Raw genomic sequence first — 57,256 nt, forward strand, 5'->3', positions numbered from 1 at the left:
GCGGTTGACGGTTGTGTCCCTCTCGCGGTTTAATTTCCTCCCCCCCCCCCCCTACGCCTTTTTGGCGACCCGGCCGGCGGCACCGCGTCAAGGCGGGAAAGCGTGCCTTGACCCGGCACCACCGGCCGTGTTCTGGCTTCGGATCGGGGCGGTGGGAGGGGTCTGGGTGGGTGCAGGTCTGGTCTTCAGCGTGCTGTTTGGGCCGGTGGGCGCGTGAATGCGGCGCTCCGGCTTTGCCGGAGCCCTGCCCGGGCGGCCGGACCGCGTCCGTGAGCCGGACCCTGATCGTGGGCCGGCCGCAACCAAGACCGAGCCCCGGCCCAAGACCGAGCCCAGGACCGCGGCCCGCCCCAGGACCGCGCCGAACCCGTACCTACCAGTTCGCCGGCCACACCACCTGGGCCGCGCCCTGGCCGCGCCGCACCGGTTCGGCCGCCGCCAGCCAGCGGCCGTCGCGCAGGCGCTCCACTCCGGTCGCCGCTCCGATCTCCGCCGGGGCCGTCGAGAAGCCCTGGCCGCGGGCCTTCAGGTCCGCCGTCTCCGGCTGGTCGAGGAAGGCCTGCTCCACCTGGGCCGCCGCCGAGTTGCGCTGGGATGCCCGCGGCGCCGCGATCGCGTCCTCGAGGGACAGGCCGCGGTCCAGGCGGCCGAGGATCACCTGGAGCACCGTCGTGATGATCGACGCGCCGCCCGGCGAACCCGTCGCGAAGAGCGGGCGGCCGTGGTCGAGGACGATCGTCGGGGCCATCGACGAGCGCGGCCGCTTGCCCGGGCCCGGGAGGTTCGGGTCCGGCACGCCCGGCGTCACCGGCGTGAACGAGAAGTCCGTCAGCTCGTTGTTGAGCAGGAACCCGCGGCCCGGCACGACGATGCCGCTGCCGCCTTCCTGCTCGATCGTCAGCGTGTAGGCGACGACGTTGCCCCACTTGTCCGCCACCGTCAGGTGCGTCGTGTTCTCGCCCTCGTACGGGGTGGGCGCCGCCGCCGAGCCCGCCGCGCAGGCCGCCGGGTGGCGGGGGTCGGCCGGGGCGACCGGGCTGGTCGCCGCCTTGTCCTTCGAGATCAGGCACGCCCGCGAGTCCGCGAAGCGCTGGCTCAGCAGCTCGCGCGCCGGGACGTCGACGAACGCCGGGTCGCCGATCCAGCGGTTGCGGTCGGCGAAGGCGAAGCGGGTCGACTCGAGGAAGTACTGCAGGTAGTCGGCCTTGCTCGCGTGCTTCAGGTCGAAGTTCTCGAGGATGTTCAGCGCCTCGCCGACCGTCAGCCCGCCCGACGACGGCGCCGGCATGCCGTAGACATCGAGACCCTCGTAACGCGCATGGGTCGGGTCACGCTCGATCACGTCGTACGCCGCGAGGTCGCCGGTGCTCAGCTTCCCGGGCCGGACGTTCAGCGTCGAGGCCGGGTCGACCGGCGGCTTCTGCACCGTCTTGGCGATGTCCGCGCCGATCGGCCCGCGGTACAGCGCGGCGACGCCGGACCGCTCGAGCTGCGCGTACGTGGCGGCCAGGTCGGGGTTCCGGAACACCGTCCCCGGCGCCGGCGGCGCGCCGCCCGGCAGGTACAGCGATCGCGTCGACGGGAACGCCGAGAACCGCGCCGCGTTGTTCGCGATCTGCGTCTGGAACGTCTGGTCGACGACGAAGCCGTCGCGCGCGAGCTTCTCCGCGGGCTTCAGCGACTTCGCCAGCGAGCGCGTCCCCCACTTGTGCAGCGCCTCGGCCCAGGTCGCGGGCGTGCCGGGGACGCCGACGCTCAGGCCGCTGGTGACGGCGTCGGCGAACGGGAGCGGCTTGCCGTTCTCGACGAAGAGGTTCTCGTCGGCGGTCTTCGGCGCGGTCTCGCGGCCGTCGAGGGTGTGCACGCGGCGGGTCTTGGCGTCGTAGTAGACGAAGAACCCGCCGCCGCCGATCCCGGCGGAGAACGGGTCGGTGACACCGAGCGCGGCGGCGACCGCGACGGCCGCGTCGACGGCGTTCCCGCCGTCGCGCAGGACCTGCGTGCCGATCGCGGTGGCATCGGCGTCGATGCTGGCCACGGCACCCCCGAAGCCGACGGCGACCGGCGACTTCGGCGTGGGTGTGGCGGCGACGGCGGGCGCGGCGACCCCGGCGGTGAGCACGGCGGCGACGGCCAGGACGAGCGTGGTGCGACTCCAGTGCGCGGGCATGCGGGCGAGTCTGCCCCTTGGTCAAGACGGCTTCAAGACGCCAACCGACTTTTGCCCGGTTCTGGGAATCCTTCCCGCCCGGAACACTGGGGGGCGGAGATCGCTCAGCGACGTGGAGGGAAACCCGTGCGCCTGTCCGCCCTGCTCCCCTTGCTTTCCGCCGTGCCGATGTTCGTGCTCCCCGGCGTCGCCGCGGCCACGCCGGCGCCGAGCTGCTTCGACACCGCCGTCCCGCTGACCGTGGAGGAGCAGCGGCTGACCGCGACGATGCCGGCCGGTGGCCCCGCCGTCGGCCCCGAGCTGGTCCGGCTGGCCGGGTTCGACCCGCTCGTCGCCGAGGTGAAGCACGACCTCTGCGCGGCACGCACCCCGCGCCGCGCCGAACGGGTCGTCACGCGGGCCGGTGACCGGCTGTGGCGGACCGCCGTCGACCGCGCCCAGGGCCGCCGTCCCGCGCCGGGCACGCTCGACCGGTTCGACGACCGGCCCCTGTACTGGGCGCGGCTCCAGCTGAGCAGCGCGATCCGGCAGTGGACGCCGTCGTTCGCCGTACCGGACCGGGAGGCGCTGCTCACGGCGTTCGACCACGGCTCCCGCGGCCTCGACGACGTCCGGTTCCCGCTCGGGACCACGCGGCGGGTCATGGTCAGCGGCTTCGACCCGTTCCAGCTCGACGGCTCCGGCGTCCGGATTTCGAACCCGGCCGGGGCGTCGGCCCTGCAGCTGGACGGGCGGATCCTGGCCACGCCGTCGGGCCCGGCCGTGGTGCAGGCGGTGACCTTCCCGGTGGTGTGGGGCTACTTCGACACGGGCATCGTCGAAGCGGCGTACGGCACGGCGTTGCGCGACCGGGCGCGGCAGCCGGACGTCATCATGACGATCAGCCAGGGCCGCCCGGGCCGGTTCGACATCGAACGCTGGGCCGGCGCCTGGCGCGGCGGCTTCCCCGACAACAACAACGTGCCGGTCACCGGGGGCGTGCCGCCGGCCGCGGGCTGGCCGCAGCCGGACGTCCAGTTCATCGAGACGACGCTGCCGTACGACCGGATGCTGGCCGCGCCGGCCGGCACCTACCCGGTGAACTTCAACCAGGCGTTCTGCGTGTGGCCGGACGCGTCCCACCCGGGCACCGGAACCCCGGTGTGCCGCTCGGACGCCCCGGCCGCGGGCGAGCTCGCCGCCTCCGGCGGCGGCGGCAACTACCTGTCCAACGAATCGATGTTCCGCAGCAACCGCGTCCGCCTCGGCCTGGGGCGCACTTCGGTGGCGGGCGGGCACCTGCACACGCCGGTGCTGGGCCAGCCGTCGGCCCCGGAGGCGTTGACGGACGCGGACTTCGAGGCCCGCCGCCGGGCGATCGCGGACCAGGTGGTCACCTTGACGACGGCCGCCGCGAGCGGTCCCGGCAGCGCTGCGCCGCCGTCGGTCACGGAATCGCCGCGCGCCGCGCTGGATTCGTTGCCCGGCACGGTGCTGCCGGGCTGAGCGCAGGCCACGCCGACTGAAGGTGGTGCGCTACTCCTGGTCGGTGTGGTCGATGGCGATGCGCTGTCCCGGCTTGCCTTCGGTGTAGCGGATGATCCCGACCGTCTGCCGGGCCGGGGTGCCGCGCGCGGTGAAGCGGAGGTCCTCCTCGGCGCCCGGCACCGACAGCGGACCGTGGAGGTTGCCCAGCTGGGTGCGTGCGGCCCTCGCGCGGGAGGACCGGCTCTTCGGGGCGGTCTCGTAAGCGGTCACCATCGTGCGCAGGGCGTCGTGCAGGGAGATCGCGTCCGCGGCGGCGGCGCCGGCCGGGTCCGAGCCGGTGCCGGCGAACGCTTCCCGGTAGCGCTGGTACCGCGGTGACGTCTCGCCGTCCGGGCCGGGCAGCGCCGACCAGCCGGCCGGGACGAACGCGGTGACCGACACCTTCGCGGCGGCGAGCCCGGCCCGCAGCTCGGGCCCGAGGCGCTCGTCGACGGATTCCGGGACGTACACCTCGACCGGGTCGGTGCACGACCCGGCGGCGAGCGACGCCAGGAAGGCCGGGAGATCGGTCGCGCGTCCGGCGAAGAACACGGATTCGACGCGGCCGGCGCAGATCCCGCGGGTGACGACCGCGAACCCGGCCGGCGACGCGTTCCCGGGGAGGTAGCCGAACGTTTCCAGGGTGCCCGGCCGCGAGCCGATCTGCTCGGCGATGTCCGTCTGCAGCGACCGCGCGTAGAGGTTGCCGGGGTCCCCGTCGGCGACCAGCACCCGCGGCCGCCACTGCGCCTGGGTGGCGACGTAGCGGCTCATCACGGCCACGAGCTGCCGGTTGGCGGGCCGCACCCGGACCACGCCCGGCAGGGTGGTGGCGTCGAAGTCGTCCGCGGTGGCGATCCCGGCTACCACGGGCAGGCCGCGCGCGCTCAGCTCACGGACCGCGTCGAGTGTCGACGCCGAGCTGACCCCCATTCCGATCACGCCCACCGGGTCGCTCGTGGCCAGCTGCCCGACCACCGGTTCCCACGCGGCTCCCGACGCGCCGGTGTTGGCCAGCAGCAGCTTGACCCGTGACCCGGACCGGTTGGCCTCGACCTGGGCCGCGTGCGCGCCTTCGAGCTGGTGCCGCATCGAGTCGACGGTGAGCGCGCCGGTGCCGGCCACCGGGAATGGCGCGAGGAACGCCACGGTCGCCGCGAAATCGCCCACGCGCTGGTTCTCCGCGACGATCCGGCGTTCGACCGCGGCCAGCTCCGGCCGGAACACGTAGCTGCCGTCGGTGACGCCGACGCACTCGTCGCCGAACGACACGCTGCTCGAGGACTGCATGCCCCTCGGGCACGGCCCGCCCCACAGGCTCCTGGCAAAGACCGCCACCGAAGTACCGGCACCGAGAACGGCAACGGTGGCGAGGGCCACCAGCCGCCGGCGCGTCCGGCGGCGGCGGGCCGTGCTCGCGTCGAGGAATTCCCGCGACAGCGCCGGCAGCGGCGGCTCGTCCGGCCCGGCCAGCTCGCCGGCGAGCGCCAGCCGGGTTCCCCGGTACAGCAGGCCCGGCCGCCGGTCCGCCTGCTGCCAGCGCTCCGCCGCGGCCGCCAGGCTCCGCCGGACCAGCAGCGACTGACGGCCCTCCTCCAGCCACGTCCGCAGCCGCGGCCACGCCTGCAGGACAGCGCTGTGCGCCAGCCCGGCGGCGTCGCCGTCCACGACGACCAACCCGGCCGCGACCAGGGCGTCCAGCACCGGTTCGGCACCAGGTCCGAGGTCGTCGAGCAGGGTGTCCCGCGGGGCCAGCCGGCGGGTGACGGCCGTTCCCTCGCCGACCGCGGCCATCCGCAGCACCAGCGTGCGCAACACCGCGCGCCCCGGCTCGTCGAGCCCGGCGTGCACCTGCTCGGCCGAGCTCTCCACGGCCCGGGCCACCCGGCCGGACCTGGCGTACCCGGTGACCGTCAGCAGCCGCCCCCGGCGGTGCACCCACGTCTCGCGCAGGGCGTGCGCCAGCAGCGGCAGCACTTCGCCCTGCTGCAGGTCGAGCCCGTCGCCCCGGTCCGCCGCGAGGGCTTCGGCCTGGGCCTGGACGTCCTGGAGCACGATCGGCACCAGCCCGGCCTGCAAGGTCAGTCCCGCGGCCGCGGCCGGCGCCTGGACCGCCGTGCCGAGCTCGTCGCCCGAAAGCGGGCCGAGAAGGACCTGATTGCGTTCCAGCGCTTCCCGCAGGGCCGGGAACGCCAGGCAGTGGCGGTAGAAGTCGGCCCGGAGCCCGAGCAGCACCACGGCGTCGCCCAGCCCGCCGGTGATGGCCGCGACGAAGCTCTCCCGGTCCTCCGGGTCGGCGCACTCGGTGAAGACCTCCTCGAACTGGTCGACGACCAGCAGCACCGGCGCCGTCCCGCGGTCGCCCAGCGCCGTGTACAGCGCGGACAGCGGACGCGGGCCCGGCGTCATCAGCACCGGAGCGCGCTCCGGGCCGTCGAAGCCGCCGCCCGCGAGCCCGGCCGCGACCCCGGCGCGGATCAGCGACGACTTGCCCACGCCCGACGGCCCGACCAGGACCAGCGGCGGATCGCCCGGCTGCGCCTTGCCGATCCGGTCGAGCACTTCGCGTGTCTCGCGGGTGCGGCCGAAGAACCAGGCCGTGTCGCCGACGTCGAACGCGGCCAGCCCGCGGTAGGGGCAGACGTCTTCGTCACCGGTCACGGCGGAGTCCTCGCGGCCGTCCCCGTCCGCACCGAGCCGGTACGCCGGGTTGGGCGCGAGCACGAACCCCTCGGCGACCTCGGTCGCGAGCCGGCGGGGGCGGGGAAACCCGCGCGCGGGCAGCATTTCGCGGAGGTAGGCGTGCACGTGCTGCAGCGTCAGGTCGCGGGGGCCGTCCGGATCGCCTTCGGTGAGCAGGCGGATCAGCTCCCCGCCGAACGCGGTGTGCCGCTCCCCGACCGGCGCCAGCGCGGCTTCGTTCGCCCCGGCCGCCGTCAGGACGTAACCGCCGTGGATCCGCGACAACCCGGTCGCCTCGGTGCCCGCCGTGTTCCCCAGCGTCGTGAACGCGCGCCCGGAGTAGCAGCAGTCCAGGACGACGACCTTCACCCGGGCCGGGCTTTCCAGCACCGCGTTGCGCACCTGGGCGTAGGGCGCCGCGGTGTGCGCCAGGTAGCCGGCGCGCCGGTCGGTCGCGGCCGTGGCCAGGTACAGATCGCCGTCGAGGGAAACCAGCCCGTGGCCGCAGAAGTAGACCAGCAGCGCGTCTTCCGCGGCCGCGGTCTCTTCCGCGAGCGCCTCCCCGAACGCGAACGGCTGCGCCGGATCGAGCAGGACCCGGACGTTTTCCGCCGCCATCCCGCACCGCTCGACCAGCACCGCGGTGAGGTCGGTGAGCGTCGTGCGCACGGCCGGGATCGCGTCGAGCCCGTCGGCGCCGGGGTTCCCGGTCGCGCACCCGGTCCCGATCAGGACCGCCCGGGCGCGGGCACCACGCAGGTCAGCCACGCCGCCTCGCCGTGGCCCGCCGGCCGCTCCCGCTGTCACCCACGCAGAGCAGTATCTCTTCGCGGCCACCCCGCGTTACAGCATTCCGGCGCCCTCTCACCGGCTGCCGCCACAATGGGTGATACACCCACCCGAAATCAGCTCGATCACGGAATTGTCTTCGCATTCTGGCCGCCGGAATCCGGTCGTACACTGGCCGGATGGGCAGCCAGGAGCAGCGTGCACTCGATTCTCTCTACGCGGTCGACAATGTGCTGACGATCGATATCACGATGCCGGCGGCGGACTGGGATGCCGTGCGCACCGAGCAGCCCGCCGGCGGGGTGTGCAACTTCGACTGGACCGGCGGCAGCCGTTACACCTGGCGGAAGGCGACCTCGGTCGAGCTGTCCGGGACGAAGTTCCCCGCGCGGACGTCGTTCCCCGACGTCGGGGTCAAGAAGAAGTCCTTCTGCGGCTCGATCAGCAGCGGCAAACCCTGCCTGCACCTCGACTTCGGGAAGTTCTCCGACGCGAACAAGGATCCGGTCCGGAAGCTGATCGGCTCGCGGTACCTGACCCTCAACAACTCCGTCCAGGACCTCTCCTACCTCCGGCAGCTGCTCGGCTACAAACTGTTCGAGCTCGCCGGTCTTCCCCATTCGCGGGGCAATTACGCCCAGGTGCGGGTGAACGGCGTGCCGATCGGGCGGGGCGAGGCCGGGGTCGACAGCCCCGGTGTCTTCGTGAACGTCGAGCCGATCATGCCGCGGTACATCGAGCGCAACTTCGGCAACCTGAACGGCAACCTCTACGAGCTGGAGCACAAGGACGACTTCGTCGACGGCCGGTTCCCGTTCATCGGGGTCGAATCCCTGTCGAAGTTCGACGACAAGGCCGATCTGCGGTTCGCCATCGACCACATCGCCGCGCACGGGCTGGCCGGGGCGAGCGAGGTGTTCGACCTCGACCAGTTCGTGAAGATCTACGCGATGGAGTTCTTCCTCAAGCACTGGGACGGCTACACCCGCAACACCAACAACACCTACGTGTACAACGACGTGGACGCCGTCGCCCAGCCGGGTGTCGGCGACATCCGCTTCAAGCTGATCCCGTGGGGCCTCGACCAGACCTTCCAGCCTGCCCGGCACTTCCGGCTCGACACCGCCGGGCTGCTCGCCAAGCTCGTGCGCGACGACGCGGGACGGCGGGCGCAGGTGGTCGACCAGATCCGCGGCTACCGCGAAACCGTCTTCGGCTTCCAGACCCAGCAGGAGGTGCTGAAGCCGCTGCTCGACGGCATGGCCACGCTGCTGACCGGGTTCGGCGTGCCCGACGTGCCCACGCAGCTCACCGCCGTGCGGAAGCAGCTGCGGCTCGCCGCGTCCGCCGGTTACCTCCGCGGCGGCCTGCCCGGCGCCGCCGGGGCCTACGTCCGCGACGACGTCACCAACGACTGCCTGCACGCCAGCCGCAGCGAGACCGTCCCCGCCGTGGCGGGCGAGCCCGGCGGCGGCGAGGTCGTCCACCGGCTGCGGCCGGCCGCAGTCGACGAAACGGACCTGTGGTGCTTCGCCCCGCTCGGCGGCGGGCAGTCGGTGAGCAGCAAGGCCTCCGGCGCGTCCCTGTACGCGACCACGACGACGTCGAGCCAGGGCCACCAGCTGCTGTGCACGCGGCCGGGGGACAACTCCGGCCACGCCGAAGAGTTCTCGGTGACCCCGGTCGACCCGGTCGGCGACGAATTCGGGTTCAGCGGTTACTTCACGCTGACGAGCGTCCGGACCGGGCTGGGCGCGGCGTTCGGCACGGATCCCACGGCGGCCGGGAAACCGCGGGTCCACCAGGACCCCGCGCCGTCGAAGCTGTATTTTTCCTGACTCACAGAACCGCGTAGCCGCCGGCGTCGTCGACGATCAGGATCCGCTGCCTGCCGTCGGCCGAAAACGTCGTGACGCCCTCCGGTTTCGCGGCCCGGTGGAAGGTGACGTCGAGCAGGGCGGCGTGGTCGTCGGCGCGGTGCCACGTGCCGAGCCGGAACGGCGCGTCGCCGTCGCCGGCCGAGCGCCCGAGCAGGAGCAGGAAATCCCCCGCGGCACCGGAAACGTCCCGGATCCCGTGCACCACGTCCGGCCGGGGCAGGCCCACGTGCACCAGCGCGGGAGGCCCGAGCAGCGCGGTGGTCCACCGGTCCCCGGTGAGGTCGGCGGGCACCCGGACCAGCGTGACGCGCCCCGGGGCGGCGGGTCCCCGCAGGCCGAACAGCAGCGCTTCGCCGTCCCAGGCCAGGCCTTCCACGTTGAGCCCGCCCGCGTCCGGTTCCCGCCGCCCGGCCGCGGCGAGCGCCGGTTCGCGGGCGAGCAGCCAGTCCCGGAACCCGGCCATCGATTCCGCGGGCAGCTCACCGCCGGGCGCGTACCGGACGCGCACGAGGCCGTCACAGATCCGGTTCCCGCCCGCGAGGCACAGCGAAGAAGCGACGATGAGGAAGATTTCCCCGTTCACGTCCACCCGGGCAAGGCCTTCGGGATCCCGCAGCATTCCCTTGCCCAGCCCGGCCAGCGGGCGCCGCCGAATGCGCTCCACTTCGACGAAGTCGTGATCGAACGTCATTTCGAACAATGCGGTGGGGTCTTTGTTGTCGACGAAGACGAACCGCCGGGAGCCCACCTGCGCCACCCCGGAAGCGTTGAACGGCTCGTTGCCGTTCCGCTCCGGGAAAGGGATCGGCCGGATTTTCGTCACGGACCCAAAATACGCCGCTCAGCCGCGCCCTTGCCCGATCAGCTGCGGCGGATTGCGGACCGGGCCCTGCAGATACGCCCGGATCTTCGCGATGTCGGCCAGGTCCTTGGGGCGCCGGAGTTCCAGCTTGTAGCGCAGTACGTCGCTCGGGCGCGCCCAGCGAAGTCCCCCGATGACTTCCGCGCCCGCCATCAGCTCACCGACGTTCCACCGGGGCGTGATCCACCCCGCGGAGAACTGGATCCGGCCGCGGCGGAACAGCCACACGGGATCGCCGCTGTAGGCGCCGACCCCCGGGGTGCCGGCCCGCTCGGCCCAGGCCAGGACGTCGCCGCGGGCCACCACGTCCAGGTCGCGGATGGTCGTCCGCAGCCCGTGCGCCAGCAGGGGCGCGCTGCCGAAGACGACGAACTGGTCGGGATCGAGGTCCATCGCCACGAGCTCGCGGACCAGCCGGTTCCGGAAGAGCCGGTCCGGGTCAGGAGTGGTCGCCACGGCTGTTCCTCGTCGTCGGTTTGCGCAGCGGGCCCCGGCCGAGCAGGCCGGCCAGTGCGTCGATGATCGCCGGCCGTTCCGCCGGCTTGCTGTTCCGCAGCGCGGCCTTGACCATCAGCAGCCGGACGACCTGGTGCACGACGGTCCCGAGCACCACCGCGGCGAGCGCCCAGGCACTCGAGGTGTGTTCCAGCGCGGTCAGCACGGCCGGTCACCACGAAGAGGTGGGGTGGCCGCCGGCGATCCGGCGCAGGGCTTCCGGGTCGGTGACGCGGAGCAGGAGACGGCCGGTGTCGATCAGGCCGCCGTCCTTGAAGACGCGGACGATCTTCTTGGTCGCTTCCAGCGACGAGCCGCTGAGGGAGGCCAGGTCCTTCTGGCTCAGCCGGACGGTCGGGACGCCGTCGACGACCTCGCAGATGTCGTTGCGGACCAGTTCGGTGAGCGCCTTGGCGATCCGCCGTTCCATCGCGAGGTCGGAATCCGAGATCTTCCGCGTGGCCTGCGCGAGGCGTTTGCGGACCGCCGTGTGCAGGGCTCGCTCGGCCCGGCGGTGCCGGTCGAGGAACTTCAGCAGTTCGGCCGCGGGAACGTGGAGCACCTCGACGTCGCCCCAGGCGATCACGGTCGCCGAGCGCGGTTCGTCGTCGATCACGCCGAGCTCCCCGACCGTCTCCCCCGGTCCGCGGAACGCGATGATGCGGGCGGGCCGGCCGGCGGTGACCTTCACGTGCCCTTTGCGGATCAGCAGCAGGAAGTCACTGGCCTCGCCCTCCCGCATGAAGACGTGGCCGTCACCGCGCCGGAGGACGCTGCCCACCCCCTCGAGAGTGTGGATCTCCTCCTCGTCGAGAAGCCATCTGCTCTCGTCAACGGGTACTCCTGCCATGGCTTGAGTGTACAAATACCCTTTCGAAGGGGCAAGAGGACTCAGATGAGGTCCAGCGGGTCGAGCTGGATGCGGATCGGTTCCGTCGCCTTCTTCGCGTCACGGCGGGCCGCCACCGCGTGGATCGACGCCGCCAGGGCCTTGCCCTCCGCTCGTGACACCCGCACCAGGGCCCGCTCGCGGTCCGCGTTGCCCTCCTCGTCCAGCTCGCCGATCGGGACCGGGCCCAGCACCTCCCCGGACGGCGGCAGCGGCAGGTCCTCCAGCAGGGCCGCCACCGCGTCCGGGCTGCCCTCCACGCTCGCCATCCGCATCGCCGGGGGGAAGCCGAGCTCGCGGCGCTCCGCCAGCTCCTGGGCCGCGTGCCAGGCCGGGTCCCAGCGGACCAGTGCCTGGACCACGGCCAGCCCCGCCTCGGCGCCGACGATCACGCGGCCACCCGCAGCGGCCGGGCGCACCAGGGCCGCCGCCGCCATCCAGCGGCGCAGGGCCTCCTCGCCCGCCCGCAGGTCCTGACGGCCCAGCAGCGCCCAGCCGTCCAGCAGCAGGGCCGCGCCGTAGCCGCCCTCGGCCACCGGCTCCGCGCCCGGCGTGCACACCACCAGCGCCGGCTTGCCCGGCACCGAGTCCAGCACCTCCGCCGCCCCCGACGTGCGGACGGGGATCCCCGGGAACGCGCGGCCGAGCTCCTCCGCCGTCCGCTTCGCGCCGACGATCACCGCGCGCAGCCGGACCGAGCCGCACGCCGTGCAGCGGAACGCCGTTTCCGGGACGCCGCACCAGCGGCACGCCGGCGGCTTCGGCTGCCCGTCGAGCGAGCCGCCGGGCAGGGCCAGCGGACCCGCGCACCGGCGGCAGTGCGCGGGCGTGCGGCAGTTCCCGCAGGCCAGGCCGGGGACGTACCCGCGCCGCGGCACCTGCACCAGCGCCGGGAGGTCCGCCGCGAACGCCTGGCGTGCGGCCTCGAACGCCACCGCCGGCAGGCGCGCGACCCGGGCGGCCTCGTCGCGGGCGACGTCGAAGTCCTCGCCGACCGGCGTGACGCGCGGGGCGGCGGAGCGCAGCACCGTGCGGTCCGCGAGCACCGGCGCGGCCCAGCCGGACTCGACGAGCAGCTGGGCTTCGGCCGTCCGGGCGAACCCGCCGACCAGCAGCGACGCCTTCGCCGCGTGGGCGCGGTCCATCAGGACGTCACGGACGTGCGGGTAGGGCGCGTGCTGGTCGAGGTGCAGGTCGTCACCGTCGTCCCAGACGGCGAACAGGCCGGGGTCGTGCACCGGCGCGAACATCGCCGCCCGGGTGCCGACGACCACCCGCACCGCGCCACGCAGCACCGCCAGCCAGCGCCGGTACCGCTCGGCGGGCCCGAGCCCGGCGATCAGCGCCACCACCGCCTCTTCGCCCACGACCGCCGCGCAGGCCGCGTGCACCCGGGTCAGGTCCCGGTGGTCCGGCACCACCAGCACCGCGCCCCGCCCCGCGGCGGCCACCGCACCGGCGGCCTCGGCGAGCCGGCTCGGCCAGTCCTCGCCCGGCAGGGCCTGCCAGACGGCGTTCGCGGGCTTGCCCTCGGCGAGGGCCTCCACGAACGCGGCGCCGCGCTGGTAGCGCGCCCAGGCCGTGGTGTCCGGCGTCGCCGGGGGTCCCGCCGGCGGGACCGGCGGTTCGCCTTCGGCCTTGGCGTGCCGCGGCGGGATCGCGAGCCGCAGGACGTCGGACAGCGTGCCGCCGTAGCGGTCGGCGACCGCCCGGCACACCGCGTGCAGCGACGGCGGCAGCACCGGCTCGGCCGAGGTCACGCGGTCCAGGAACGCCAGCTTGCTGCCGTAGTCGCTGGTCTCGCCGCGTTCGATCAGGTAGCCGTCGACCAGCTGCCCGGCGAACCGCACGCGGACGCGGCAGCCCGGCACGGCGGTTTCGTGCAGCTTTTCCGGGACGAGGTAGTCGAAGGTGCGGTCCAGGTGGGCCAGCGGGATGTCGACGACGACCCGCGCGACCGGCCGCTCGGGGGCGGGCTGCTGGGCGCCCTTCGCCTTCTCCCCCGGCTTCGGCTTCTTCCGGGCACGCGAGGGGGCCGCCTGGGGCGCAGGCGGCTGCTCCGGGAGGTCCCAGAGGGCAGCGGGCTCGGAGCTACTCACGCCGTGATCTCTACCAGACCCCACCGACAGCCCGCCCGGAGAGGCATCACGCGTGACCGCAGTGGCCTCTCGCGTGACCGGAGGGGTATCACACGAGATGCCCGCCCAGTCACGAGTGATGCCCCGCTGATCACGCGGGATTCCCGCCGGATCACGCCCGGTTCCCCGGGAAACGGCGGAAGGCCGTCCCCGGTCGGGGGACGGCCTTCCGGCGGGCGTGCGTCAGGCGCCGGCCGCGGCCTTGAGGGCCTCGGCGCGGGCCGTGCTCTCCCAGGGGAGGTTCAGCTCGGGGCGGCCGAAGTGGCCGTACGCCGACGTCGGGGCGTAGATCGGGCGCAGCAGGTCGAGGTCGCGGATGATCGCCGCCGGCCGGAGGTCGAAGACCTCGGTGATGGCCTGCTGGATCTTCGACGGGTCGACCGTCTCGGTGCCGAACGTCTCGACGAACAGGCCGACCGGGGCCGCCTTGCCGATCGCGTACGCGACCTGGACCTCGGTCCGCTGGGCCAGGCCCGCGGCGACGACGTTCTTGGCCACCCAGCGCATCGCGTACGCGGCGGAGCGGTCGACCTTGGACGGGTCCTTGCCGGAGAACGCGCCGCCACCGTGGCGGGCCATGCCGCCGTAGGTGTCGACGATGATCTTGCGGCCGGTCAGGCCCGCGTCGCCCATCGGGCCGCCGATGACGAACCGGCCGGTCGGGTTCACCAGCAGGCGCGCGCCGGAGGTGTCGATGCCCAGGCCCTCGAGCTCGGGGCCGACGACGTGCTCCTTGACGTCGACGCTGAGCATCCGGTCCAGGTCGATGCCGTCGGCGTGCTGCGAGGACACGACGACCGTGTCGAGCCGCACCGGCTGGTCGCCAGCGTACTCGATGGTCACCTGGGTCTTGCCGTCCGGGCGCAGGTACGGCAGCACGCCGTCCTTGCGGACCGCGGTCAGCCGCTTCGAGAGCCGGTGGGCCAGCGCGATCGGCAGCGGCATCAGCTCGGGGGTGTCCGAGCAGGCGTAGCCGAACATCAGGCCCTGGTCGCCCGCACCCTGGCGGTTGATCTCGTCCTCGTCCGACTCCACGCGCGACTCGTACGCGGTGTCGACGCCCTGGGCGATGTCGGGCGACTGCGAGCCGATCGCGACGTTGACGCCGCAGGAGTTGCCGTCGAAGCCCTTGGCGGAGGAGTCGTAGCCGATCTTCAGGATGACGTCGCGGACGATCGTCGGGATGTCGGCGTACGCCTCGGTGGTCACCTCGCCGGCCACGTGCACCTGGCCGGTGGTGATCAGGGTCTCGACGGCGACGCGGCTGCGGGGGTCCTTCGACAGGAGACCGTCGAGGATCGAATCGCTGATGGCGTCGCAGATCTTGTCGGGGTGCCCTTCGGTCACCGACTCCGAGGTGAACAATCTGCTGCTGGACGCGGTCACGGTGGCCGTCACTTCCTCACCTAGTCGTCGGATGCCCGGAAAGTTAGGCACCCCTTACCTGTGCAAGCGTACTGACTATCGCTCGGGGGACGGTCAACGCTTCATGAAGCTCACAACAGCGTCCCACAAAGTGGACGCAAGCTCCGCCTTCGCACCCAGCGGGATCGGGATTTCGGTGCCGTCCGCCCCCAGCAACCAGCCCGAATTGTCCTCGGTGCCGAACGCCTTGCCGTCGCCGACGGCGTTCACCACCAGCAGATCCGCGCCTTTGCGCTTCAGTTTGGCACGGGCGTGGTCGAGAACGCTGCCCTGCGCGTCGCCGGTTTCCGCGGCGAATCCCACGACCACCTGACCGGGATGCCGGTTTTGCACCAATTCCGCGAGAATGTCGGCGTTGCGGTCGAGCGTGATGACCGGGTCCGGCTGGTCGTCGGACTTCTTGATCTTGTGCTCGGCCCGGTTCGCCGGGCGGAAGTCGGCGACGGCGGCGGCCATCACGACGACGTCCGCGTCCCGGGCGGCGGCGTGCACCGCCCCACGCAGCTCCTCGGCCGTCGAAACGTGCTCCACGGCCGCGCCCGCCGGGTCCGGCAGCGCGACGGTGTGCGCGGTGACCAGGGTGACGTCGGCGCCGCGCTGGGCGGCGACGCGGGCCAGCGCGTAGCCCTGCTTGCCGGAGGAGCGGTTGCCCAGGTAGCGGACCGGGTCGAGCGGCTCGCGCGTCCCGCCGGCGGACACGACGACGCGGACGCCTTCGAGGTCGCGCGGGAGGGCATCCGGGCGGGCCAGCAGCAGCCGCGCCAGGTCGACGATCTCGGCCGGGTTCGCCAGGCGGCCCTTGCCGGTGTCGACCCCGGTCAGCCGGCCGGAGTCGGGCTCGGTGACGACCATGCCGCGCGAGCGCAGCAGGGCGACGTTGTCGCGGGTCGCGGGGTGCTCCCACATCTCCGTGTGCATCGCCGGGAAGAAGGCGACCGGGCACCGGGCGGTGAGCAAGGTGTTGGTCAGCAGGTCGTCGGCGAGGCCGTGGGCGGCCTTGGCGAGCAGGTTCGCCGTGGCCGGGACGACCAGGACGAGGTCGGCTTCCTTGCCGACGCGGACGTGCTGGACCTCGGGCACCTCGGTGAACACGCCCGTGTGCACCGGGTGCCCGGACAGCGCTTCGAAGGTCGCCGCGCCGACGAAGTTCAGCGCGGCTTCGGTGGGGACCACGCGGACGTCGTGACCGGATTCGGTCAGCCCGCGCAGCACCTCACAGGCCTTGTAGGCGGCGATGCCGCCGCCCACGCCCAGGACGACGCGGGGTTTACTCACCCTCGGTGTGCTCGAGCAGGCCGCCGTGGATCTCGCGCAGCGCGATCGAGAGCGGCTTCTCGCGCGGGCCCGGCTCGACCAGCGGGCCGACGTACTCCAGCAGGCCCTCGCCCAGCTGGGCGTAGTAGTCGTTGATCTGGCGGGCGCGCTTGGCCGAGTAGATCACCAGCGCGTACTTCGAGCTGACCTTCTCGAGCAGGTCGTCGATCGGCGGGTTGGTGATGCCCTCGAGCTCTTCGGTCAGGGTTGCCTGGGTGGTCACTCGTGGTGCTCCGCTTCTTCGGAAAACTGATCAGCAGTTATCAAGTTTAGCAAGTGCTCGGCGGCCTCCCGCACGTCGGCGTTGACGACGCGGTGGTCGAACTCCCCCGCCGCCGCCAGCTCGCGCTCCGCTTCGGCCAGCCGGGCCTGCACGGCGGCCTCGTTTTCGGTGCCGCGCCCGGTGAGCCTGCCGACCAGTTCCTCCCACGACGGCGGCATCAGCATCACCAGCCGGGCCTCCGGCATCGCCGCACGGACCTGGCGGGCGCCCTGCAGTTCGATCTCTAGGACGGCCGGGCGGCCCTCGGCGAGGGCCTTCTCGACCGGCTCGCGCGGGGTGCCGTAGCAGTTGCCGGCGAACTCGGCCCACTCGAGCAGCCTGCCGTCGGCGACCATCGCGTCGAACTCCGCGCGGTCGATGAAGTGGTAGTGCGCCCCGTCGACTTCGCCGGGGCGCGCCTTGCGGGTGGTGACCGAGACGCTGAACCAGACGTCGGGCTCCAGCTTCCGCAGCTCGCCCACCACGCTCGACTTCCCGACTCCCGAGGGCCCTGATACGACGGTGAGCCGGTGCCGGGGGAGGTCCCCCGTCACCGGCTCACTGCCGCGGTCGGCGCCCCGGTTCACCGGGTAGTCACGACCGGCGCCGTTCACTCGCCGCTGAACTCGGCCAGCAGCGCCTTGCGCTGCCGGTCGCCGAGGCCGCGAAGGCGACGGCTGGGGGCGATCTCCAGTCGTTCCATGGTCTGCTGCGCGCGGACCTTGCCGACGCCCGGGAGGGCCTCGAGCAGAGCCGAAACCTTCATCTTGCCGAGGACTTCGTTCTCCTCGGCCTGCTTCAGCACGTCGACCAGAGTGGTACCGCCCCGCTTCAGCCGCTCCTTCAGCTCAGCACGGATCTTGCGAGCGGCGGCGGCCTTCTCCAGCGCCGCAGCGCGCTGTTCCTCTGTCAGCTGGGGAAGTGCCACGTTTTCCTCCGGTAGTTCTCAAAACTGGGTGGGTGACGCGACGGTACCCACCCGTGAGCACCGGCCACAATGCGGGGGTGCCTGGTGGGACCCGGTTCCGGACCCTGCTATTGGCCGTTTTCCTGCGGGTCGGCCAGCAGTTCGGCGACCCGTTCGACCGCTTGGCGCAAAGCAGCTTGCTCCGGACCGTGCCTCAGGATGTCCCGGGACGACGCGGGCAGCACGCCCGGCAGGGACGGCCCGAACAGGGCCCGTAAATCGGCCACAGTGGCTCCCTGGGCCCCGAAACCGGGCGCCAGCACCGGACCGTTCAACCGCGAGAGATCGAGCTCTCCCGGCGGAACGGTGGCCCCGACCACGACACCCACATCGCCGAGCGGCGCCGCTTCGTCGTTGAATGCCGCCGCGGAGTCGACGATCGCCTGGGCGACGGTGCGCCCGTCGGGCAGCTTCGCGTTCTGCACTTCGCCCGCTTCCGGGTTCGACGTGCGGGCGAGCACGAAGACGCCGCGCCCCGCGGAGACCGCCGTTTCGGCGCATTGGGCCAAAGAGCCGAAGCCGAGGTACGGCGAAACGGTGATCGCGTCGGCGGCGATCGCCGCGCCCTCGGCGACGTACGCGGCCGTGTAGGCGCCCATCGTGGAGCCGATGTCGCCGCGCTTGACGTCCAGCAGCACCAGTGCGCCGGCGTCACGGGCGGTCGAGACCACCCGTTCCAGGACGGCGACACCGGCCGGTCCGAAACTTTCGAAGAACGCCGACTGCGGCTTCACGATCGCCGCGTGCGCCGCCAGGACCTCCGTGGCGGACAGCGCGAACCGTTCCAGGCCCGAGACGTCCACCGGGAGCCCCCAGGCCTCGATCAGGCCCGGGTGGGGGTCGATGCCGGCGCACAGCGGGCCGCGGGCCGCGACGGCCTTGGCCAGCCGCGCCCCGAACCGTTCCCGCCCGCTCACGACTTGGCCTTCAGCGCCGCCTGGAGCTCCTGCAGCGACCGCACGCCGATGTCGCCCCGGATCAGCGCTTCGATGCCGTGCACGGCCGCCGCGGCGCCCTGCACGGTCGTCACGCACGGGATGTCGCGCGACACCGCGGCGGTGCGGATTTCGTAGCCGTCGACGCGCGGACCACTGTTCCCGTAGGGAGTGTTGATCACCATGTCGACGCCGCCGTCCAGGATGACGTCGACGATGTTCGGCTCGGCTTCGGTCGAGCCCTCGTAGTGCTTGCGCACCACCGTGCAGGGGATTCCGTTGCGCCGCAGCACTTCGGCGGTGCCGGACGTGGCGAGGATCTCGAAGCCGAGGTCCGCCAGCCGCTTCACCGGGAACACCAGCGAGCGCTTGTCGCGGTTGGCCACCGAGACGAACACGCGCCCGGACGTCGGCAGCGAGCCGTACGCGCCGCTCTGCGACTTCGCGAACGCCTTGCCGAAGTCGACGTCGACGCCCATCACCTCGCCGGTGGACTTCATCTCCGGGCCCAGCAGCGAGTCGACGCCGTGGCCTTCGGGGGTGCGGAAGCGGTGGAAGGGCAGCACGGCCTCCTTCACCGCGACCGGCGAGTCGGCCGGCAGGTGCCCGCCGTCGCCCTCGGCCGGCAGGACGCCGTTCTCGCGCAGGTCCTTGATCGTCGAGCCGGTCATGATCAGCGCGGCGGCCTTCGCCAGCGGCACCGCCGTCGCCTTGGACACGAACGGCACCGTGCGCGACGCGCGCGGGTTGGCCTCCAGGACGTACAGGACGTCGTCCTTGAGCGCGTACTGGACGTTCAGGAGCCCGCGCACGCCCACGCCCCGCGCGATCGCCTCGGTGGAGCGCCGGACGGCCTGCAGGTCGGTGTGGCCGAGCGTGATCGGCGGCAGCGCGCACGAGGAGTCGCCGGAGTGGATGCCGGCCTCCTCGATGTGTTCCATGACACCGCCGAGGTACAGCTCTTCGCCGTCGAACAGCGCGTCGACGTCGATTTCGATGGCGTCGTCGAGGAAGCGGTCCACGAGCACCGGGTGCTCCGGCGTGACCTCGGTGGCGCGGCGGATGTAGCCCGCGAGGGTCTCCTCGTCGTAGACGATCTCCATGCCGCGCCCGCCGAGGACGTAGGACGGCCGGACGAGCACCGGGTAGCCGATCTCGTCGGCGATCCGCTTGGCGCCCTCGAAGGACGTCGCCGTGCCGTAGCGCGGCGCCGGCAGGCCGGCGTCGGTGAGGACCTCGCCGAACGCGCCCCGGTCTTCGGCCAGGTGGATGGCCTCCGGCGGCGTCCCGACCACCGGGACCCCGGCGTCGGCGAGCTTCTTCGCCAGGCCCAGCGGGGTCTGGCCGCCGAGCTGGACGATGACGCCGGCGACCGTGCCGGACGCCTGCTCGGCGTGCACGACCTCGAGGACGTCCTCGAAGGACAGCGGCTCGAAGTACAGGCGGTCGGACGTGTCGTAGTCGGTGGACACGGTTTCCGGGTTGCAGTTGACCATGACGGCCTCGAACCCGGCCTCCCGCAACGCGATCGCCGCGTGCACGCAGGAGTAGTCGAACTCGATGCCCTGGCCGATCCGGTTCGGGCCGGAGCCGAGGATGAGCACCTTCGGCTTGTCGGACTGGACGGCCACTTCGGACTGCGCGTCGGGGTCGGACTCGTAAGCCGAGTAGTGGTATGGCGTCTTGGCCGCGAACTCGGCCGCACAGGTGTCGACGGTCTTGAACACCGGCCGCACGCCGAGGCGGTGGCGCAGCGCGCGGACGCCGTCCTCACCGGCCAGTTCCGGCCGCAGGGCGGCGATCTGGCGGTCCGACAGGCCGGTGCGCTTGGCGCGGCGCAGCAGGTCGCCGTCGAGCACCGGCGCGTCGCGAACCTCGGCGCCCACTTCGCCGATGAGGGCGACCTGGTCGATGAACCACGGATCGATGCCGCTCGCCTCGTGCACCTGCTCGACGGTGGCGCCGAGCCGCAGCGCACGCTCCACTTCGTACAGCCGGCCCTCCTTCGGCGTACGCAGCGAATCCAAAGTGGACTCCAGCGTGACGCCCTCGGGGTCGGGCAGCGTCCAGAAGCCGGTCGCCTTGGTCTCGATCGACCGCATCACCTTGCCGAGCGCCTCGGGGAAGCTGCGCCCGAACGACATCGCCTCGCCGACGCTCTTCATCGTGGTGGTCAGCGTCGGGTCCGCGCCGGGGAACTTCTCGAAGGCGAACCGCGGCATCTTGACGACGACGTAGTCCAAAGTGGGCTCGAACGCGGCCGGCGTCTCGCCGGTGATGTCGTTCTGGATTTCGTCGAGGGTGTAGCCGATGGCGAGCTTCGCGGCGATCTTGGCGATCGGGAAGCCGGTCGCCTTGGACGCCAGCGCGGAGCTTCGCGACACGCGCGGGTTCATCTCGATGACGACCATCCGGCCGTCGCGCGGGTTGATCGCGAACTGGATGTTGCAGCCACCGGTGTCGACGCCGACCTCGCGCAGCACGGCGATGCCGACGTCCCGCATCACCTGGTACTCGCGGTCGGTGAGGGTCATCGTCGGCGCGACGGTGACCGAGTCGCCGGTGTGCACGCCCATCGCGTCGATGTTCTCGATCGAGCAGACGACCACGACGTTGTCGTGCTTGTCGCGCATCAGCTCGAGCTCGTACTCCTTCCAGCCGAGCACGCTCTCCTCGATGAGCACCTCGGTGACCGGAGACTCGGCGAGCCCGGTGGAGGCGAGCCGCTCCAGGTCCTCGGGCGTGTGCGCCATGCCGGACCCGAGCCCGCCCATGGTGAAGGACGGCCGGATGACGACCGGCAGGCCGAGTTCCTTGACGGTGTCGCGGACTTCGTCCATGTCGTGGCAGACACGGGAGCGCGGGACCTCGGCACCGATGGTGCGGACGATGTCCTTGAACTTCTGCCGGTCCTCACCGCGCTGGATGGCGTCGATGTCGGCGCCGATCAGTTCGACACCGTACTTGTCGAGCACGCCACGCTCGTGCAGCGCGACGGCGCAGTTGAGCGCGGTCTGCCCGCCGAGCGTGGCGAGCAGCGCGTCGGGCCGCTCTTCGGCGATGACCTTCTCGACGAAGTCCGGCGTCACCGGCTCGATGTAGGTGGCGTCGGCGAACTCGGGGTCGGTCATGATGGTGGCCGGGTTCGAGTTCACCAGGGAGACGCGCAGGCCTTCGCTGCGCAGCACCCGGCAGGCCTGGGTGCCGGAGTAGTCGAACTCCGCGGCCTGCCCGATCACGATCGGCCCGGAGCCGATCACCAGCACGTGCTGGATGTCCGTCCTCTTCGGCATCAGGCCTTCTTCTCCATGAGCGAAACGAATTCGTCGAACAGGGGCGCCGCGTCGTGGGGGCCGGCCGCGGCTTCGGGGTGGTACTGGACCGAGAACGCCGGGACGTCCAGCGCCCGGACGCCCTCGACCGTGTCGTCGTTCGGGCAGTAGTGGCTGATCTGCGCCGCCCCGAACGGGGACTCGAAGCGCTGGCCCGGTTCGCCTTCGAGGGCGAAGCCGTGGTTCTGGGCCGTGATCGCCACCGACTTGGTCGCCACGTCGATCACCGGGATGTTGATGCCGCGGTGCCCGTAGCGCATCTTGTACGTCCCCAGGCCCAGCGCGCGGCCGAGGACCTGGTTGCCGAAGCAGATGCCGAACAGCGGGATCTCGCGCTCCAGGACCTGCTTGGTCAGCTCGGTCGCGTGCGTCGTCGTGGCCGGGTCGCCCGGGCCGTTGGACAGGAACACGCCGTCCGGCTCGATCGCCAGGAGCTCGTCCAGCGTCGACGTCGAGGGCAGCACGTGCACCTCGATGCCGCGCTTGATCATCTGGCGCGGGGTGTTGGACTTGATGCCCAGGTCGAGCGCCGCCACCCGGAAGCGCGTCTCACCGTCGGGCGAGACCACGTACGGCTTGGGCGTCGAGACCTGGCCGGCCAGGTCGGCGCCCTCCATCTTCGGGCTCGCGAGCACCGAGGCCACCATGTCGTCGACGCTGCCGAGCGCGTCGCCGGAGAACACCCCGGCGCGCATCGCGCCCACCTCGCGCAGGTGGCGGGTCAGTGACCGGGTGTCGACCTCGGCGATGCCGACGATCCCCTGGCGCACCAGCTCTTCGTCCAGGGTCCGGCGAGAGCGCCAGTTGGACGGCGTGCGGGCGGGGTCGCGCACCACGTAGCCGTTGACCCAGATCTTCGACGACTCGTCGTCCTCGTCGTTCCAGCCGGTGTTGCCGATCTGCGGCGCCGTCTGCACCACGATCTGTCCGTGGTACGACGGGTCGGTCAGCGTCTCCTGGTAGCCGGTCATGCCGGTGCAGAACACCGCTTCGCCGAGGGTTCGCCCCTGCGCGCCGTAGGCAGCGCCGCGGAACACCCGGCCGTCTTCGAGTACCAGTGCGGCCTGAGCGCGCGCGTTCACTGGGCACCTCCCTTGATCTTGAGCTGTTCGATCCACTGTGGATAGTCGTCGAGGTCGTCGCCGCGGAAGCCGGTGTCGAGCTCGACGTCGCCGAGCCGCCAGGTGACGATCAGCAGCGCGTCCGTGCCCATCACCTTCCCGGCGATCTTCGTGTCGCGCCGGACGCCGGTGACGGCGTCCCGCGGGATCCAGAAGTCCGGGGCGCCGCCACGCTCGACGGCGACGCCGCCGTCGTGGAGCCGCCAGGAAGCCGAAGTCCGCAGTCCCGCGCCGCGGGTGACGATCCGGTTCTGCCACTCCCCCGCGATCGTCGTCGACAGGTAGACGCCGGTCGACTCCAGCAGGGCATCCCCCAAACCAGCGGGGATGGCGGGGAACGGCGGCACCTGGGCGCTCTGCGAGCGGGACTTGCGCCGCCAGCCCACGTACATGCCCCAGAGGCAGAGCAGGAAGAAGGCGACGATCGCCAGCACGAGCCAGAAGCGCTCCATCAGCCGATCTTCCCGTCCCGCGCGGTGATCCGCCCGCGCAGCAGCGTCGTGGTCACCACGCCGGGCAGCCGCATTCCCTCGTACGGGGTGTTGGCCGCGATGCTGGCCAGCTCCGCGCCCCGGACGGTCCATTCGGCGTCCGGGTCCACCAGGGTCAGGTTCGCCGGCTCGCCGACCTCGATCGGACGGCCCTGGTCGGGCAGGTTGCCGATCTCCGCGGGCCGCTCGCTCATGACGCGGGCGACGCCGCGCCAGTCGAGCAGTCCGGTGCGGACCATGGTCTCGGCCACGATGGACAGCGCCGTCTGCAGCCCGAGCATGCCGGGCCGGGCCGCGGTCCACTCGGTGTCCTTGTCCTGGACCGCGTGCGGCGCGTGGTCGGTGGCGACGCAGTCGATGGTCCCGTCGGCCAGCGCGGCCCGCAGCTTCTCCGCGTCCGACGACGTGCGCAGCGGCGGGTTCACCTTGTTCACCGGGTCGTAGGTCGCCAGGCGCTCGTCGGTGAGCAGCAGGTGGTGCGGGGTGACCTCGGCCGACACCTTCGTGCCGCGGTCCTTGGCCCAGCGCAGCACGTCCGCCGTGCCCGACGTCGAGACGTGGCAGACGTGCAGCCGGGCGTTCGCGTGCAACGCCAGCAGGCAGTCGCGGGCCACGATGGACTCTTCCGCGGCGGCGGGCCAGCCGGTGTAGCCGAGCCGGGCGGCGCGTTCGCCCTCGTGGGCCTGGGCACCGACGGTCAGCCGCGGCTCCTCCGCGTGCTGCGCGATGACGACGTCCAGCGCGGTCGAGTACTCCAGCGCCCGCCGCATGAGCAGCGGGTCGGCGACGCAGAGGCCGTCGTCGGAGAACACCGTGACCCGGGCCTGGGCCTTCGCCATCGAGCCGAGCTCGGCGAGCTTCTCGCCCTTGAGCCCGACGGTGACCGCACCGACCGGGTGCACGTCGACCAGGCCGGCCTCTTGCCCGCGCCGCCACACGTGGTCGACGACCACGGCGTTGTCGGCGACCGGGTCGGTGTTGGCCATGGCGAACACGGCGGTGTACCCGCCGAGCGCCGCCGCGGCCGAGCCGGTGTCGATGGTCTCGGTGTCCTCGCGGCCGGGTTCGCGCAGGTGGGTGTGCAGGTCGACGAAGCCGGGCAGCAGGACTTGACCGTTCGCCTCGACGACTTCGGCGTCTTCGGGTGCTCGGACGGTGCCGATCCCGGTGATCACGCCGTCCTCGATCAGGACGTCGACGGGGTCGCCTTCGCCGTACGGGCGGGCGCCCTTGATCACGGTGCTCACGCGGCGGCTCCTTCACTGGCCAGGAGGTGGTAGAGGACCGCCATGCGCACGTGGACGCCGTTGCGGACCTGTTCGGTGATGGCCGACGCCGGGGAGTCGGCGACCGCCGAAGCGATCTCCATCCCGCGCAGCATCGGGCCGGGGTGCAGCACGACCGCGTGGTCCGGCAGCAGCTTCTGCCGCCGTTCCGAGAGGCCGTACGCGATGGAGTACTCCCGCGCGCTCGGGAAGAAACCTCCGTGCATGCGTTCCGCCTGGACCCGCAGCATCATCACCGCGTCGACGGCGGGCAGCTCGGCGTCCAGGTCGTGCGAGACGGTGACCGGCAGGCTCTCGACGCCGTAGGGCAGCAGCGTCGGCGGCGCGACCAGCACCACCTCGGCGCCGAGCGCGGAGAGCAGGTGGATGTTCGAGCGGGCGACCCGGCTGTGCAGGACGTCGCCGACGATGGCGATCCGGCGGTCCTTGAGCGAGCCGAGGCGCTCCCGCAGGGTCGCCGCGTCGAGCAGCGCCTGCGTCGGGTGCTCGTGGGTGCCGTCGCCGGCGTTGACCACCGACGTGCCCGGCTCGGCCAGCCACTCCGAGAGCCGCTGGGCGGCGCCGCTGGCCGGGTGCCGCACGATCACGCAGTCGGCGCCCGCGGCGGCCAGCGTCAGCGCGGTGTCCCGCAGCGACTCGCCCTTGTTGACCGAGGAGCTCGACGCGGAGACGTTGATCACGTCCGCGCTCATCCACTTCCCGGCGATCTCGAACGACACCCGCGTGCGCGTCGAGTTCTCGTAGAACAGGGTGATGACCGTGCGGCCGCGCAGCGTCGGCAGCTTCTTGACCTCGCGGCCGAGCAGGGTGTGCTTCAGCTCGTCGGCGGTGTCGAGCACGGCCGTGGCCAGCGCCGGGTCCAGGCCGTCGGTGGCGAGCAGGTGCTTCACGAGTCCTCTCCAGCAGCAGTGTCGGCCGAACGCAGCAGGACGGCGTCGCGGCCGTCGATTTCGGCCAGCAGGACCGACACGCCCTCGGAACGGGCGGTCGGCACGTTCTTGCCGACGTAGTCGGCGCGGATCGGCAGCTCCCGGTGACCGCGGTCGACCAGCACGGCCAGCTGCACCGCACGCGGGCGGCCGTGATCACGCAGGGCATCGAGCGCGGCCCGGATCGTCCGGCCGGAGAAGAGGACGTCGTCGACCAGGATCACGACGCGGTCGTCGATGCCGTCGGCGGGCAGCTGCGTCTGTTCGAGCGCGCGCGGCGGGCGGCGGCGGAGGTCGTCCCGGTAGAGGGTGACGTCGAGGGCGCCGGTGGGCGGGCGGACCCCGGAGAACTCGCCGATCTTGTCGGCCAGGCGGACGGCGAGCGGCGTGCCCCGGGACGGGATGCCGAGCAACACGGGCGGGGTAGTGCTCTCCGCACCGTTCGCTGTCTTTTCGATGACCTGATGGGCCATTCGGGCGATCGTGCGCGCGACATCGCCGGCCGTCAGGAGCTCGCGCTCCCCGGCCGAACCAGCCGCGTCACGCGGGCGTGACGACAAACCGGACTCCTTCCCCGCCTCACCGGACGGGTCCTTAAAGGACGTCTGTTCCCCTGCTGGTCGGGGCTTTCGCACCGACAGTAGCAGGCACTTTGCTCAGTCTTCCGGGTGGTGTGGCGTGATTCGCGGCAAGCTTCTGCTTGACCTGGTGACAACAATGCGTAACCATTACTCTGAGTATTCGACTCAGCGAGTCCCCCGGCCCGGTCACCCCGACCGGGAGGGGGTGAAGAACGGAGAACGACCAGATGGGCGATTACGCCAAGGCGCTCGGGGCCAAGCTCCGCGGGATCCGCCAGCAGCAGGGCCTGTCCCTGCACGGGGTCGAGCAGAAGTCCGGTGGGCGCTGGAAGGCCGTCGTCGTCGGCTCGTACGAGCGTGGCGACCGTGCCGTCACCGTGCAGAAGCTGGCCGAGCTGGCCGACTTCTACGGTGTGCCGGTGGTCGAGCTGCTGCCCGAGGGCCGGGTCCCCTCCGGTGCCGAGCCCGCCACCAAGATCGTCATCAACCTCGAGCGCCTGCAGCAGCTGCCGGCCGAAAAGGTGGGCCCGCTCGCGCGTTACGCCGCGACGATCCAGAGCCAGCGCGGCGACTACAACGGCAAGGTGCTCTCGATCCGCACCGAGGACCTGCGGTCCCTGGCGATCATCTACGACATGACCCCGGGCGAGCTGACCGAGCAGCTCATCGACTGGGGCGTCCTGCCGCCGGAGGCGCGTCCTTCCAAGGAGGACTGATCCGCAAGTGTGTTACACCGACGCAGTGAGCGTCCCCCGGTGGGGCACCGGAGACGCTCACTGACTCGTCGGGGGGCTCGTTCGGGGGCGAGCCCGCCCCGCGGTCACCTGACCGGGGGCTCTAGAGAACGGCGCGGAGGCGGTCGGCGATCGTGCCGATCCGGCCCAGGACGCCGTTCACGAAGCGCGGCGAGTCGTCCGTGGACAGTTCCTTCGCCAGTCCCACGGCCTCGTCGATCGCCACCGGGTCCGGCACGTCCTCGGCCCAGAGCAGCTCGTAGACCCCGACCCGCAGCACCGCGAGGTCGACCTTCGGCATCCGCTCCAGGGTCCAGCCCTGCGCGTGCTCGGCCAGCAGCTCGTCGATCCGGGCCTTCCGCCCGGTGACGCCCTCGACCAGGCTGATCGTGTAGTCCGCGATCGGGTCGACGTCCGTCGCGCCGACCCGGTCGGCCAGCAGCGTCACCGCGTCGGTGTCGCGCTGCGCGGCCTCGTACAGCATTTCCACCGCGCGGCGGCGCGCCTGACGGCGGCTGATCGCGCCGCCGCGGTTCGGGTGGGGTTTCGACGTCGGCATCAGCTGGAGACGCGGCCCAGGTAACGGCCGTCGCGGGTGTCGACCTTGATCTTCTCGCCGGTGGAGAGGAACAGCGGGACCTGGATCTCCGCGCCGGTCTCCAGCGTCGCCGGCTTGGTGCCGCCGGTGGAGCGGTCGCCCTGCAGGCCCGGGTCGGTGTGCTGGACGACCAGCTCGACCGACGTCGGCAGCTCGACGTACAGCGGCTCGTTCTCGTGCACCGCGACCTGGACCTCGGTGTTCTCGAGCATGTAGTTGGCGTTGTCGCCGACGACCTCGGCCGGGACGGTGATCTGGTCGTAGGTGTCACCGTCCATGAACACGAAGTCCTGCCCCTCCTTGTAGAGGTAGGTCATGTTCCGGCGGTCCACCGTGGCCGTCTCGACCTTCGTGCCCGCGTTGAACGTCTTGTCGACCACCTTGCCGGTGAGCACGTGCTTGAGCGTCGTGCGCACGAAGGCGCCGCCCTTGCCCGGCTTGACGTGCTGGAACGCGGTGACGGTCCACAGCTGGCCCTCGAGGTTGAGGACGAGCCCGTTCTTCAGGTCGTTGGTCGTGGCCACGAGCTTGCAGTCTCCTGTGTCGAATCTTCGGGTTCGGGGCCGCTGTCAGACGACCACGAGGTTCTTGGTGCTCAGGGTGAGGAGTTCGGGTTCCCCGGCCCGCACGACGAGCGTGTCCTCGATGCGCACGCCACCGCGCCCCGCGAGGTACACGCCGGGCTCGACGGTGACCGCCATACCGGCGGCCAGTGTACCGACGCCCGTCGCGGCGAAGCTGGGCGCCTCGTGGATCTGCAGGCCGACGCCGTGCCCGAGGCCGTGCGCGAAGTGCTCGCCGTGGCCCGCGTCCGCGATCACCTTCCGCGCCGCGGCGTCCACATCGGACACCTCGGCGCCCGGCACGACGGCGGCGACCCCGGCCGCCTGCGCGGCGTGCACGAGCTCGTAGACCTCGCGCTGCCAGTCCGCGGGCTCGCCGAGGACGAAGGTGCGGGTCATGTCGGAGTGGTAGCCGTCGACGGTGGCGCCGAAGTCCATCTTGACGAAGTCGCCGCGCTTGAGCTCGGCGTGCGTCGGCTGGTGGTGCGGGATGGCGGAGTGCGCGCCGGCGGCGATGATGGAGGCGAAGCTGGGCGCGGCCGAGCCGTGCTCCAGCATCCGGTTCTCCAGGTCACGGGCGATTTCCAGCTCCGTCCGCCCGGGCCGCAGCCCGCCGGCGGCCACCAGGTCGTCCAGCGCCCGGTCGGCGGCGGCGCACGCTTGGCGCAGCGCTTCGATCTCGGCCTCGTCCTTGACTTCGCGCAGCCGCTCGACGAGACCGGGGGTCCGTTCGAGGGGCACCTGCTGCTTCAGCGCTTCGTAGGTCTCGACGCTGACGTGCTGGCTCTCGAACCCGAGCCGCCCGTAGGTCTTGGGGTCCTTCGCGGCTTTCGCGACGAGCGCGGCGGCGCTGGCCCGGTCGACGACGGTCTCGAGGTCGGGCACTTCGGCGGCGGACTGGGTGGTGTACCGGCCGTCGGTGCAGAAGAGCGTCTTGTCGTCGCCGCCGGCGTGCAGGAGAACGGCGGCGTTCGAGCCGGTGAACCCGGTCAGGTAGCGGATGTTCAGCAGATCGGTGACCAGCAGCGCGTCGACACCGGCTCCGGTCAGGAGCTCGCGCAGCGCACGGCGACGTCGTCCATGGGTTTCGGGCACGGGTCCACCCTAGTGCGCCGGGTTCCCGGGGGAAGCGACTCGTCAGTAGGCCGCCTACACTCCGCAGGATGAGCACCTGGGTGATCCGCGGACTGGTGATGGCGGTGCTGCACGGCGTGGCGTTGACGCTGCTGGCCAAGTACGCCGTGTACCACCCGACGGACCAGACGCTCGCGGTGTCGCTGACGTTGGCGGTCCTGGTCGGCGCGGCGGCGCTGTGGGCGGCCCTGGACGCGTGGCGCGGGGTCGCCGACCGCGGCCGGGCGTGGTTCGTCGCGGCGCTGGTGGCCGGGGTGGTGTCGGGCATCCTGTACGTGATCGGGCGCGCGGTGTTCGTCGACCAGACGGGCGTGTCCGAGCTGGGCGGCGCCCTCACCGGCGGTGCGGCGTTCTCGGCGCTGCTGGTGCTGGTCCCCGCCGGGCTGGGATTGCTGGTCGGAGGACGGATCGGCCGCCCCCGGCCGGCCGAGGAGGAGCCGCGAGAGGTGCCTTCGCCGCGGCCTCGGCGGCTTCGGTCGTCCAGCCGGGAGCCGCGCGGGTAGCCGTCGGTTTCCGGCCACGGCCCGGGCGGCTGCGGCCACCGGGTCCGCGTCAGCCGGCTGGCCGCGGCCAGCCGATCAGTGCCAGGCGGCTGCGCCCACCGCGCCCGCGTCAGCCAGTCGACCGCGGCCAGCCGATCAGTGCCAGGCGGCTGCCGCCACCGGGGCCGCGTCAACCGGTCAGTGCCGGCCCCGGCCGATAGCCGTCCCACTGCGCGTCGGTCACCGGGTGCGGTGCCGAGGCGTTGCCCACCGCGACCAGCGGGTCCGAGATCCGCCACAGCCGGTGGTCGTCGAGGACCAGGGCAAACCCGCGGCCGGGCGCCTGGACCGCCTCGGCCCCCGCGCGCAGCCGGGCCGTCACCGGCAGGGCCGCCACCTCCGGCGGTGCCTTCTCCAGCAGTTCGCCGGCCAGGGCCGCGGCGACCCCGCGCCGGTCGACGCGGACCCGCTGCCCCGCCCGGACCAGATCCATCGTCCGCTCCGGCGACGGCATCGTGACCCCGTCGAACGTGGCCGCCACCCGGGCGGGGTTCGCGCAGGCCTGGCTGCCCAGCACGTCCAGCCCGAAGTGCCGCAGGTCGGTCGGGGCGCCGGCGCCACCGAGCACGGTCGCGCGCATGACGTCGAACGGCACCCGGCCGCACGGGTCGGCCGTCGACAGCGGCGCGTGCCCGTCCGCGCGGCGCACCAGGCCCGGCCCTTCCCGCCACGGCCCCGGCACCAGCACGGGACGGAACGGGTGCTCGGTGAAGTCCGCGGTCCAGAACGTCAGCGTCGTCCCGCCGTCGGTCTCGTGCGCGACGACGAACGCGGCGAGCGCGCCCACCCACATCAGGTCCGCGCTGAACCCGTCGACGATCGACCGGGCACGCGGCGCCGAAGTCGAAGCCACCGGCACGAACCCGCCGGTGTCCAGCGCCTGCACCCCCGACCCGAACGCGGGGTCGCGCGAGCGGAGCAGGAACTGCCCCGCGCCGTTGGGGCCCGCGGCGCGGCCGGTGGTGTCGGTGAACATCAGGTAGAACCAGCCGTCGAGGTAGACAGCCGACGGCTGGCCCGCGCCGTAGACGTTCTCGCGGTGCACGTCGTGGGACGGCCCGAGGATCGGCTGCCCGCCGGCCGCACGGGTCCAGTGGACGCCGTCGGTGCTGGTCGCGAGCCCGATCGAGTTGCCGAGCGCGTGGTCCCCGGCGGCGCCGGTGTAGTACAGGTAGTACGTCGAGCCGACGCGCAGCACGGACGGATCGCAGGTGTGCATGCCGTCGAACTGCCCGGGCGCCCCGGAGAACACGGCGGCCGGGATCCCGCCGTCCGGCCCGGCGAACGGCCCGTCGAAGGAGGGGGCCTGGGCGTAGAGGATGTCGTCCCCGGCCGGCCCGGCGCCGCCGTACTGGCTGCACCACCACATCCGGGTCTGCCCCCGGTCGAGCATGACGGTCGGCCCGTAGTTGTAGACGGCATCGGCCCCACCGGCGGCGATGACACCACCACTCTGCCGGGCGTCACCCGAACCGAGCTCGACGTCGACGGGCCGCGGCGGTTCGGCGCTCTTCCCGCCGGCGATGGCGGGCCGCTCCCCCGCCGCCTGCGGCTGGGCGTAACCCTGGGTGCAGCCCGCGAGCAGAACGCCCGCCAGGAGACTGGCGAGCAAGGCACGAGCGGGTCGCCGACCCCCACGACGAAACGGGTGCACGGCACCGGAGTGTAGCGAGAGGCTTCGCCCGTCCGGGCGGCCGCGCTCCGTTCGACGGTCCCCCGATCGAGGCGAGCAGTGGGCGGGCTGGGTCGCCGCCCTGCCCCTCGCCCCGCACCGGCGCGAAGGGGAACACCCGGCCACGTCACACCGGCGGCCCGAGTTCGGCCGCCTCAGCCGCCGGCGGGTGGACCTTCGGCCGCGACCAGCTCGACCTCGAACCCGGCCTCGTTCTCCAGGTAAGCCGCGTAGTGGGCCGGGCCGCCCGCGTGGGGGTACCGGTCCGCGAACAGCGGCCGCCAGCCGTGAGTGAGAGCGCGGGATGCGAGGTCGTCGACCTTCTCCCGGGTGCCCACGTGCAGCGCCAGGTGGTTCAGGCCCGGCCGCGTGCGCTCGTGGTCCGGCGCGCTCAGCGCCGGCGACGCCTCGACCACCAGGTACGTCCCGCCGAGCCGCCAGCTGACTCCGGCCGGCCAGCGCTGGAACTCGCGCCAGCCCAGCTCGCCGAGGAGCCAGCCCCAGCTGCGTTCCGCGCCGGCGAGGTCCGGCACCCACAGCTCGATGTGGTGCGGCCGCCCGTGCGCCTCCGGCAGCGCCACCAGCACGCGGTGCAGGTCGCCGTAGTGCACGCCGCTGCCGACGTCGAGGAAGCCCAGGCGCGCGGCCACTTTCCGGCTCGCCGCGTTCCGCTCGTGGACCAGCGCCCACACCGCCGGGAGCCCGAGCGTGCCGAGCCCGTGGTCCAGCAGCGCGCGGGCGGCCTCGGTCGCCAAGCCGTGCCCCGCGTGCGCTTTCGCGACGTAGTAGCCCAGCTCGGGAACGCCGCTCGGCAGCTCCCCCGACGGCCGCAGGTGCGCGACGCCGATCACCTCGCCGTCGCGTTCGATCACCCAGTGCCCCTGGCCGGCCGGGCCGCGGTGGGCCAGCCGCCGGTCCACCATCGCGCTCGCCGTCGCCGGGTCGGAGAAGTCCGCCGCGAAGTACCGGCTCATCTCCGGGTCGGCGAACACCTTCACCACGGCTTCGCGGTCCGCCTCGGTCAGCGGCCGCAGCGTCAGCCGCGGCGTCGCCAGCAGCGTCATCCGGCGTGCGTGGCGAGCCAGCGCAGGGCGAGGGGGTAGCCGTCCACGCCGAGGCCCGCGATCACGGCCGTCGCGATGTCCGACAGCACGCTGTGGTGCCGGAACGCCTCCCGCTTGTGCACGTTCGAGATGTGCAGCTCGATCAGCGGCGCGGTCAGCTGCGCCGCGGCGTCGCGCACCGCGATCGAGTAGTGCGTCCACGCACCGGCGTTGAGCACCACCGGGTGGCCGCCGTCGGCCGCTTCGTGCAGCCAGCCGACCAGCTCGCCTTCGAAGTCGGTCTGCCGGACCTCGACCTCGATCCCCAGCTCACTCCCGGTCTTGACGCACAGCGCCGCGAGGTCGTCGTGCGTGGTCGAGCCGTACACCGACGGCTCGCGCTTGCCGAGCCGGCCGAGGTTGGGGCCGTTGAACACGAACGCCTTCACAGCAGCACGCTCCCGCCGCTGCGGGTCGGCTCCGCCGCGATCGCCGAGTACGCGGCCGCGAGCAGCGCCGGGTCCGGGCCCTCCAGCCGGCCGGGCTTGGCGAGCGCGTCGAGGACGACGAACCGCAGCGACCCCGAGCGGGTCTTCTTGTCGCCCTTCATGGTTTCCAGCAGCTGCGGCAACGCATCGGCGTCGTACGTCGTCGGCAGGCCGAGCAGCTTCAGCACGGAAGCGTGGCGCTCGGCCGTGGCGTCGTCGAGCCGGCCGGCCAGCCGCGCCAGCTCCGCGGCGAACACCAGGCCGACGCTGACCGCGGCGCCGTGGCGCCACCGGTACCGCTCGCGGCGCTCGATGGCGTGGCCGAGCGTGTGGCCGTAGTTGAGGATCTCCCGCAGGTCGGACTCGCGCAGGTCGGCGGCCACGACGTCGGCCTTCACCCGGATCGACCGCCGGACCAGCTCGGCCAGCACCTCGCCGGTCGCGTCGAGCGCGGCGGCCGGACCGGCCTCGATCAGCTCGAGGATCCGCGGGTCGGCGATGAAGCCGGCCTTGACGACCTCGGCCATCCCGGCGACGAGCTCGTTCGGCGGGAGCGTCTCCAGCGTCGCGAGGTCGACGAACACCGCGCTCGGCTCGTGGAACACCCCGACGAGGTTCTTGCCGGCCTCGGTGTTGATGCCGGTCTTGCCGCCGACCGAGGCGTCGACCATGCCGAGCAGCGTGGTCGGCACGTTGACCAGCCGGACCCCGCGCATCCACGTGCCCGCCACGAACCCGGCGAGGTCCGTGACGGCGCCACCGCCGAGGCCGACCACGGCGCCGCGGCGGTCCAGCCCCATCCGGCCGAGCACCTCCCAGCAGAAGCCCGCGACGCTCAGCGCCTTGCCGTCCTCGGCGTCCGGGATCTCGACGCGGTGGGCGTCGAGGCCCGCGGCGGTGAGCTCGTCGCGGATGGCTTCGGCCGTGGCGGTCAGCGTGGGCGGGTGGATCAGCGCGATCTTCGAGGCGTCGGCCAGGTGCTCGGTGAGGTCGCCGAGCAGGCCGCGCCCGACCACGACGTCGTAGGGCTGGGCGGTGGCGACGGGGATGCGCACCGGATCGGACACGGGGTGACTCACTCCTTGGCTTCGGCGGGAGCGGCGAGCTCCGCCACGAGGTGCGCGACGATCTCGGAGGGCGTCCGGTCGTCGGTGGCGATCTCGACGGTGGCGACCTCGCGGTAGACGGGCACCCGCTCGTCGAGCAGTTTCTTGAAGGTGGCGCGGGGGTTCACCCCGGCCAGCAGCGGCCGCGCACTCGACAGGCCGGTGCGTTGCACACCCGCCGCGAGGCCGACGTTGAGGAACACCACGGTGTGCTCGGCCAGCCGGGCCCGGGTGCCCGGGGTGAGCGGCGCGCCGCCGCCGAGGGAGAGCACGCCCTCGTGCTCCGCCAGCGCGGTGGCGACCGCTTCTTCTTCCAGCGCGCGGAAAGCGGGTTCGCCGTCTTCCGCGAAGATGTCGGAAATGCTGCGCCCGGTGCGCGCGACGATGTCGTCGTCGCTGTCGCGGAATTCGACGCCGAGCGCCGTCGCCAGCAGTGGGCCGACCGTGCTCTTGCCCGAGCCGGGCGGCCCGACGACCACCGCGCGAGGACTCACCACCGCTCCTCGAGGGCCTTGAGGTACGCCTCGGCGTTGCGCTTGCTCTCGGCGAGCGAGTCGCCGCCGAACTTCTCGAGCGCGGCGTCGGCGAGGATGAGCGCCACGACCGATTCCAGCACGACGCCGGCTCGCGGCACGGCGCAGACGTCCGACCGCTGGTGGATGGCCACCGCGGGCTCGCCGGTCTTGACGTCCACTGTGGACAGTGCTTTGGGGACGGTCGAGATCGGCTTCATGGCCACCCGGACGCGCAGCGGCTCGCCGTTGGTGATGCCGCCTTCGAGGCCGCCCGCGCGGTTGGACCGGCGGGTGACGCCGACCGGGCCGGAGCCGCGGTCGATCTCGTCGTGGGCCTGGCTGCCCCAGCGGCGTGCGGTCGTGAAGCCGTCACCGACCTCGACGCCCTTCATCGCCTGGACGCCCATCAGCGCGCCGGCCAGCCGTGCGTCGAGCCGGCGGTCCCAGTGGACGTGGGAACCGAGGCCCGGCGGGAGGCCGTAGGCGAGCACCTCGATCACGCCGCCGACGGTGTCGCCCGCCTTCCGCACGGCGTCGACCTCGGCGACCATCGCGTCGGTGCCTTCCTGGCTGAAGGCGCGCACCGGGCTCTCGTCGATGGCGGCCAGGTCCCCGGGCTGCGGGAGCGGGCCCTCGGGTGCGTCGGCACCGCCGATCGAGACGACGTGGCTGAGGATTTCGACGCCGAGCAGCTGCTGGAGGAAGTTGCGCGCGACGGTGCCGAGCGCGGTCCGCGACGCCGTCTCCCGGGCGCTCGCGCGCTCGAGGACGGGACGGGCCTCGTCGAAGCCGTACTTCTGCATGCCGGGCAGGTCCGCGTGGCCGGGGCGCGGGCGGGTGAGCGGTTCGTTGCGCGCGAGACCTTCGAGGATCTGGGGGTCGACCGGGTCGGCCGCCATGACCTGCTCCCACTTGGGCCACTCGGCGTTTTCGATGTGCACGGCGACCGGGCCGCCCTGGGTGAGGCCGTGGCGGACGCCGCCGAGGAACTCGATGTGGTCGGTCTCGAAGCCCATCCGCGGGCTGCGGCCGAACCCGAGCCGGCGCCGGGCCAGCTGCTCGGTGACGTCGGCGGTGGTGACGGCAACGCCCGCGGGCATCCCTTCGAGCACGGCGGCCAGCGCGGGTCCGTGCGATTCACCTGCGGTGATCCAGCGCAACATGGGCTCAATCCTGTCACGGGCACGGCGCGGGCCGGGACATGCCTCCGGTCAGCTGCACCGGCGACGAGGGCGGGCAGCCGGAGAGCGGTGGCGGTGGCGAAGATCGGGAAGGTCATGACTCCAGGCTGCTGCCGCGGGGTTGCGCACGGCAATCACCGGTTGCCGCGAACGGAGGATTCGCGACGTTTTCGGGCCGGAATCACTCCTGTGGGCGACTTCCCGCGAGGGATCGCCCGAGCTTGGCGGCGGAACTCGCGTGATCGAGGCCGGAACTCGCGTGACCGGAGGGGCATCTCGCGTGACTGGGCGGGCATCGCACGTGACTGGGCGGGCATCTCGCGTGACTGGAGGGGCATCGCGGGGGGTGGCTCATCCGGGGCCCCCTGCGGCCCGGATGAGCCACCGGTCTCAGAGCGTCAGCCGGAGCAGGGGCAGGCCGCTCGCCAGGCGGACTTCCAGTGCGGCCAGGTCCGAGGTCTTGAGCGCCGTGCCGATCACGATGCGGGCCGTGTCGTCCGGGATCGCCTTCCACGTCGCCAGCTGGGTCTCCACCCCCGACCGCGAGACCGCCACGAGGAGGTACTCGCCGCCGCTGCGGCCGCCCGTGTAGCTGCACGACATGTCGACCTGGGTGCCCCAGTCGAACGCCGCCAGGCGGGCGTCCGCGCGGACCGGGAACTGGCCCAGCGCCGTCATCGCCACGGAAGGGGGCGGCGCCGGCGCCGAAGGAGGCAGGGCGACCACCACGCCCAGTGCGACGCAGGCCGCGACGGCCACCGCCGCCGAGCCCGTGGTCACCGCGAACCGGATCCGGCGGCCGCGCCGGACCCGGCGGAGCACCGCCGGCAGCAGGTCCGGCGGGGGCGGGCCGGGATCGGGCAGCGAAACCGGCGTGTCGACCCTCGCCAGCAGCCCGGGCAGCCCCGCCAGCTCGCGCACCGAAGCCGCGCACCGGTCGCACGTGCGCAGGTGCTCCTCGAAGCGCTGCCGGTCCTCGGGGGCGAGCGCCCCGAGCACGTACGCGGCGTCGAACGTCGCGAAAGGATCTTCGCTCACTGGGTCACTCCCCTCTCTTCGAGCACCAGGCGGAGCGCACGCAACGCGTAGTGCGTGCGCGACTTGACCGTCCCTTCGGCCACCCCCAGCTTCAGCGCCGCGTCGGCGACCGAATAGCCCTGGAAGTAGCACAGCAGCAGCACCTCGCGGTGCCGTTCCGACAGCTCGGCCAGCGCCTCGGCGACCAGCCAGCCCTGCACCGCGCGGTCGGTGCCGTCGGCGACGACGCGGTCCGGCGGCCGGTCGGTCGGCACCTCCGACCGGGCCGACGCCGACCGCCAGCCGTCGATGGCGATCCGCCGGGCGACCGTGAAGAGCCACCCCCGCGCCGAGCCCTGCGACTGGTCCAGCACCGCCGGCGACCGCCAGGCCCGCAGCAGCGTCTCCTGGACGACGTCCTCGGCCCGGATCCGGTCGCCGGAGGTCAGGTGCAGGGCGTAGGACCACAGCGCGGCCGCGTGCTCTTCGTGCAGCGCGCGCATCAGCGCCTCTTCGGCCGCGTCCTTCACCGGCAACGCCTCAGACCGCGGCGCGGCGCCGGTCCTTCACGAACAGCAGCGCCAGACCGCCCACGATGCAGACCGCCTCGGTGATCACGCCCCAGTACTCCGGCTGGCTGTTGAACTGGTCGTGGTTCCCCATGAACCCGACGGTCGCGGCCAGCACGTACGCGCCGAGCGTCAGCGCCCCGAACCCGGCCGCGCCCAGCGCCGGCAGCCAGTGCCGCCAGGCGAGCACCGCGATCGCCAGCACCAGCCCGGCGATGGCGTCGAGCAGGAACAGCGTCCCGGTGATGCCCGGGTAGTCCTGCGTCCACAAGAAGTAGTGCACGCCCGCCGAGCCCAGCAGCGCGGCCGCCACGACGATGCGTAGAACCCAACTCACCATGATCGTTCCTCCACTCCACACCCACTCCGGTACATACACGGAACAGGGGGCGATCCGGTTCACCGGGAATTGAACCGATCGGGTGGTGCTCTCGTTCTTTAGGTCATGACAGCCGAACTGCACTCCCGCCGCACCGTCCTGACCACCGGTGCCGCCGTCGCCGGTGCCGCCGTCGGCGCCGTCGCCCTCACCGCCTGCTCCTCGGAATCGAACGGCAAATCGGGCACCGCGCAGGCGCCGATCGCCGCCGGGACGCCGCTGGTCGCGCTCGCCGAGGTCCCGGTCGGGCAGGCGAAGGCGGCGAAGGCGCCGGACGGCTCCGACGTGATCGTGGCCCGGACGTCCGAGTCGGCCTGTGCCGCGTTCAGCGCCGTGTGCACGCACCAGGGCTGCACGGTCGCGCCGAAGGGCGCCGACCTGGTCTGCCCGTGCCACGGTTCGGTGTTCAACGCGCTCACCGGCGAGGTCAAGCAGGGCCCGGCGAACAAGCCGCTGCCGTCGGTGCCGGTCAAGGTCGAGAACGGGAAGGTCGTCACCGGCTGACGAGCCGGCCGCGCGAACGGGCCCTTGTGGACGTGCGTCCACAAGGGCCCTTCGTGTGACAGAACGAACTCAGGCGTCCCAGGCGAACAGCTTCTCACCGGCGGCGACGTCGCGCTCGGTGTCCAAACCGGACAAAACCTCCGCCGAGGCGTCCAGCGCGACGACCGGGACGATCGCCGAGTAGCCCGCCGCGGTCACCGCTTCCGGGTCCCAGCCGACGATCGGCTGGCCGGCCCGCACCTGCTCGCCCTTGACGACGTGCAGCGTGAAGCCTTCGCCCTTCTCCTTGACCGTGTCGATGCCGAGGTGGACCAGCACGGCCTTCCCGTCTTCGGTGGCGATGACGTAGGCGTGCGGGTGCAGCGTCGCCACCGTGCCGTCGACCGGCGCGACCGCGTCCGACCGGCCGCCCGCGGGCTGCACCGCGATGCCCGGCCCCACCATGGCCTGCGCGAACACCGGGTCGGGGACCTCGGTGATCGGCACCACGCGCCCGGCGACCGGGCTGAGGATGTCGAAGCTCACAGCAGGTCCTCGATGTCGCTGGCGATGGTGTCCGCCTCCGGCCCGACGATCACCTGCAGGGCGGTCGACCCCATCTTGACCACGCCCATCGCGCCGGCCTTCTTGAGCGCGCCCTCGTCGACGAGGCTCATGTCCTCGACCTCGCAGCGCAGCCGCGTGATGCAGCCCTCGACCTCGGTGAGATTGCCCGCGCCGCCGAGTGCCGCGAGGATCTTTTCGGGCCTGTCATCCGCCATCGCGGTCTCCTTGATCACTGTTTGTTCCCAACCTGACGCGAACCGCGTGTCCACCTGTACTACGCCGTTCGTCCGCTTGCACCCCGCCGCGGGCCACGAACGGATAACGGTGGTTGACACCCGTCCGCGCGGCGGAGCATCCTGCCCCATCAGATCATTGGTCTAGACCGGAACGTACCAATGTTCGGGGCCGGACGCGAGCACCGGTCCCCCGGTGCGAGAGAACGAGGAGGGTGACGCCGATGAGCGCGGCAGCGCACGTCCCGCCGCCCGACAAGGTCGTCAACGGGCCCACGCCCAAGCACGCCCAGCTGCGGGAAATCCTCCGCCGCACGGTGGAGCGCGAGCTCCCGCCGGGTGCGCCGATCCCGTCCGAACGCGAGCTGGCCCAGCGCTACGGCGTGTCGCGGCTCACGGTCCGGTCGGCGATCGGCAAGCTGGTCGAGGAGGGCCTGCTCGCCCGGGTCCGCGGCAAGGGCACGTTCACCGCGGCCCGGCGGATGGAGTTGCAGCTCTACCTGATGTCGTTCACCGACGACATGCGGAGGCGGGGGCTGACCCCGACGACCGAGGTGGTCTCGGCGGCCACCGAGGTGCCGCCCACCGCCTCGGCGCACGCCCTCGGCCTGGCCGAGGGCGCCACGGCGCACCGCCTGGTGCGCCTGCGCCACGCCGACGGCGTGCCACTGGCCGTCGAGCGCGGCTGGTACCACGCGGGCCGGGCCCCCGGCCTGCTCGGGCTCGACCTGACCCAGTCCATCTACGCGCAGCTGGCCGAGACGTACGGTGTGCGTCCCGACCAGGCGTGGCAGACGGTCTGGGCCGAAGGCGCGGACCGCGAGACGGCCCGGCTGCTCGGCATGCGTGCCGGCAGCCCCCTGCTCGTGTTCCGGCGGGTCTCCAGGGCCAACGGAGACCCCATCGAAGACATCACGTCCTGGTACCGGGGAGATCACTACCAGGTGACCATGCAGTTGGACCGGAACACCCCGGAACCCGGTCAACCACCCCACTATGGAGGATCCTGATGAGCTCCACCACCGCGGAGGGGGCGAAGAAGAGCGGCAGCGGTCTCGCCGGTCTTCAGCGCTTCGGCCGTAGCCTCATGCTCCCGATCGCCGTGCTCCCGGCGGCGGGCATCCTGCTCCGGTTCGGGCAGGACGACATGCTCGGCAAGGACGGCCTCGGCTGGAACAAGGTCGCTTCGGTGCTGGGCGCCGCGGGCGGCACGCTGTTCAACTGGCTGCCACTGCTGTTCGCGGTCGGCATCGCCGTCGGCTTCGCCAAGAAGGGCGACGGCTCGACCGCCGTCGCGGCGGTCGTCGGCTTCTTCGTCTTCAGTTCCGTCGTCCAGGTGTTCGCCCCGCTCAAGGACCTGCCGAAGTACACGGCCGGTGTCACCGAGCTCCAGCCGATCAAGTGGCCGTACTCGGTGCTCGCGGGTGTCGTGGTCGGCATCGTGGCGGCGCTGCTGTGGCAGAAGTACCACCGCATCAAGCTGCCCGCCTACCTGGCGTTCTTCGGCGGCCGCCGGTTCGTCCCGATCATCACCGCGGGTGTCATGGTGATCCTCGGCGTGCTCTTCGGCCTGGTCTTCCACTGGGTCAACAGCGGCATCGAGGCCGCCGGTGACGCGGTCACCGCCTCCCCGGTCGTCGGTGGCGGCATCTACGGCGCGCTGAACCGCCTGCTCATCCCGGTCGGTCTGCACCAGCTGCTGAACGTCCCCGTCTGGTTCATCTTCGACGGCGGTGACATCAACAACTTCGTCGCGGGCAAGATGTCGGCGGGCGCCTTCACCACGGGCTTCTTCCCGATCTTCATGTTCGCGCTGCCGGCGGCCGCACTGGCCATCTGGCAGACGGCCCGCCCGGCGCAGAAGAAGGTCGTCGGCGGTGTGATGATCGCCGGCGCGCTGACCTCGTTCCTGACCGGTGTCACCGAGCCGATCGAGTTCTCGTTCATGTTCGTCGCGTGGCCGCTGTACCTGTTCCACGCGGTCATGACCGGCACCTCGCTGGCGATCTGCAATGCGCTGGGCATCCACCAGAGCTTCAACTTCTCGGCCGGCGCGATCGACTACCTGCTCAACTTCGGCGCCCCGGCGGCGCAGAAGCCGTGGCTGCTGATCCCGATCGGCCTCGTCTACGCGGTGATCTACTACGTGGTCTTCCGGTTCGCGATCACCAAGTTCAACCTGCGGACCCCGGGCCGCGAGGACGACTCGATCGAGGCCGACCTCGACCGCACCGCCGCCGTCTAAGCTCCGTACCGACGAAAACCCGTAGAGAGGACGAACATGCCGGAGAAACGCGTCGCCGTGGCCAGCAAGGTGGGGCTGCACGCCCGGCCGGCCGCGCTGGTGGCGAAGGCGGCCGCGGCGCAGCCCGTCGCGGTGCAGATCGCCAAGGCCGGCGGAGACCCGGTGGCCGCCGGCAGCGTGCTCAACCTGATGACGCTGGCCGCCGGCTACGGCGACGAGGTCGTCATCAGCGCCGAGGGCGAGGGCGCCGAGGAGGCCGTGGAAGCGGTCGCCCAGCTCGTCGCCACCGACCTCGACGCCTGACGAACACCCGCGAAGGCCTCCGCACCGGTCCCCGACACCGGTGCGGGGGCCTTCGTTTCGTAGGGTGGGCGCATGGAGAGCGTGCGCCTGATCGACGAGTGGCCGGTGGACAACGCCGCGACGGCCGTGGTGGCCGCGGACGGGAACGTCGTCGGCAGCCACGGCGACACCGCGCGGAAGTTCCGGCTGGCCTCGGTCTCCAAGCCGCTGACCGCCTACGCCGCGCTCATCGCGGTCGAAGAAGGCGTCGTCGAGCTCGACACCCCGGCCGGGCCCGAGGGCTCGACCGTGCGGCACCTGCTGGCCCACACCTCCGGGCTCGCCTTCGACGCGCACAAGGCGGTGGCCGCGCCGGGCACCCGGCGGCTCTACTCCAACGCCGGGTTCGAGCAGCTGGCCGACGCGCTGGCCGAGCACTCCGGCATCCCGTTCGCGCAGTACCAGGCCGAGGCGCTGTTCGCCCCGCTCGGCATGACTTCGACGGCCCTCGAAGGCTCACCCGCGTCCGGTGCGGTGTCCACTGTGGACGACCTGGTCGCCTTCGCCGCCGAACTGCAGGCCCCGAAGCTGCTCGACCCGGCCACCGTCGCCGAAGCGACGGACGTCGTGTTCCCCGGGCTTTCCGGGGTGCTGCCCGGCTTCGGGCACCAGAAGCCCAACGACTGGGGCCTGGGCTTCGAAATCCGCGACCACAAGAGCCCGCACTGGACCGGCGCGCGCAGTTCACCGCGGACGTTCGGCCACTTCGGCCAGTCGGGCACGTTCCTCTGGGTCGACCCGGATGCCCGCGCGGCCTGCGTCGCGCTGACCGATCGGGCGTTCGGCCTGTGGGCCGCCGAGGTCTGGCCGCGCTACACCGACGCCGTCCTGGCGGAACTGGGCGCGTGAAGCGGGCCTTCTTCGCCGCTCTCCTGCTGCTCACCGCCTGCAGCGCCCCGGCGGCCGCGCCCGCACCACCACCCGCGCCCTCGCCGGAAGTGCCCGGCCCTCCCCCGGCCCTCGGCACGAACGGCGCCGCGGTCCCGGCGCTGCGCTGGGCGCCCTGCCACGGGCCGTTCCAGTGCGCGGCCGCGACCGTGCCGCTGAGCTACCGCGAGCCGAAGGGCGCCACGATCACGCTGTCGGTGATCCGGCGGCCGGCGGACGACCCGGGCCGGCGGCTCGGCTCGCTGTTCGTCAATTTCGGCGGGCCGGGCGCGGACGGCGTCGGCGAGCTGACGCGGTTCGCCGCCCGCTACCCGCCGGAGCTGCGCGCCCGGTTCGACCTGGTGAGCTTCGACCCCCGCGGGATCGGCGGCTCGGCGCCGATCGGCTGTCCGGGCGCGGACCACCTCCCACCGGCCGGGTCGCCGCTGCGGCAGCCGGACGCGTTCTTCGCCGCGAGCGCGGCGACCGGCCGGGCCTGCGCCGCCTCGGGCGCGCTCCTGGCCCACCTCTCGACGGCGAACGTCGCACGGGACATGGACCTCCTGCGCCAGGCCGCCGGCGACGCCTCGCTGAACTTCTACGGGTACTCCTACGGCACGTACCTGGGCGGCACGTACGCGAACCTCTTCCCGGACAAGGTCCGCGCGATGACCCTCGACGGCACGCTCGACCTGGTCGCCAACGCCACCGGCAAGCCGGGCCAGGAGCAGCAGCCGGTGGACGTGCGGGCCGACGTCGCCGCGGCCCAGCAGCAGGAGCTGGACCAGTTCTTCGCGGTGTGCGCGGCGGCCGGGCCGAAGTGCGCCTTCTCCGCGGGCGACCCGGAGGCGAAGTTCGCCGGGATCTTCGCGCACGCGTCCCGGGGGCCGGGCGTGAGCTCCCTGATGAAGACGGTGAGCAGCGCGCTGTACCAGTCCGGCCGGTGGAAGCGGCTGGCCGAAACCCTGGCCGCGATGCCGTCGGATCCGGGCGGCGCCTCGCCGGTCCTGGACCCGTACGTGCCGGCGCACTCGCCCGGGTTCCTGGCCGTCCAGTGCGTCGACAGCGACAACCCTCGGGCGCCCGCGGACTACGCCGCCCTCGCCACGCGGGAAAGCGCGCGGCAGCCGTACTTCGGGCTGAGCGCGGTGTATTCGATGGCCCAGTGCATCGGCTGGCCGGCCCACGACGACGACCGGTACACCGGGCCGTGGAACCGGCCGCGGATGAACCCGGTGCTGGTGCTGAACAACCGCTTCGACCCGGCGACACCCCTGCACAACGCCGAGGCGACGGCCGCCGAACTCGGTGACGGCCGCGTGCTCGTCGTGGACGGCTACGGCCACACGTCGCTGGACGTCCCGAGCGCCTGCGCGTCGGCGGCCGTGGTGCGCTACCTGACCGAGCTCACCGCACCGCCGCCGGGGACGACGTGCGCGCCGGACGCGGTTCCTTTTCCCTGACGGAAAATCGCCGACCGGACGTGATGCCCAACGGCCCGGTGGGGACAGGGTCCAACGGCCCTGCCCCCGCCCGGGCGCGGGTGGTGTCATGTAAGGGTGCAGGCCCGCCGCAGGGCCGGTGCGGGGACCTCGGGCCCCGGCGGGCCGCACACCTTCTTCACTCCATGACGCGGATCGGCGATCCCGCCTGGTAGGCGGCGATGTCCTCGATCGCGTCGCCGTAGAAGATCTCGTAGACCTCGCGGGTGACGAAGCCGATGTGCGGCGTCAGCACCGCGTTGTCGAGTGTCCTCAGTGGATGGTCGGCCGGGAACGGCTCGGTGTCGTAGACGTCCAGTGCGGCGGCGCGGATTTCCTTGCGCCGCAACGCGTCCACCAACGCGGCTTCGTCGACGATCGGGCCGCGCGAGGTGTTCACCAGCAGCGCCGTCGGCTTCATCGCGGCGAGCTCGGCCGCCCCGACCAGGCCGCGGGTGCGCTCGCCGAGCACCAGGTGGATGGACAGCACGTCCGCGCGCGCGAACAGCTCGTCCTTGGTCACCGCGGTGACGCCGTGCGGGTCCGCCTTCTCCTGGGTCAGGTTCTGGCTCCAGGCGATGGTCTCCATCCCGAAGACCTGCCCGATCTTCGCCGCGCCCGCGCCGAGCCTGCCGAGGCCGAGCAGGCCGAGCGTCTTGCCGTGGAGCATGGTGCCGACGCCCGTCTGCCAGCCGCCCTCGCGCATGGACCGGAACTCCTGCGGCAGGTTCCGCGAGGCGGCGAGGATCAGCGCCCAGGTGTGCTCGGCGGTCGGCTCCCCGATGTAGCCGGTGGCGGACACGACGACGCCGCCCCGCCGCGCGGCGGCGACGTCGATGGCCGCGTTCCGCTTGCCCGTGCTGACCAGCAGCTTCAGGTCCGGGAGGGCGCCGAGGACCTCGGCCGGGAACCGGGTGCGCTCACGCATCGCGACGATGCATTCGAAGCCCTGCAGCTGCTTGACGACGTCGGTCAGGGGTTCGGTGAAGACCGTGATGTCGGCCTTGAGCGAGTCCCAGTCACCGAAGGTGAGGGCGACGTTCTGGTAGTCGTCGAGAATGGCGATCCGCATGGCCTCACCGTAGTGGCCGCCTCAGCCGGCGGCAGGCGGCTCCCCGGGGAAGAGGATGGGGCTGAGCAGGTACCGCGTGCGGTCCGGGGTGGCCGGGTTGGCCAGCCGCGGGAGGATCGCGGCGCGCAGTTCGCCGACCATGGCGACGAGCTCGTCCCGGCTCAGCCAGATCGCGTGCTGCTGGTAGCCGACGGGGTCGGCCGACGGGTCGGCGCCGGTCCGGTCGAGGTAGGCGTCGAACTCGGCGACCAGGGTGGCGACCGCCACGGCGAACGCGCGCCGGTGGTCCTCGGCCGACATCGACGCGGCCGTGGCGGGGTCGACGGACGCCCGGTCCCGGCGCAGCCGGTAGTGGCGCTCGACCGCGCCGCGGACCCGGCGTTCGCCGGCCACCTCCAGGATCCCGCCGGCGGCGAGCTGCTCGACGTGCCGGTAGAGCATGGCTTTCGAGACGTCCGGCAGGAGCGAGCCGAGCTGGGCGGTGGTGAGCGTCCGCTCGCCGCGCAGGGCGTGCACGATCCGCAGCCGCACCGGGTGTCCCAGCAGTTCCATGATGTCCACTGCCCAATGTTCTCATGACGTGATACCGTTCGCAAAACTCGAGAACAATGGGGGTGGGATGACGGATGCAGCTGCGGTCGCCCTGGCGGTCGTCGACCTGACGGCAGCGGGCCGGTTCGCGGAGGTCGAGGCGCGGTTCGCGCCGCGGCTGCGGGCCGCGGCGTCGGCCGGGACGCTCCGGGTCGGCTGGGAGACGGAGATCGCCAAGGCCGGGCCGGTCCGGGCGGTCGGCGAACCGGTGAGCGAACCGGCGAAGGCGGGCCTGGTCCGGGTGAGCGTCCCGGTGACCTGCGAGCGCGGCGGCCTCACCGTGGTCATGTCGGTCGACGACGCCGGCCTGCTGCACGGTCTCCGGCTCGCGCCACCGGCCGGCACGTCCTGGACCCCTCCGGCCTACGCCGGGCCGGGCCGGTTCACCGAGCGCGAGGTCACCGTCGGCACCGGCCCGCTCGCGGTGCCCGGCACGCTCACCGTCCCGCGGAGGCGCGGCCCGCGGCCGGGGCTGGTGCTGCTCGCGTCGGGCCCCGCCGACCGCGACCTGACGACCGGGCCCAACAAGCCGTTCAAGGACCTGGCGTGGGGGCTGGCCTCCCGCGGCGTCGCGGTGGCCCGGTTCGACAAGGTGACCCACGTCCACCCGGAGACCGGCGCCGCGCCCGGCTTCACGATGGCCGACGAGTACGTGCCGCACGCGGTCGCCGCCGTCCGCCTGCTGCAGGAGCACCGGGCCGTGGACCCGGCGCGGGTGTTCGTCCTGGGCCTCAGCGGCGGCGGCAAGGCCGTTCCGCGGATCGCGGCCGCCGAGCCGTCGATCGCCGGCCTGATCAGCCTGGCCGGCGACACGCTGCCGTTGCCACGGGCGGCCGTCCGGGTCGCCCGCTACCTGGCCGAAGTGGCCCCGGGCCCGGCCACCACGGCGGCCGCCGAGTCGGTCGAGCGGCAGGCGGCGCTCGTCGAGAGCCCCGAGCTGTCACCCTCGGCGCCGGCGGCGGACCTGCTGTTCGGCTGGCCGGCGTCGTACTGGCTGGACCTGCGCGGCTACGACCCGGTCGCGACCGCCGCCGCACTGGACAAGCCGATGCTCGTCCTGCAGGGCGGCCGCGACTACCAGGTGACCGTGGCCGGCGACCTCGCACGCTGGCAGGCGGGCCTGGCCGGGCGACCCGACGTCACGATCCGCGTGTACGAGGCCGACGACCACCTGTTCTTCCCCGGCAAGGGACCGTCCACGCCCGCGGGCTACGAGTCACCGCAGCACGTCGACCCGGCCGTGGTCGCCGACATCGCGGAGTGGATTTCCGGGACGCGCCAGCGGGCGACCACGTCCACGCGGTCCGGACGGCCGACGTGACGCAGCCCTCTTGAACGCGTTCAAAAGCGGCGCTACGGTTCACCTTGAACACGTTCAAAAAGGAGGAACCATGGACCCGATAGTCCTCGCCTACGCGCTCTACCTGCTGATCAGCATCCCGCTGACCGTGCTCGTCGCCCGCACGCTGAGCAAGCACGGCCGCACCTTCCTCACCGAGGTCTTCGCGGACAGCCCCGGCCTGGCCAACGCCGTCAACCAGCTGCTGGTCGTCGGCTTCTACCTGGTCAGCCTCGGCTTCGTGACGCTCTTCCTGACCAGCAACAGCTTCGTGGTCAGTGCCCGGGACGTGTTCGAGATGCTGTCGGTCAAGATCGGCACGGTCGCCCTCGTCCTCGGCGTCATGCACCTGTTCAACGTCCTGGTGTTCAACGGCATCCGGCGCCGCCACCTGGCCCCGAAGCCGGCCCCGGCGCCGCTTCCGGTCCCCTACCCCGGCGTGCCGCAGGCCCCGCCCTTCCCGGCTCCCTGACGGCGGCGGCGCTAACGTGCAGCGCGTGGCCAAGAGCGAGGAAACGCGGTCCCTGATCGTCACGACCGCGATGCGGCTGTTCACCGAGAACGGCTACGACCGCACGACGATGCGCGCGATCGCCGCCGAGGCGGGTGTCTCCGTCGGGAACGCCTACTACTACTTCTCGTCCAAGGAACAGCTGATCCAGGGCTTCTACGACGAGATCGCCCGTCGGCACCTGGCGATGGCGCGGCCGCTGCTGGACGGCGAGACCGGCTTCGCGGCCCGCCTCAAGGCGGTGCTGTTGTGCTGGCTCGACATCGCCGAGCCCTACCACCGCTTCGGCACGCAGTTCTTCGTCAACGCGGCCGACCCGGAGTCGCCGCTGAGCCCGTTCAGCGACGACTCCTCGGCCGCCCGCGAGGCCTCGATCGGCCTGATGCGCGAGGTCGTCGACGGCTCCGACGTCAAGCTCGACCCGGAACTGCGGGCGCAGCTGCCGGAGCTGCTCTGGCTCTACCAGATGGGCGTGGTGCTGTTCTGGGTCCACGACCGCTCGGCGGGCACGAAACGCAGCCGGCTGCTGGTCGAGCGCAGCGTCCCGCTGCTGGCCCGGCTGGCCGCGCTCTCCCGGCTGCGGGTGTTCCGCCCGGTCAGCCGGGAGATCGTCGACCTGATCCAAGAGCTTTCTAAACGGGATTGACCGCGCGTAACACTCTGCAGGCTTTGAGCGACCCCTTCGACAGCCTGTACGCCGCGGAGAGGTGACTGGGGTGCCGCTGAGTCTTGCCCAGATCGTCAGCATCGTGGCGGGCTTGGCCGTCGCGGTGACCGGGTACGTCTACCAGAAGCGCAAGTACCTCAAGTCGCTCACGCGCGATCTCGGGCTGGAGACCTTCCCGCAGTACGTCGTCCGTGGAATCGGCTCTCGGCTGGTCCGCCGGCTCCGTCCCCGGGCCGCCGCCCGGCTTAGCCTCCGGGACTTCGCCCTGAACCGCCTCGCGGCGAGTTCGAACCGGCTCCTCGTACCGGCGGCAATGCCCGTCGATCTCGTGCTGGACGACATGTTCGTCCCACTGACGGCCACCACCACCGACCGAAGCCGGCTTTCGGCCGACCAGATCCTGCACAGCGAGCACAGCAGGATCCTGCTCGTCGGCGACCCCGGATCCGGCAAGTCGACCCTGGTCAAACGGATCTACCGCGACATCTGCCGCGCGGCGATCGCCACCCACGACGTCCGCTTCGCCCGGATCCCGGTCCGGATCGAACTCAAGAACCTCAATCCGGGAAAAGTCCTACGTGCGGAGGACAGCCTGGTCAAAGCCGTCGAGAACCAGGTCACGTCGATCAACACCTACGCGAGCCAGAACCTGTACGACTCGTTCGCCGACACCGGCCGGATCACCGTTCTCCTCGACGGCTTGGACGAGGTGAACACCAGCGAGTTCGACGCCGTCTCCGCCGAGATCACGAAGCTCTGCAACCACCTGGCCCAAAGACACGCGGACAACCAGGTGGTCGTGACAACCCGGCGCCAGCTCTACGTCAACCTTCCCCCCGACTTCACCGACACCTTCGACGCACACCTCACCCTGGAACCGTTCACCGCCGACGACATGTATGAGTTCCTGCGCAAGTGGCCCTACCGAACATTTCCGGAACGGCACCTGTCGCGCATCTTCGGCAATCTCGCCGCCCAGCCGAATATCCGCAGCATGTGCGAGACGCCCTTGATCCTCGCGATGTACGTCGCGACAGATCAGATCACCGGCGGAGAAGGCCTGCCGGAAACCCGGCCCGATTTCTACCGAGCCGTGGTCGACGAGCTGCTCGTGCGACGCAGGGGTCGCCAGCTCGGCCTGACCACCGGCCTCAACGTCCTTCGCCGGACCCGGCAGCAGGTGCTGGGCCGGATCGCCCTCGAGCACCTGCTCGACGGGAGCCAGTCCCGCAATGCCCTCGACTGGTCGAAGGCGGTGAAGATCGTCCAGGAGGAAGAAGAACTCTCCGAGGCTGACGCCGGGACCCGCCTCCGGGAGCTGTCGCGGGACACCGGCTTGTTCACCGAGGAAAGACCGGAAGAGACGCTGCGGTTCGTCCACCTCACGTTTTGCGAGTTCCTCGCCGCGGATGCCGTCGACCGCGGCGACGACGAAACCTGGCAGCGGATCACGCGGACGGTCGACGAAAGCGCCGACGAAGCTCTCGGGCGGCGGTTCGGCGAACGACTGGCGGAAGTGATCGTCTTTTCCGCCGCCCTGCAGAAGAACGACCGGTTACGCGGGGAACGCGTGTTGTGGGCCATCCACGCCGACATCGAACTGGGCCTGCGGGCCGTCATCGACTGCCAGCCGTACGACGACGAGCTCGTGATGGCCGAGCTGACACGGATCGCGGACGCTGCCGCCCACGAGGCCGAGCGGGGCGAGAACTGGTTCCACCTGTTCCGGTTGATCGCCATCGCCCTCCGCGACCGTGAGCTGGCCGAGAGCTCGATCACCGGCCGCCGGTCCAGCCACCTGGAGCCGTTCTTCGTCAGCGTGACGACGGGCATTCAAGGGAGCTTCGACCCGCTGTTCCTCTCCTACCTGCGCCTCGACCCCGGCGCCGCCCTCGAATTGGCCCGGTCGCTCGGCCTCGAACTCGCCACGGACCGTCCGGAGTTGCTGATCAAGGTCGTCGACGAACCAGCCGTACTGGCTCAGGCCATCGCCGAATTCCAGAGCAGCAAAGAGGGGCTCAGAGACTGGGCCCGGATACTGGCGATCGGCGGGTTCTACCACGAGAGCGTGGGCAACCGGGTCGATTCGACGACCGCGGCCGTGCTCCCGCTGGACGCATGGCTCCCCCCTCGAGCAGGACAGAAGAGATGCTGGTACAGCGGCGTCCTCGAAAAATCCATTGGTGGCATCGTCCTGGAGGCGGCGTGCCAGTGGCCCGAGTCGTCGGCCTGCCTTAGATTTCTCGCCACCATGCGGGTTCCTCGTTCATATCGCACTTTGAGCATCAAGCGCGCCTTCTCCCTGCTCACCCTGGTGAAGCTGGTTGTCATCCTGTCCGCTTTCGCACTTCTCAGTCAACTGGAACTGCTCTTTCCTGCAGAGATCGCGCTTTCGGCAGGCCTGGCTTCACTCGGCTACCTCCTCTCCTTCCTGCCGGAACGTTTCGAGCATAAAGACCGGCTTCTGAAGCACGTGGCCGACGCCATTTCGATCCGCCCCCCGCTTCCGGCCGTTCACCAATTGCTCGAAACCGTCACGGCGAACCCGGAAACCAGCACGAGAGCGATCGCCCGAATAGCCCGCCGAATCGGGCGGGACGAAAAGGACAAGTACGGATCGTCCCTGCACTGGCTTCGCGTTCCGATCCCCACAGTCCTGACCTTGAACCCGGCCACCCGGCTCGACCTCTTCGAGGTCATGCAGGAGGCCTTGGTCGACTTGGAGGTCGAGTCCGACGAGCCGGAAACCCGGCGATCCACGGTGATGAGCGAGGCTGGAGGGGACTCCCGACGAAGTCCCCTCCAGCCGGAGCTCACGCCGAAGGACTGACCGCGCGGAAGTACAGGAACCGCGGCTTGGTCCGCAGGTTCGCCGCCCACTTCGGGTCGGCCTGCTCGGCCTCCGGGACCGGCATCGGCTCCACCAGGCGGTCCACCGCGAAGCCCGCGTCACGGACCGCCTGGAACGTCCAGCTCAGCGGGCGCCGGTGGAAGCGCACCACGGTGCCCGGCGGGAACTCGTCCTCCAGCAGCTCGAGCTCGAAGTAGTTCTCCTTGCCGAACCAGCGCCAGTCCTCACCCGGGTGGTGCACCGAGAACACCAGTGCCCCACCGGGCTTGAGCACCCGGCGGAACTCGGCCAGCGTCGGCCCCCAGTCCGCCAGGTAGTGCAGCACGAGCGACGCGGTGACGACGTCGATCGAGGCGTCCGGCAGGTCCAGGGGCCGGGCGATGTCCGCGACCTCGAACCGGGCGACGTCGCCGAACTTCCGGCGCGCGACCGCGATCATCCCCGCGCTCGAGTCGACGCCGAAGACGTCGGCGCCCCGGTCGGCCAGGAGCGCGCTCAGGTGCCCGGCCGCGCAGCCGACGTCCAGCACGCTCAGCCCGGCGACGTCCCCGGCCAGGTCGAGGATCGCCGGCCGGTCGTAGAGGGCGTTGGTGACGGACTTCTCGGCGTGCTCGGCGTAGGCCTCGCTGTGGCCGTCGTACTGCGCGGCCCGCGCGCGGCCGAGGATCTCCTCCACCACCTCCGTCTTGGCGTCGGCGTAGTTCTGGATGTACTTCCACGTCCTCGCGGCCAGCTCACGCTTCTTCGCCGCGTACAGCTCCAGCTCCTCCGGGTGCGCGCGCAGGCGGTCGCGGAAGAGGCGGTAGCGCGGCGTCTGGCCGTTGCCCGGCGAGTAGACGTGCAGGTTGATGTTCGTGTCCGGGCCCTTGAAGCAGCGGTGCTTCTCCCAGTCCGGCTCGCGGATGACGAGCCGGTAGCCCGCCGCTTCCAGCGCCGGGACGTAGGCCGCCTCGTCGTCGGAATCCGGCACCTCGAGGAGGATGTCGACGATCGGCTTGGCGCACAGCCCCGGCACCGACGTCGAGCCGACGTGCTCGAGCACGAGCACCCGCTCCCCCAGCACGCCCCGGATCCGCTCGGCTTCGCGTTCGAAGAGCTTCGGCCACTCCGGGTCGTAGTCGGCGAGCACCACGGTCGAGTTGAGCTTCGGCGCTTCGCCGACCCACGCCGCCTGGACCTGCTCGTCGCTCAACGCTTCTTGACTGGTCATTCCCGTGAAGACCCCCTTCATTTGGGCAGTCCACCAGGATATCGAAGCTCCGCCAGTGATTTTCTCAGTCGATCGGCAGCGGCAGCAGGTTCCCGGTCGCTTCGCGCAGGGCGTCCCGCATCGCCGCCCGCGGGGCCGGGCGGCCGGTGAAGTGCTCGGCCTGGCCGAACGCCTGGTGCAGCAGCATGTCCAGCCCGGTCGCCAGCCGGCCCCCGCGGGCCGAGACGGCTTCGGCGAGCGGTGTCGGCCACGGGTGGTAGATGACGTCGAGGACGTGCTCGACCGCGGCGAGCTCGGCCGCGTGCGCGGCGACCGCGTCCGGCGGGACGGTGTTCACCAGCACCGCCGCGGAGCCCAAAGCCGCGAAGTCCGTGTCGGCCCAGCGCAGGAGGTCGACGTCGAGCGCGGCCCGCTTCGCCGCGTCGAGGGTTTCGCCGGCGCGGGCGGGCTCGCGCACCACCAGCCGCACCTGCCGGACGCCGAGGGCGGCGAGCCCGACGACCGCGGCCGCCGCGGTGCCGCCCGCGCCGAGCACGACCGCGGTGTCCGCCGGGGCGGGCCGGTAGCCGCCGGCGGCGCGCAGGGCGCCGGTGACGCCCTCGACGTCGGTGCAGTCCGCGAGCCAGCCCCGCTCGGTGCGGACCAGCGTGTTCGCCGCGCCGACGGCGGCCGCGCGCGGGGTCACCTCGTCCGCGTGGTCCAGCGCCGCGCGCTTGCCCGGCATGGTGACCGAAAACCCGGCCCATTCGGGGCCGAAGCCGTCGACCAGGGCCGGGAGCTCCTCGGCGCTCGTCTCGATGCGCTCGTAGGTCCAGCCGGTCAGGCCCAGCGCGGCGAACGCGGCGCCGTGCAGCACCGGGGACAGCGAGTGTGCCACCGGCTTGCCCAGCACCGCGGCCCTGCGCGGCTCAGATGACACCGCGTGCCTTGGCCAGGTCGCGGTTCTTGTTGTGCTCGTCGTTGGTGACCGCGAAGCACGAGAGGCCGTTCTTCTCGCACTTGACGAAGTACACCCAGTCGCCGTCCGGCGGCTTCACCGCGGCCTTGATCGCGTCCGGGCTCGACACCGCGATGGGCGTCGGCGGCAGCCCGGTGTTCCGGTAGGTGTTGTAGGCACCGGATTTCGCCCGGTCGGCTTCGTCGGTCAGCAGCGTCGGCCGGTCCAGCACGTAGTTGACCGTGGAGTCCATCTGCAGCCGCATGTTGATCTTCAGCCGGTTGTAGATGACCCGCGAAAGCTTGCCGAAGTCGGCCTTGACCGCTTCACGCTCGATGATCGACGCGATGATCAGCGTCTGGTACGGCGTCACCCCCGGGCCGGCCGACTGCGAGGTCAGCCCGGCGTTCTGGAGCGCCTCGGCCGAGCTGCGCACCAGCTGCCCGAGGATCTCCTGCGCGCTGGACCCGGGCTTGACGTCGTAGACGCCGGGCGCGATCAGGCCCTCCAGCCTGCGGTCCTTGCGGTCGGCCTTGTTCGCGGGGTCGATCGCCCAGTCCGGGACGCCGAGCTGCTTGAGGTCGGCCGCGTCGACGGCCTTGCGCAGGTCGTCCGCCGAGACGCAGGTGCTCTTGCCGTTGAGCTGCGCGCACGACGCCTTCGCCATCAGGCTGTACACGCCGGGCGTCACCTTGCCGTCGGGCTGGGTGATGTCGTCGAACTGCGTGTACGGCCGGATCTCCAGCTGCCCGACCCGCGAGGCCGGGGTGGTGAGCCGCTCGACCGCGCTGGCCCCGGACATGTGCGACTTCATCACGTAGAAGCCGTGCTGGACCCGGGCGAGCTTGGGGTTGCCCTCGCCCGCCTTCACGAACGCCTTGCCGCTGGCGACGACGCCGGCGGTGGTGAGCTTCGCGCCGATGGCCGAGGTCGTGTCACCGTCGTCCACCTGGAACAGCACGTCCTCGTTGCCCGCGCCCTCGAAGTCGTCGTAGCCGAAGAACTTGTTGAAGCCGTACCAGGCGCCGCCGGCGAGCAGGGCGATCACCGCGATCGCGGCGATCCAACCGAGGGCGCGCTTGCCCTTCTTCCTCCGCGGCTTCCCGGGCTCTTCGTCGTAGTCGTCGTACTCGTCGTCGTACTCCGACTCGTCGTAGTCCTCGTAGTCGTCGTACTCGTCGTAGTCCGCGTACTCGTCGTCCTCGGCGAAGAGCTCGGGCTCCTCCTGCCGCGTGCGCGGCGGTTCGGCCGGGGGCGGTGGGGCCAGCGCGGGCAGGACGTCGGTCACCGGCTCCTCGCGCACGGGCGGGGCCGGCGGGCGGCGGCGCGGCTCGGCGCCGGATTCGGGCACGCCTGCGGGGCGGTCACCCGGCTGGGCGAGCCGCCGGACGGGCGGTTCGGCGCCGGGCTCCGGCGCCGCGCGGCGCCGCCGCACCTCGGCGGCTTCGGCCGCGTCGGGTCCGGGACGGCGACGGCGCTCGGCACCGAGGGCGGCAGTCTCCATCGGCTCGGGTGCCGGGCCACGCCGGGCCGGGGGTGGCTCGGCCGCGTCCGGATCTCTGCGCCGCCGCCGTGCGGGCGCCGGTTCGACCGGCTCGGACGCGACCACCTCGGCGTCCTTGCGCCGCCGCGCGGGCGCCGGCTCCACCGGCTCGGACGCAACCACCTCGGCGTCCTTGCGCCGCCGCCGTGCAGGCGCCGGCTCGACCGGCTCGGGCGCGGCCACGTCGGGTTCTTTGCGCCGCCGCCGCGGGGGCGCCGGCTCGATCCGCTCGGGCGCCGCCCGGCGGGGCGTCCGGTCGTCGTCGGCGTCGGGCGCCGCGCGACGCCGGCGCGGGGCGGCCGGCTGCTCGAGCTCGGAGCCCTCGTCGAGGCCGTGGCGGGCGTGGGCGGCGCGGGCCGGGGCGGCCCGCCGCTCCTGCGGGTCCAGGTCGGCGTCGGCCGAAGGCAGGGTGCCGGGCGGTTCGAGGCGGCGACGGCCGGGCTGCGGCGCGCTGCGGGGGTCGTAGCCCGGTGGCTCTTCCCGCCGGGCCCGGCGGGAAGGCTGGGGCAGGTCGTACTCGCCGCTGGGTGCCTGCCCGCGGCGCGGCGGCAGCTCGTGCTGCCCGCTCGGGCTGCGGCGCGGGTCCGCGGCCCGCGGGTCGGCGCGGCGCGGTGCGGGCCGGGACGGCGGCGGGGTGGCCGCTTCCGGCTCGCGCAGTCGCCGGCGCCCGCGTGGGGGCTCAGGTGGCTGCTCGTTCATCGGTCTCCCTCCCGGGCGCGGTGCGCAGCGGCGGCGTCGATCCAGGCCTGCAGGATCTCGACGGCGGCGGCCTGGTCGACCACCGCGCGCTGTTTGCGGCCTTTGACCCCGCGCTGGGAGAGGATGCGGGATGCGGTGACCGTGGTCAGCCGCTCGTCGCCCAGCCGGACCGGCACGGGCGCTATCCGCCCGGCCAGGTCCTCAGCGTACGCGATGGCGAGCTCGGCCGCCGGACCCTGGCGGTTGGCGAGCGTTCTCGGCAGGCCCACGATCACCTCGACCACCTCGTGCTCGGTGACGAGGGCGGCCAGCTGGTCCAGATCACTGTCGTCGGTCGCATCGCGGGAGAGGGTAACCAATGGCGAAGCGAGCAGGGGGGCCGGATCGCTGAGCGCCACGCCGACCCGGACGGATCCGACATCCACCCCCAGCCGGCGGCCCCGGCCCGGATCGCCCACGCCGGGGCGGTCCGGGCCGCGGTTTCCGCGGTTAACCAATGCCGGCAATCGCCGCGCGCAGGGCCGTGACCGCCTCGGCCGCGCCGGCCGGGTTCGTGCCACCACCCTGGGCCATGTCGGGCTTGCCGCCCCCGCGCCCGCCGATCTTCTCGGCGAACGACGGCACGAGCTTGCCCGCGGCGATCCCCTTGTCCTGGGCCGCCTTGGTCGTCGCGACGACGAAGCTCAGCTTCTCGCCGGCCGGCGAGAACAGCGCCACCACACCGGGCCGCGCGCCGAGCCGGCCGCGGATGTCGGAGGCGAGCGCGCGCAGGCCGTTGCCGTCGACGTCCGGGACGACCTCGGCCACGACGGTCACACCGCCGATCTCCTGGGCCTTGTCGACCAGCGCGCCCGCCGAACCCAGCACCTGCTGGGTCTTGAGCTGCGTGATCTCCTTCTCGGCGTTCTTCAGCCGGGTCAGGACGTCGTCGATACGGCCCGGCAGCTGGTCGGACGGCACCTTGAAGGTGTTCGCCAGCTGCGAGACCAGCAGCTGCTCCTTGCGGACGTACTTGAGCGCGTCCGTGCCGACCAGCGCTTCGACGCGGTGCACGCCCGAGCCGATGGAGGCGTCGGAGACCAGCTTGACCAGGCCGAGCTGGCCGATCCGCTCGACGTGCGTGCCACCGCAGAGCTCGCGGGAGTAGTCGCCCATGTCGACCACGCGGACGTCGTTGCCGTACTTCTCGCCGAACAGCGCGACCGCGCCCAGCTCGAGGGCCTTGTCCTTGGTCGTGGTGTAGCTCTGCACCTCGACGTTGGTCTGGAGGTAGTCGTTGACCTCCTCCTCGACCTCGGTCAGCACGTCGGACAACACCGAGCCCGGGGTGGTGAAGTCGAACCGCATCCGGCCCGGCGAGTTCAGCGAACCCGCCTGCGCCGCGCGCTTGCCGTACGCACCGCGGACGGCCGCGTGCACCAGGTGCGTCGCGGAGTGCGAGCGCTCGATCGAGAGGCGGCGGTGCGCGTCGACCGAACCGGTGACCTTGGAGTCCAGGCCGATCTCGCCGTCGACGACCTCGACGCGGTGCACGTACAGGCCGGGCACGATCTTCTGGACGTCCAGGACCTTCAGCTCGACGCCGTCGCCGAGGAGCACGCCGGTGTCGGCGACCTGGCCACCGCTCTCGGCGTAGAACGGCGTGCGGTCGAGGACCAGCTCGGCCTTCTTGCCCGCGGAGACGCTGCGGACCGGCTGCCCGTCTTCGAGCAGCGCGACGACCTTGGCCTCGGCCTGCAGGTCGGTGTAGCCGAGGAACTCGGTCTCGCCGTGCTGCTCGAGGACCTTCCGGTACTCCGAGAGGTCGCCGTGGCCGGTCTTGCGGGCCGCCGCGTCCGCCTTCGCGCGCTTGCGCTGCTCGTCCATGAGCGTGCGGAAGCCCTCTTCGTCGACGGTCAGGCCCTGCTCGGCCGCCATCTCGAGGGTCAGGTCGATCGGGAAGCCGTAGGTGTCGTGCAGCTGGAACGCCTTGTCGCCGGCCAGCACGTCGCCGCCACCGCGCTTGGTCTCCTCGGCCGCGAGG

General features: G+C 72.2%; 54 protein-coding genes (1 of these 54 cut by a window edge). 14 read left to right on the plus strand and 40 right to left on the minus strand.

The genetic code is table 11. The annotated features are described in order from the left end of the window. Positions 1-373: 373 nt before the first annotated feature. Positions 374-2,170 (minus strand): gamma-glutamyltransferase, encoded by a 1,797-nt coding sequence (gene ggt, locus ACWED2_RS14910; protein WP_449691022.1) that lies wholly within the window; start codon positions 2,168-2,170, stop codon positions 374-376. A 126-nt stretch (positions 2,171-2,296) separates the two neighbouring features. Here ggt and ACWED2_RS14915 point away from each other — a divergent pair, with 126 nt between their 5' ends. Then, complete coding sequence (locus tag ACWED2_RS14915) at positions 2,297-3,655, plus strand: hypothetical protein (RefSeq protein ID WP_449691023.1); 1,359 nt, start codon at positions 2,297-2,299, stop codon at positions 3,653-3,655. Positions 3,656-3,685: 30 nt separating this feature from the next. Here ACWED2_RS14915 and ACWED2_RS14920 read toward each other — a convergent pair whose 3' ends face one another. After that, a complete protein-coding gene (locus ACWED2_RS14920) occupies positions 3,686-7,126 on the minus strand; it encodes a caspase, EACC1-associated type (protein ID WP_449691024.1) in 3,441 nt (1,146 codons plus the stop codon). A gap of 200 nt (positions 7,127-7,326) precedes the next feature. Between ACWED2_RS14920 and ACWED2_RS14925 the strand changes: the two genes are divergently transcribed. Next, positions 7,327-8,985 carry a CotH kinase family protein gene (locus tag ACWED2_RS14925; RefSeq protein ID WP_449691025.1) on the plus strand — a complete coding sequence of 553 codons (1,659 nt, stop codon included), beginning with the start codon at positions 7,327-7,329 and terminating at the stop codon, positions 8,983-8,985. Between the two features lies 1 nt (position 8,986). Here the strand turns inward: ACWED2_RS14925 and ACWED2_RS14930 are convergent, their stop codons facing one another. From ACWED2_RS14930 to pyrR, 17 genes are all read right to left on the minus strand, one after another. Then, on the minus strand, positions 8,987-9,850 hold the full coding sequence (locus tag ACWED2_RS14930; RefSeq protein ID WP_449691026.1) for a DUF3616 domain-containing protein: 864 nt from the start codon (positions 9,848-9,850) through the stop codon (positions 8,987-8,989). Positions 9,851-9,868: 18 nt separating this feature from the next. Then, entirely contained in the window at positions 9,869-10,345 is a 477-nt protein-coding gene (locus ACWED2_RS14935; protein WP_449691027.1) for a hypothetical protein, read from the minus strand. Next, positions 10,329-10,550, minus strand: coding sequence for a hypothetical protein (locus ACWED2_RS14940; RefSeq protein WP_449691028.1), 222 nt, complete (start codon positions 10,548-10,550; stop codon positions 10,329-10,331). The genes ACWED2_RS14935 and ACWED2_RS14940 overlap by 17 nt, the downstream gene beginning before the upstream one ends. A gap of 6 nt (positions 10,551-10,556) precedes the next feature. Next, entirely contained in the window at positions 10,557-11,234 is a 678-nt protein-coding gene (locus tag ACWED2_RS14945; RefSeq protein ID WP_449691029.1) for a Crp/Fnr family transcriptional regulator, read from the minus strand. Between the two features lie 41 nt (positions 11,235-11,275). Then, on the minus strand, positions 11,276-13,372 hold the full coding sequence (locus ACWED2_RS14950) for a primosomal protein N' (RefSeq protein WP_449691030.1): 2,097 nt from the start codon (positions 13,370-13,372) through the stop codon (positions 11,276-11,278). A gap of 222 nt (positions 13,373-13,594) precedes the next feature. Next, on the minus strand, positions 13,595-14,797 hold the full coding sequence (metK, locus tag ACWED2_RS14955) for a methionine adenosyltransferase (protein ID WP_449691191.1): 1,203 nt from the start codon (positions 14,795-14,797) through the stop codon (positions 13,595-13,597). A gap of 93 nt (positions 14,798-14,890) precedes the next feature. Then, the gene (gene coaBC / locus ACWED2_RS14960) at positions 14,891-16,111 is read right to left on the minus strand and encodes a bifunctional phosphopantothenoylcysteine decarboxylase/phosphopantothenate--cysteine ligase CoaBC (protein WP_449691031.1); all 1,221 of its coding nucleotides are present in this window, start codon (positions 16,109-16,111) and stop codon (positions 14,891-14,893) included. Then, on the minus strand, positions 16,104-16,373 hold the full coding sequence (gene rpoZ / locus ACWED2_RS14965; protein WP_206788720.1) for a DNA-directed RNA polymerase subunit omega: 270 nt from the start codon (positions 16,371-16,373) through the stop codon (positions 16,104-16,106). Before rpoZ ends, coaBC begins: the two co-directional genes overlap by 8 nt. Next, a complete protein-coding gene (gene gmk, locus ACWED2_RS14970; RefSeq protein ID WP_449691032.1) occupies positions 16,370-17,026 on the minus strand; it encodes a guanylate kinase in 657 nt (218 codons plus the stop codon). The genes rpoZ and gmk overlap by 4 nt, the downstream gene beginning before the upstream one ends. Continuing rightward, positions 17,023-17,340, minus strand: a complete 318-nt coding sequence (gene mihF / locus ACWED2_RS14975; RefSeq protein WP_013224622.1) for an integration host factor, actinobacterial type — start codon at positions 17,338-17,340, stop codon at positions 17,023-17,025. The genes gmk and mihF overlap by 4 nt, the downstream gene beginning before the upstream one ends. A gap of 107 nt (positions 17,341-17,447) precedes the next feature. Then, positions 17,448-18,296, minus strand: coding sequence for an orotidine-5'-phosphate decarboxylase (gene pyrF, locus ACWED2_RS14980; RefSeq protein ID WP_449691033.1), 849 nt, complete (start codon positions 18,294-18,296; stop codon positions 17,448-17,450). After that, positions 18,293-21,607 carry a carbamoyl-phosphate synthase large subunit gene (carB, locus tag ACWED2_RS14985; RefSeq protein ID WP_449691034.1) on the minus strand — a complete coding sequence of 1,105 codons (3,315 nt, stop codon included), beginning with the start codon at positions 21,605-21,607 and terminating at the stop codon, positions 18,293-18,295. The genes pyrF and carB overlap by 4 nt, the downstream gene beginning before the upstream one ends. Further along, positions 21,607-22,728: a glutamine-hydrolyzing carbamoyl-phosphate synthase small subunit gene (gene carA / locus ACWED2_RS14990; protein WP_449691035.1), complete on the minus strand. Its 1,122-nt coding sequence runs from the start codon at positions 22,726-22,728 to the stop codon at positions 21,607-21,609. The genes carB and carA overlap by 1 nt, the downstream gene beginning before the upstream one ends. Further along, on the minus strand, positions 22,725-23,219 hold the full coding sequence (locus ACWED2_RS14995) for a PH-like domain-containing protein (protein WP_449691036.1): 495 nt from the start codon (positions 23,217-23,219) through the stop codon (positions 22,725-22,727). The genes carA and ACWED2_RS14995 overlap by 4 nt, the downstream gene beginning before the upstream one ends. Then, entirely contained in the window at positions 23,219-24,505 is a 1,287-nt protein-coding gene (locus ACWED2_RS15000) for a dihydroorotase (protein WP_449691037.1), read from the minus strand. Before ACWED2_RS15000 ends, ACWED2_RS14995 begins: the two co-directional genes overlap by 1 nt. Beyond that, entirely contained in the window at positions 24,502-25,434 is a 933-nt protein-coding gene (locus tag ACWED2_RS15005; RefSeq protein WP_086841743.1) for an aspartate carbamoyltransferase catalytic subunit, read from the minus strand. Before ACWED2_RS15005 ends, ACWED2_RS15000 begins: the two co-directional genes overlap by 4 nt. Further along, complete coding sequence (gene pyrR / locus ACWED2_RS15010) at positions 25,431-26,033, minus strand: bifunctional pyr operon transcriptional regulator/uracil phosphoribosyltransferase PyrR (RefSeq protein WP_449691038.1); 603 nt, start codon at positions 26,031-26,033, stop codon at positions 25,431-25,433. Before pyrR ends, ACWED2_RS15005 begins: the two co-directional genes overlap by 4 nt. Before the next feature lie 248 nt (positions 26,034-26,281). On the opposite strand from pyrR, the gene bldD reads away from it, so the two are divergent. Continuing rightward, entirely contained in the window at positions 26,282-26,770 is a 489-nt protein-coding gene (gene bldD, locus ACWED2_RS15015; RefSeq protein WP_003096372.1) for a transcriptional regulator BldD, read from the plus strand. Between the two features lie 121 nt (positions 26,771-26,891). On the opposite strand, the gene nusB is transcribed toward bldD, so the two are convergent. Genes nusB through ACWED2_RS15030 form a run of 3 tightly spaced genes read right to left on the minus strand, consistent with a single transcriptional unit; the run spans position 26,892 to position 29,044 of the window. Next, positions 26,892-27,347 (minus strand): transcription antitermination factor NusB, encoded by a 456-nt coding sequence (gene nusB, locus ACWED2_RS15020; protein WP_003096361.1) that lies wholly within the window; start codon positions 27,345-27,347, stop codon positions 26,892-26,894. Then, entirely contained in the window at positions 27,347-27,910 is a 564-nt protein-coding gene (gene efp, locus ACWED2_RS15025) for an elongation factor P (protein ID WP_310975012.1), read from the minus strand. Before efp ends, nusB begins: the two co-directional genes overlap by 1 nt. 45 nt (positions 27,911-27,955) lie before the next feature. Next, positions 27,956-29,044, minus strand: a complete 1,089-nt coding sequence (locus ACWED2_RS15030; protein WP_449691039.1) for a M24 family metallopeptidase — start codon at positions 29,042-29,044, stop codon at positions 27,956-27,958. Positions 29,045-29,142: 98 nt separating this feature from the next. On the opposite strand from ACWED2_RS15030, the gene ACWED2_RS15035 reads away from it, so the two are divergent. Then, entirely contained in the window at positions 29,143-29,586 is a 444-nt protein-coding gene (locus tag ACWED2_RS15035; RefSeq protein WP_449691192.1) for a hypothetical protein, read from the plus strand. A 169-nt stretch (positions 29,587-29,755) separates the two neighbouring features. Here ACWED2_RS15035 and ACWED2_RS15040 read toward each other — a convergent pair whose 3' ends face one another. The 9 genes from ACWED2_RS15040 to ACWED2_RS15080 all read right to left on the minus strand — a co-directional run bounded on the left by ACWED2_RS15040 (position 29,756) and on the right by ACWED2_RS15080 (position 37,556). Beyond that, on the minus strand, positions 29,756-31,237 hold the full coding sequence (locus ACWED2_RS15040) for a beta-xylosidase (RefSeq protein WP_449691040.1): 1,482 nt from the start codon (positions 31,235-31,237) through the stop codon (positions 29,756-29,758). Between the two features lie 215 nt (positions 31,238-31,452). Then, positions 31,453-32,361, minus strand: coding sequence for a GNAT family N-acetyltransferase (locus ACWED2_RS15045; RefSeq protein WP_449691041.1), 909 nt, complete (start codon positions 32,359-32,361; stop codon positions 31,453-31,455). Beyond that, a complete protein-coding gene (gene aroQ / locus ACWED2_RS15050; protein ID WP_449691042.1) occupies positions 32,358-32,789 on the minus strand; it encodes a type II 3-dehydroquinate dehydratase in 432 nt (143 codons plus the stop codon). Before aroQ ends, ACWED2_RS15045 begins: the two co-directional genes overlap by 4 nt. Continuing rightward, complete coding sequence (gene aroB / locus ACWED2_RS15055) at positions 32,786-33,895, minus strand: 3-dehydroquinate synthase (protein WP_449691043.1); 1,110 nt, start codon at positions 33,893-33,895, stop codon at positions 32,786-32,788. Before aroB ends, aroQ begins: the two co-directional genes overlap by 4 nt. 8 nt (positions 33,896-33,903) lie before the next feature. After that, a complete protein-coding gene (locus tag ACWED2_RS15060) occupies positions 33,904-34,428 on the minus strand; it encodes a shikimate kinase (RefSeq protein ID WP_449691044.1) in 525 nt (174 codons plus the stop codon). Then, positions 34,425-35,612: a chorismate synthase gene (gene aroC / locus ACWED2_RS15065; RefSeq protein WP_449691045.1), complete on the minus strand. Its 1,188-nt coding sequence runs from the start codon at positions 35,610-35,612 to the stop codon at positions 34,425-34,427. The genes ACWED2_RS15060 and aroC overlap by 4 nt, the downstream gene beginning before the upstream one ends. Positions 35,613-36,020: 408 nt before the next feature. Next, a complete protein-coding gene (locus ACWED2_RS15070) occupies positions 36,021-36,668 on the minus strand; it encodes an anti-sigma factor family protein (RefSeq protein ID WP_449691046.1) in 648 nt (215 codons plus the stop codon). Further along, the gene (locus ACWED2_RS15075; protein ID WP_449691047.1) at positions 36,665-37,177 is read right to left on the minus strand and encodes a sigma-70 family RNA polymerase sigma factor; all 513 of its coding nucleotides are present in this window, start codon (positions 37,175-37,177) and stop codon (positions 36,665-36,667) included. Before ACWED2_RS15075 ends, ACWED2_RS15070 begins: the two co-directional genes overlap by 4 nt. Positions 37,178-37,187: 10 nt before the next feature. Beyond that, a complete protein-coding gene (locus tag ACWED2_RS15080) occupies positions 37,188-37,556 on the minus strand; it encodes a hypothetical protein (RefSeq protein ID WP_449691048.1) in 369 nt (122 codons plus the stop codon). 105 nt (positions 37,557-37,661) lie between these two features. Between ACWED2_RS15080 and ACWED2_RS15085 the strand changes: the two genes are divergently transcribed. Continuing rightward, complete coding sequence (locus ACWED2_RS15085; protein WP_449691049.1) at positions 37,662-38,099, plus strand: QcrA and Rieske domain-containing protein; 438 nt, start codon at positions 37,662-37,664, stop codon at positions 38,097-38,099. 69 nt (positions 38,100-38,168) lie between these two features. Here the strand turns inward: ACWED2_RS15085 and ACWED2_RS15090 are convergent, their stop codons facing one another. Together ACWED2_RS15090 and ACWED2_RS15095 are read right to left on the minus strand one after the other, a co-directional pair. Further along, positions 38,169-38,624 (minus strand): PTS sugar transporter subunit IIA, encoded by a 456-nt coding sequence (locus ACWED2_RS15090; RefSeq protein WP_449691050.1) that lies wholly within the window; start codon positions 38,622-38,624, stop codon positions 38,169-38,171. Continuing rightward, on the minus strand, positions 38,621-38,860 hold the full coding sequence (locus ACWED2_RS15095) for a glucose PTS transporter subunit EIIB (protein WP_167455364.1): 240 nt from the start codon (positions 38,858-38,860) through the stop codon (positions 38,621-38,623). Before ACWED2_RS15095 ends, ACWED2_RS15090 begins: the two co-directional genes overlap by 4 nt. 242 nt (positions 38,861-39,102) lie before the next feature. On the opposite strand from ACWED2_RS15095, the gene ACWED2_RS15100 reads away from it, so the two are divergent. From ACWED2_RS15100 to ACWED2_RS15120, 5 genes are all read left to right on the plus strand, one after another. Then, a complete protein-coding gene (locus ACWED2_RS15100) occupies positions 39,103-39,888 on the plus strand; it encodes a GntR family transcriptional regulator (RefSeq protein WP_449691051.1) in 786 nt (261 codons plus the stop codon). After that, the gene (locus ACWED2_RS15105) at positions 39,888-41,123 is read left to right on the plus strand and encodes a PTS transporter subunit EIIC (RefSeq protein ID WP_449691052.1); all 1,236 of its coding nucleotides are present in this window, start codon (positions 39,888-39,890) and stop codon (positions 41,121-41,123) included. The genes ACWED2_RS15100 and ACWED2_RS15105 overlap by 1 nt, the downstream gene beginning before the upstream one ends. Before the next feature lie 36 nt (positions 41,124-41,159). Beyond that, positions 41,160-41,426, plus strand: coding sequence for an HPr family phosphocarrier protein (locus ACWED2_RS15110; protein ID WP_285994310.1), 267 nt, complete (start codon positions 41,160-41,162; stop codon positions 41,424-41,426). A 72-nt stretch (positions 41,427-41,498) separates the two neighbouring features. Then, on the plus strand, positions 41,499-42,314 hold the full coding sequence (locus ACWED2_RS15115; protein ID WP_449691053.1) for a serine hydrolase domain-containing protein: 816 nt from the start codon (positions 41,499-41,501) through the stop codon (positions 42,312-42,314). Further along, on the plus strand, positions 42,311-43,795 hold the full coding sequence (locus ACWED2_RS15120; RefSeq protein WP_449691054.1) for an alpha/beta hydrolase: 1,485 nt from the start codon (positions 42,311-42,313) through the stop codon (positions 43,793-43,795). Before ACWED2_RS15115 ends, ACWED2_RS15120 begins: the two co-directional genes overlap by 4 nt. A gap of 157 nt (positions 43,796-43,952) precedes the next feature. On the opposite strand, the gene ACWED2_RS15125 is transcribed toward ACWED2_RS15120, so the two are convergent. Together ACWED2_RS15125 and ACWED2_RS15130 are read right to left on the minus strand one after the other, a co-directional pair. Further along, positions 43,953-44,885, minus strand: a complete 933-nt coding sequence (locus ACWED2_RS15125; RefSeq protein WP_449691055.1) for a D-2-hydroxyacid dehydrogenase family protein — start codon at positions 44,883-44,885, stop codon at positions 43,953-43,955. Positions 44,886-44,906: 21 nt separating this feature from the next. Then, complete coding sequence (locus tag ACWED2_RS15130; RefSeq protein WP_449691193.1) at positions 44,907-45,437, minus strand: helix-turn-helix domain-containing protein; 531 nt, start codon at positions 45,435-45,437, stop codon at positions 44,907-44,909. A 67-nt stretch (positions 45,438-45,504) separates the two neighbouring features. On the opposite strand from ACWED2_RS15130, the gene ACWED2_RS15135 reads away from it, so the two are divergent. The 4 genes from ACWED2_RS15135 (at position 45,505) to ACWED2_RS15150 (ending at position 50,823) form a co-directional block, all read left to right on the plus strand. Further along, the gene (locus ACWED2_RS15135) at positions 45,505-46,797 is read left to right on the plus strand and encodes a serine aminopeptidase domain-containing protein (RefSeq protein ID WP_449691056.1); all 1,293 of its coding nucleotides are present in this window, start codon (positions 45,505-45,507) and stop codon (positions 46,795-46,797) included. A gap of 70 nt (positions 46,798-46,867) precedes the next feature. Then, complete coding sequence (locus ACWED2_RS15140; RefSeq protein ID WP_449691057.1) at positions 46,868-47,287, plus strand: hypothetical protein; 420 nt, start codon at positions 46,868-46,870, stop codon at positions 47,285-47,287. Between the two features lie 25 nt (positions 47,288-47,312). Further along, positions 47,313-47,972 carry a TetR family transcriptional regulator gene (locus tag ACWED2_RS15145; RefSeq protein ID WP_449691058.1) on the plus strand — a complete coding sequence of 220 codons (660 nt, stop codon included), beginning with the start codon at positions 47,313-47,315 and terminating at the stop codon, positions 47,970-47,972. A 70-nt stretch (positions 47,973-48,042) separates the two neighbouring features. Continuing rightward, positions 48,043-50,823, plus strand: a complete 2,781-nt coding sequence (locus tag ACWED2_RS15150; protein WP_449691059.1) for an NACHT domain-containing protein — start codon at positions 48,043-48,045, stop codon at positions 50,821-50,823. Here ACWED2_RS15150 and ACWED2_RS15155 read toward each other — a convergent pair. The 5 genes from ACWED2_RS15155 to alaS form a co-directional block, all read right to left on the minus strand. Beyond that, the gene (locus tag ACWED2_RS15155; protein WP_449691060.1) at positions 50,807-52,054 is read right to left on the minus strand and encodes a GrpB family protein; all 1,248 of its coding nucleotides are present in this window, start codon (positions 52,052-52,054) and stop codon (positions 50,807-50,809) included. The genes ACWED2_RS15150 and ACWED2_RS15155 overlap by 17 nt on opposite strands. Positions 52,055-52,118: 64 nt before the next feature. After that, a complete protein-coding gene (locus ACWED2_RS15160) occupies positions 52,119-52,946 on the minus strand; it encodes a shikimate dehydrogenase (protein WP_449691194.1) in 828 nt (275 codons plus the stop codon). A gap of 16 nt (positions 52,947-52,962) precedes the next feature. After that, a complete protein-coding gene (gene mltG, locus ACWED2_RS15165; protein ID WP_449691061.1) occupies positions 52,963-55,233 on the minus strand; it encodes an endolytic transglycosylase MltG in 2,271 nt (756 codons plus the stop codon). Continuing rightward, positions 55,230-55,691 (minus strand): Holliday junction resolvase RuvX, encoded by a 462-nt coding sequence (gene ruvX, locus ACWED2_RS15170; RefSeq protein WP_449691062.1) that lies wholly within the window; start codon positions 55,689-55,691, stop codon positions 55,230-55,232. The genes mltG and ruvX overlap by 4 nt, the downstream gene beginning before the upstream one ends. Positions 55,692-55,722: 31 nt before the next feature. Beyond that, positions 55,723-57,256, minus strand: the 3' portion of a protein-coding gene (gene alaS, locus ACWED2_RS15175) for an alanine--tRNA ligase (RefSeq protein ID WP_449691063.1). It continues 1,127 nt past the right edge of the window; only the last 1,534 of its 2,661 coding nucleotides appear in the window; the start codon falls outside the window, past its right edge; it ends in the stop codon at positions 55,723-55,725.

Source organism: Amycolatopsis sp. NPDC005003 (genome assembly GCF_053600695.1).

Excerpts from the sequence above, each read along its gene's own strand:
- ggt (WP_449691022.1), bottom strand. The coding sequence starts at position 2,170 with ATGCCCGCGCACTGGAGTCGCACCACGCTCGTCCTGGCCGTCGCCGCC.
- ACWED2_RS14925 (WP_449691025.1), top strand. The coding sequence starts at position 7,327 with ATGGGCAGCCAGGAGCAGCGTGCACTCGATTCTCTCTACGCGGTCGAC.
- ACWED2_RS14945 (WP_449691029.1), bottom strand. The coding sequence starts at position 11,234 with ATGGCAGGAGTACCCGTTGACGAGAGCAGATGGCTTCTCGACGAGGAG.
- carB (WP_449691034.1), bottom strand. The coding sequence starts at position 21,607 with ATGCCGAAGAGGACGGACATCCAGCACGTGCTGGTGATCGGCTCCGGG.
- ACWED2_RS14995 (WP_449691036.1), bottom strand. The coding sequence starts at position 23,219 with ATGGAGCGCTTCTGGCTCGTGCTGGCGATCGTCGCCTTCTTCCTGCTC.
- bldD (WP_003096372.1), top strand. The coding sequence starts at position 26,282 with ATGGGCGATTACGCCAAGGCGCTCGGGGCCAAGCTCCGCGGGATCCGC.
- nusB (WP_003096361.1), bottom strand. The coding sequence starts at position 27,347 with ATGCCGACGTCGAAACCCCACCCGAACCGCGGCGGCGCGATCAGCCGC.
- ACWED2_RS15035 (WP_449691192.1), top strand. The coding sequence starts at position 29,143 with ATGGCGGTGCTGCACGGCGTGGCGTTGACGCTGCTGGCCAAGTACGCC.
- ACWED2_RS15045 (WP_449691041.1), bottom strand. The coding sequence starts at position 32,361 with ATGACGCTGCTGGCGACGCCGCGGCTGACGCTGCGGCCGCTGACCGAG.
- aroC (WP_449691045.1), bottom strand. The coding sequence starts at position 35,612 with ATGTTGCGCTGGATCACCGCAGGTGAATCGCACGGACCCGCGCTGGCC.
- ACWED2_RS15080 (WP_449691048.1), bottom strand. The coding sequence starts at position 37,556 with ATGGTGAGTTGGGTTCTACGCATCGTCGTGGCGGCCGCGCTGCTGGGC.
- ACWED2_RS15085 (WP_449691049.1), top strand. The coding sequence starts at position 37,662 with ATGACAGCCGAACTGCACTCCCGCCGCACCGTCCTGACCACCGGTGCC.
- ACWED2_RS15095 (WP_167455364.1), bottom strand. The coding sequence starts at position 38,860 with ATGGCGGATGACAGGCCCGAAAAGATCCTCGCGGCACTCGGCGGCGCG.
- ACWED2_RS15100 (WP_449691051.1), top strand. The coding sequence starts at position 39,103 with ATGAGCGCGGCAGCGCACGTCCCGCCGCCCGACAAGGTCGTCAACGGG.
- ACWED2_RS15105 (WP_449691052.1), top strand. The coding sequence starts at position 39,888 with ATGAGCTCCACCACCGCGGAGGGGGCGAAGAAGAGCGGCAGCGGTCTC.
- ACWED2_RS15110 (WP_285994310.1), top strand. The coding sequence starts at position 41,160 with ATGCCGGAGAAACGCGTCGCCGTGGCCAGCAAGGTGGGGCTGCACGCC.
- ACWED2_RS15115 (WP_449691053.1), top strand. The coding sequence starts at position 41,499 with ATGGAGAGCGTGCGCCTGATCGACGAGTGGCCGGTGGACAACGCCGCG.
- ACWED2_RS15125 (WP_449691055.1), bottom strand. The coding sequence starts at position 44,885 with ATGCGGATCGCCATTCTCGACGACTACCAGAACGTCGCCCTCACCTTC.
- ACWED2_RS15130 (WP_449691193.1), bottom strand. The coding sequence starts at position 45,437 with ATGGAACTGCTGGGACACCCGGTGCGGCTGCGGATCGTGCACGCCCTG.
- ACWED2_RS15135 (WP_449691056.1), top strand. The coding sequence starts at position 45,505 with ATGACGGATGCAGCTGCGGTCGCCCTGGCGGTCGTCGACCTGACGGCA.
- ACWED2_RS15140 (WP_449691057.1), top strand. The coding sequence starts at position 46,868 with ATGGACCCGATAGTCCTCGCCTACGCGCTCTACCTGCTGATCAGCATC.
- ACWED2_RS15155 (WP_449691060.1), bottom strand. The coding sequence starts at position 52,054 with ATGACCAGTCAAGAAGCGTTGAGCGACGAGCAGGTCCAGGCGGCGTGG.
- mltG (WP_449691061.1), bottom strand. The coding sequence starts at position 55,233 with ATGAACGAGCAGCCACCTGAGCCCCCACGCGGGCGCCGGCGACTGCGC.